At 34.5% G+C, this 57,671-nt stretch carries 54 protein-coding genes (2 of these 54 cut by a window edge); 25 read left to right on the top strand and 29 right to left on the bottom strand.

Annotated features, from left to right (window positions below; all coding sequences use genetic code 11):
- The 7 genes from ACFPH8_RS07530 to ACFPH8_RS07560 form a co-directional block, all read left to right on the top strand.
- Window positions 1-552, top strand: the 3' portion of a protein-coding gene (locus ACFPH8_RS07530; RefSeq protein WP_376859812.1) for an acyl-CoA reductase. The gene continues 510 nt to the left of window position 1, outside the view; only the last 552 of its 1,062 coding nucleotides appear in the window; the start codon falls outside the window, past its left edge; its stop codon occupies window positions 550-552.
- Window positions 553-684: 132 nt separating this feature from the next.
- Window positions 685-1,746: a 3-phosphoserine/phosphohydroxythreonine transaminase gene (gene serC / locus ACFPH8_RS07535; RefSeq protein WP_248399444.1), complete on the top strand. Its 1,062-nt coding sequence runs from the start codon at window positions 685-687 to the stop codon at window positions 1,744-1,746.
- Window positions 1,747-1,818: 72 nt separating this feature from the next.
- Window positions 1,819-2,781 (top strand): D-2-hydroxyacid dehydrogenase, encoded by a 963-nt coding sequence (locus ACFPH8_RS07540; RefSeq protein ID WP_248399442.1) that lies wholly within the window; start codon window positions 1,819-1,821, stop codon window positions 2,779-2,781.
- A 52-nt stretch (window positions 2,782-2,833) separates the two neighbouring features.
- Window positions 2,834-3,472, top strand: a complete 639-nt coding sequence (locus ACFPH8_RS07545; RefSeq protein WP_376859815.1) for a DUF937 domain-containing protein — start codon at window positions 2,834-2,836, stop codon at window positions 3,470-3,472.
- 118 nt (window positions 3,473-3,590) lie between these two features.
- Entirely contained in the window at window positions 3,591-4,019 is a 429-nt protein-coding gene (locus ACFPH8_RS07550) for a DUF6146 family protein (protein WP_376859817.1), read from the top strand.
- A gap of 26 nt (window positions 4,020-4,045) precedes the next feature.
- Window positions 4,046-4,540 (top strand): DUF6787 family protein, encoded by a 495-nt coding sequence (locus ACFPH8_RS07555; protein ID WP_376859819.1) that lies wholly within the window; start codon window positions 4,046-4,048, stop codon window positions 4,538-4,540.
- A 371-nt stretch (window positions 4,541-4,911) separates the two neighbouring features.
- Complete coding sequence (locus tag ACFPH8_RS07560; RefSeq protein ID WP_376859821.1) at window positions 4,912-7,158, top strand: TonB-dependent receptor; 2,247 nt, start codon at window positions 4,912-4,914, stop codon at window positions 7,156-7,158.
- Window positions 7,159-7,176: 18 nt separating this feature from the next.
- On the opposite strand, the gene ACFPH8_RS07565 is transcribed toward ACFPH8_RS07560, so the two are convergent.
- A complete protein-coding gene (locus ACFPH8_RS07565) occupies window positions 7,177-7,488 on the bottom strand; it encodes a hypothetical protein (protein WP_248399432.1) in 312 nt (103 codons plus the stop codon).
- A 279-nt stretch (window positions 7,489-7,767) separates the two neighbouring features.
- Here ACFPH8_RS07565 and ACFPH8_RS07570 point away from each other — a divergent pair, with 279 nt between their 5' ends.
- The 4 genes from ACFPH8_RS07570 (at window position 7,768) to ACFPH8_RS07585 (ending at window position 12,713) form a co-directional block, all read left to right on the top strand.
- Window positions 7,768-8,739 (top strand): carbohydrate binding family 9 domain-containing protein, encoded by a 972-nt coding sequence (locus tag ACFPH8_RS07570; RefSeq protein WP_376859823.1) that lies wholly within the window; start codon window positions 7,768-7,770, stop codon window positions 8,737-8,739.
- Window positions 8,642-10,204: a DUF5916 domain-containing protein gene (locus ACFPH8_RS07575; protein WP_376859825.1), complete on the top strand. Its 1,563-nt coding sequence runs from the start codon at window positions 8,642-8,644 to the stop codon at window positions 10,202-10,204. The genes ACFPH8_RS07570 and ACFPH8_RS07575 overlap by 98 nt, the downstream gene beginning before the upstream one ends.
- Before the next feature lie 48 nt (window positions 10,205-10,252).
- Window positions 10,253-10,921: an ABC transporter ATP-binding protein gene (locus ACFPH8_RS07580; RefSeq protein ID WP_376859827.1), complete on the top strand. Its 669-nt coding sequence runs from the start codon at window positions 10,253-10,255 to the stop codon at window positions 10,919-10,921.
- Between the two features lie 88 nt (window positions 10,922-11,009).
- Window positions 11,010-12,713 carry an LIC_10190 family membrane protein gene (locus tag ACFPH8_RS07585; RefSeq protein ID WP_376859829.1) on the top strand — a complete coding sequence of 568 codons (1,704 nt, stop codon included), beginning with the start codon at window positions 11,010-11,012 and terminating at the stop codon, window positions 12,711-12,713.
- A 10-nt stretch (window positions 12,714-12,723) separates the two neighbouring features.
- Here ACFPH8_RS07585 and ACFPH8_RS07590 read toward each other — a convergent pair whose 3' ends face one another.
- From ACFPH8_RS07590 to ACFPH8_RS07625, 8 genes are all read right to left on the bottom strand, one after another.
- The gene (locus ACFPH8_RS07590) at window positions 12,724-13,458 is read right to left on the bottom strand and encodes a flavodoxin family protein (RefSeq protein ID WP_376859831.1); all 735 of its coding nucleotides are present in this window, start codon (window positions 13,456-13,458) and stop codon (window positions 12,724-12,726) included.
- A gap of 269 nt (window positions 13,459-13,727) precedes the next feature.
- Entirely contained in the window at window positions 13,728-14,873 is a 1,146-nt protein-coding gene (locus tag ACFPH8_RS07595) for a flavohemoglobin expression-modulating QEGLA motif protein (RefSeq protein WP_376859833.1), read from the bottom strand.
- A 19-nt stretch (window positions 14,874-14,892) separates the two neighbouring features.
- Entirely contained in the window at window positions 14,893-15,717 is an 825-nt protein-coding gene (locus ACFPH8_RS07600) for an N-formylglutamate amidohydrolase (RefSeq protein ID WP_376859835.1), read from the bottom strand.
- Window positions 15,718-15,725: 8 nt separating this feature from the next.
- Window positions 15,726-16,559: a sulfurtransferase gene (locus ACFPH8_RS07605; RefSeq protein ID WP_376859837.1), complete on the bottom strand. Its 834-nt coding sequence runs from the start codon at window positions 16,557-16,559 to the stop codon at window positions 15,726-15,728.
- A 27-nt stretch (window positions 16,560-16,586) separates the two neighbouring features.
- Entirely contained in the window at window positions 16,587-17,624 is a 1,038-nt protein-coding gene (gene gshB / locus ACFPH8_RS07610) for a glutathione synthase (protein WP_248399416.1), read from the bottom strand.
- A 51-nt stretch (window positions 17,625-17,675) separates the two neighbouring features.
- Complete coding sequence (locus tag ACFPH8_RS07615; RefSeq protein ID WP_376859840.1) at window positions 17,676-18,986, bottom strand: dicarboxylate/amino acid:cation symporter; 1,311 nt, start codon at window positions 18,984-18,986, stop codon at window positions 17,676-17,678.
- Between the two features lie 35 nt (window positions 18,987-19,021).
- Window positions 19,022-20,080: a chorismate synthase gene (gene aroC, locus ACFPH8_RS07620; protein ID WP_376859842.1), complete on the bottom strand. Its 1,059-nt coding sequence runs from the start codon at window positions 20,078-20,080 to the stop codon at window positions 19,022-19,024.
- Between the two features lie 126 nt (window positions 20,081-20,206).
- On the bottom strand, window positions 20,207-23,059 hold the full coding sequence (locus tag ACFPH8_RS07625; protein ID WP_376859993.1) for an FAD-binding and (Fe-S)-binding domain-containing protein: 2,853 nt from the start codon (window positions 23,057-23,059) through the stop codon (window positions 20,207-20,209).
- 200 nt (window positions 23,060-23,259) lie between these two features.
- On the opposite strand from ACFPH8_RS07625, the gene ACFPH8_RS07630 reads away from it, so the two are divergent.
- The 3 genes from ACFPH8_RS07630 to ACFPH8_RS07640 all read left to right on the top strand — a co-directional run bounded on the left by ACFPH8_RS07630 (window position 23,260) and on the right by ACFPH8_RS07640 (window position 25,777).
- Entirely contained in the window at window positions 23,260-23,751 is a 492-nt protein-coding gene (locus tag ACFPH8_RS07630) for a hypothetical protein (RefSeq protein WP_376859844.1), read from the top strand.
- Between the two features lie 64 nt (window positions 23,752-23,815).
- Window positions 23,816-24,697 (top strand): sugar phosphate nucleotidyltransferase, encoded by an 882-nt coding sequence (locus ACFPH8_RS07635; protein ID WP_376859846.1) that lies wholly within the window; start codon window positions 23,816-23,818, stop codon window positions 24,695-24,697.
- A gap of 3 nt (window positions 24,698-24,700) precedes the next feature.
- Window positions 24,701-25,777 carry a phosphotransferase enzyme family protein gene (locus tag ACFPH8_RS07640; RefSeq protein ID WP_376859848.1) on the top strand — a complete coding sequence of 359 codons (1,077 nt, stop codon included), beginning with the start codon at window positions 24,701-24,703 and terminating at the stop codon, window positions 25,775-25,777.
- On the opposite strand, the gene ACFPH8_RS07645 is transcribed toward ACFPH8_RS07640, so the two are convergent.
- The 14 genes from ACFPH8_RS07645 to ACFPH8_RS07710 form a co-directional block, all read right to left on the bottom strand.
- Window positions 25,770-27,176, bottom strand: a complete 1,407-nt coding sequence (locus tag ACFPH8_RS07645; RefSeq protein ID WP_376859850.1) for a Gfo/Idh/MocA family protein — start codon at window positions 27,174-27,176, stop codon at window positions 25,770-25,772. The two genes, ACFPH8_RS07640 and ACFPH8_RS07645, sit on opposite strands and share 8 nt — an antisense overlap.
- A 75-nt stretch (window positions 27,177-27,251) precedes the next feature.
- Window positions 27,252-28,391, bottom strand: coding sequence for an N-acetyl-alpha-D-glucosaminyl L-malate synthase BshA (gene bshA, locus ACFPH8_RS07650; RefSeq protein ID WP_376859852.1), 1,140 nt, complete (start codon window positions 28,389-28,391; stop codon window positions 27,252-27,254).
- Window positions 28,392-28,479: 88 nt separating this feature from the next.
- Entirely contained in the window at window positions 28,480-31,395 is a 2,916-nt protein-coding gene (locus tag ACFPH8_RS07655) for a glycoside hydrolase family 3 N-terminal domain-containing protein (protein ID WP_376859854.1), read from the bottom strand.
- Between the two features lie 252 nt (window positions 31,396-31,647).
- Window positions 31,648-32,133, bottom strand: coding sequence for an ABC transporter ATPase (locus tag ACFPH8_RS07660; RefSeq protein ID WP_376859856.1), 486 nt, complete (start codon window positions 32,131-32,133; stop codon window positions 31,648-31,650).
- On the bottom strand, window positions 32,127-32,333 hold the full coding sequence (locus ACFPH8_RS07665; protein ID WP_376859858.1) for a hypothetical protein: 207 nt from the start codon (window positions 32,331-32,333) through the stop codon (window positions 32,127-32,129). Before ACFPH8_RS07665 ends, ACFPH8_RS07660 begins: the two co-directional genes overlap by 7 nt.
- A 62-nt stretch (window positions 32,334-32,395) precedes the next feature.
- Window positions 32,396-32,578 carry a hypothetical protein gene (locus ACFPH8_RS07670; protein ID WP_248399390.1) on the bottom strand — a complete coding sequence of 61 codons (183 nt, stop codon included), beginning with the start codon at window positions 32,576-32,578 and terminating at the stop codon, window positions 32,396-32,398.
- A complete protein-coding gene (locus tag ACFPH8_RS07675) occupies window positions 32,578-32,793 on the bottom strand; it encodes a hypothetical protein (RefSeq protein WP_248399388.1) in 216 nt (71 codons plus the stop codon). Before ACFPH8_RS07675 ends, ACFPH8_RS07670 begins: the two co-directional genes overlap by 1 nt.
- Before the next feature lie 4 nt (window positions 32,794-32,797).
- Window positions 32,798-33,589 carry a (Fe-S)-binding protein gene (locus ACFPH8_RS07680; RefSeq protein ID WP_376859860.1) on the bottom strand — a complete coding sequence of 264 codons (792 nt, stop codon included), beginning with the start codon at window positions 33,587-33,589 and terminating at the stop codon, window positions 32,798-32,800.
- 9 nt (window positions 33,590-33,598) lie between these two features.
- Window positions 33,599-34,045 carry an LNS2 domain-containing protein gene (locus ACFPH8_RS07685; protein WP_248399384.1) on the bottom strand — a complete coding sequence of 149 codons (447 nt, stop codon included), beginning with the start codon at window positions 34,043-34,045 and terminating at the stop codon, window positions 33,599-33,601.
- Between the two features lie 12 nt (window positions 34,046-34,057).
- A complete protein-coding gene (locus ACFPH8_RS07690) occupies window positions 34,058-34,363 on the bottom strand; it encodes a hypothetical protein (protein WP_376859862.1) in 306 nt (101 codons plus the stop codon).
- A gap of 66 nt (window positions 34,364-34,429) precedes the next feature.
- Entirely contained in the window at window positions 34,430-34,615 is a 186-nt protein-coding gene (locus tag ACFPH8_RS07695) for a hypothetical protein (protein ID WP_376859864.1), read from the bottom strand.
- Window positions 34,616-34,619: 4 nt separating this feature from the next.
- Window positions 34,620-35,933, bottom strand: a complete 1,314-nt coding sequence (locus tag ACFPH8_RS07700) for a 4Fe-4S dicluster domain-containing protein (RefSeq protein ID WP_376859866.1) — start codon at window positions 35,931-35,933, stop codon at window positions 34,620-34,622.
- 12 nt (window positions 35,934-35,945) lie between these two features.
- Window positions 35,946-36,893: an MlaD family protein gene (locus tag ACFPH8_RS07705; RefSeq protein WP_376859868.1), complete on the bottom strand. Its 948-nt coding sequence runs from the start codon at window positions 36,891-36,893 to the stop codon at window positions 35,946-35,948.
- A 55-nt stretch (window positions 36,894-36,948) separates the two neighbouring features.
- Window positions 36,949-38,076, bottom strand: a complete 1,128-nt coding sequence (locus ACFPH8_RS07710; RefSeq protein ID WP_376859870.1) for an N-acetylmuramoyl-L-alanine amidase family protein — start codon at window positions 38,074-38,076, stop codon at window positions 36,949-36,951.
- 86 nt (window positions 38,077-38,162) lie between these two features.
- On the opposite strand from ACFPH8_RS07710, the gene ACFPH8_RS07715 reads away from it, so the two are divergent.
- Both ACFPH8_RS07715 and ACFPH8_RS07720 read left to right on the top strand, forming a co-directional pair.
- On the top strand, window positions 38,163-40,916 hold the full coding sequence (locus ACFPH8_RS07715; protein WP_376859872.1) for a putative LPS assembly protein LptD: 2,754 nt from the start codon (window positions 38,163-38,165) through the stop codon (window positions 40,914-40,916).
- A 35-nt stretch (window positions 40,917-40,951) separates the two neighbouring features.
- The gene (locus ACFPH8_RS07720; protein WP_376859874.1) at window positions 40,952-41,332 is read left to right on the top strand and encodes a Rid family detoxifying hydrolase; all 381 of its coding nucleotides are present in this window, start codon (window positions 40,952-40,954) and stop codon (window positions 41,330-41,332) included.
- 5 nt (window positions 41,333-41,337) lie between these two features.
- Here the strand turns inward: ACFPH8_RS07720 and ACFPH8_RS07725 are convergent, their stop codons facing one another.
- Complete coding sequence (locus ACFPH8_RS07725; RefSeq protein ID WP_376859876.1) at window positions 41,338-42,258, bottom strand: transporter; 921 nt, start codon at window positions 42,256-42,258, stop codon at window positions 41,338-41,340.
- A gap of 182 nt (window positions 42,259-42,440) precedes the next feature.
- Here ACFPH8_RS07725 and ACFPH8_RS07730 point away from each other — a divergent pair, with 182 nt between their 5' ends.
- Window positions 42,441-43,481: a GMP reductase gene (locus tag ACFPH8_RS07730; protein WP_376859878.1), complete on the top strand. Its 1,041-nt coding sequence runs from the start codon at window positions 42,441-42,443 to the stop codon at window positions 43,479-43,481.
- Window positions 43,482-43,518: 37 nt separating this feature from the next.
- On the opposite strand, the gene ACFPH8_RS07735 is transcribed toward ACFPH8_RS07730, so the two are convergent.
- The 5 genes from ACFPH8_RS07735 to ACFPH8_RS07755 form a co-directional block, all read right to left on the bottom strand.
- Window positions 43,519-43,881, bottom strand: coding sequence for a methylglyoxal synthase (locus tag ACFPH8_RS07735; RefSeq protein WP_248399364.1), 363 nt, complete (start codon window positions 43,879-43,881; stop codon window positions 43,519-43,521).
- Window positions 43,881-44,744, bottom strand: coding sequence for an N-acetylglucosamine kinase (locus tag ACFPH8_RS07740; RefSeq protein WP_248399362.1), 864 nt, complete (start codon window positions 44,742-44,744; stop codon window positions 43,881-43,883). Before ACFPH8_RS07740 ends, ACFPH8_RS07735 begins: the two co-directional genes overlap by 1 nt.
- A gap of 73 nt (window positions 44,745-44,817) precedes the next feature.
- Window positions 44,818-45,819, bottom strand: coding sequence for a type I glyceraldehyde-3-phosphate dehydrogenase (gap, locus tag ACFPH8_RS07745; RefSeq protein WP_376859881.1), 1,002 nt, complete (start codon window positions 45,817-45,819; stop codon window positions 44,818-44,820).
- A 29-nt stretch (window positions 45,820-45,848) separates the two neighbouring features.
- Window positions 45,849-46,835: a 6-phosphofructokinase gene (pfkA, locus tag ACFPH8_RS07750; RefSeq protein ID WP_376859883.1), complete on the bottom strand. Its 987-nt coding sequence runs from the start codon at window positions 46,833-46,835 to the stop codon at window positions 45,849-45,851.
- A 68-nt stretch (window positions 46,836-46,903) separates the two neighbouring features.
- Window positions 46,904-51,289, bottom strand: a complete 4,386-nt coding sequence (locus tag ACFPH8_RS07755) for a translocation/assembly module TamB domain-containing protein (protein ID WP_376859885.1) — start codon at window positions 51,287-51,289, stop codon at window positions 46,904-46,906.
- Between the two features lie 124 nt (window positions 51,290-51,413).
- Between ACFPH8_RS07755 and tsaD the strand changes: the two genes are divergently transcribed.
- The 8 genes from tsaD to ACFPH8_RS07795 all read left to right on the top strand — a co-directional run.
- Window positions 51,414-52,436, top strand: coding sequence for a tRNA (adenosine(37)-N6)-threonylcarbamoyltransferase complex transferase subunit TsaD (gene tsaD, locus ACFPH8_RS07760; protein ID WP_376859887.1), 1,023 nt, complete (start codon window positions 51,414-51,416; stop codon window positions 52,434-52,436).
- 95 nt (window positions 52,437-52,531) lie between these two features.
- Window positions 52,532-53,152, top strand: coding sequence for a peptidylprolyl isomerase (locus ACFPH8_RS07765; RefSeq protein ID WP_248399354.1), 621 nt, complete (start codon window positions 52,532-52,534; stop codon window positions 53,150-53,152).
- Window positions 53,153-53,154: 2 nt separating this feature from the next.
- Window positions 53,155-53,859 (top strand): 16S rRNA (uracil(1498)-N(3))-methyltransferase, encoded by a 705-nt coding sequence (locus tag ACFPH8_RS07770; protein ID WP_376859890.1) that lies wholly within the window; start codon window positions 53,155-53,157, stop codon window positions 53,857-53,859.
- Window positions 53,860-53,861: 2 nt separating this feature from the next.
- Complete coding sequence (locus ACFPH8_RS07775) at window positions 53,862-54,503, top strand: DUF4159 domain-containing protein (RefSeq protein ID WP_376859892.1); 642 nt, start codon at window positions 53,862-53,864, stop codon at window positions 54,501-54,503.
- A gap of 13 nt (window positions 54,504-54,516) precedes the next feature.
- Window positions 54,517-55,023: a TrmH family RNA methyltransferase gene (locus ACFPH8_RS07780; protein ID WP_376859894.1), complete on the top strand. Its 507-nt coding sequence runs from the start codon at window positions 54,517-54,519 to the stop codon at window positions 55,021-55,023.
- 38 nt (window positions 55,024-55,061) lie between these two features.
- On the top strand, window positions 55,062-56,150 hold the full coding sequence (locus ACFPH8_RS07785; RefSeq protein WP_376859896.1) for an AI-2E family transporter: 1,089 nt from the start codon (window positions 55,062-55,064) through the stop codon (window positions 56,148-56,150).
- Between the two features lie 6 nt (window positions 56,151-56,156).
- Window positions 56,157-57,350: a THUMP-like domain-containing protein gene (locus tag ACFPH8_RS07790; protein ID WP_376859898.1), complete on the top strand. Its 1,194-nt coding sequence runs from the start codon at window positions 56,157-56,159 to the stop codon at window positions 57,348-57,350.
- 25 nt (window positions 57,351-57,375) lie between these two features.
- Window positions 57,376-57,671, top strand: partial view of an HAD family hydrolase gene (locus ACFPH8_RS07795; RefSeq protein ID WP_376859899.1) — the beginning only. The gene runs 370 nt beyond the window's last position; only the first 296 of its 666 coding nucleotides appear in the window; the start codon lies at window positions 57,376-57,378; the stop codon falls past the right edge of the window.

Below are 57,671 nucleotides of genomic sequence, written 5' to 3' on the forward strand. Positions count from 1 at the left end.
GCTCGATATTTTGAATATTATTTCAAAGGAAAGCCGTCAATTATTCGTAAAAACAGAAATTCTTTAGCTGTTCTTTCAGGTGATGAAACGGAAGAGCAATTAGAAGCGCTTTCCGAAGATATTTTTAGATACTACGGCTTGGGTTGTAGAAATGTATCAAAATTATTAGTGCCTAAAGATTACGATTTTCAAAAATTCTTTAAGGCTATGTACAAGTGGCACCCTATAATTCACCAAAATAAATACGCCAATAACTACGATTATAATAAGGCAGTTTATTTAATGAGCGAATTTGATATGTTAGAAAATGGGTTTTTAATGATTAAAGAAGACAGTAGCTACGCCTCGCCTATTGCTACGGTTTTCTATGAATACTATTCGGATGCAAAAGCTTTAAAGAACAAGCTTCAAGCCGATTCTGATAAAATTCAATGTGTGGTTGCTAGCGGTTTAGTAGATTCTGAAGTTTCCTTCGGACAAACGCAAAATCCGCAGCTTTGGGATTATGCAGACAACGTAGATACCATTTCGTTTTTGTTAAAAATTAGTTGATAAGTTATTGATTTATTACCTGCTTTTTTATGAGAATTTAGCACCTTTGTAGCCATCACAGATTATATTAATTTCCGACTTTCTTCAGAAACACTGAAGGTTAAGCACGGAAATAACAAACTATATTATTCCATGAAACGACATAATTTTAGTGCAGGACCTTGCATTTTACCGAAAGAAGTGATGCTTAAAGCATCAGAAGCTATTTTAGATTTTGATAATGGTTTATCATTAATCGAAATTTCCCACAGAAGTAAGCCCTTTGTGGATGTTATGGAAAAGGCACGTGCTTTGGCTTTGGAATTACTCGGTTTAGAAGGTAAAGGCTACAAAGCTTTGTTTCTTCAGGGAGGTGCTAGTACACAGTTTTTAATGGTAGCTTTAAACCTACTTGAAAAACGCGCAGGCTATTTAAACACAGGAACCTGGGCAGATAAAGCTATTCAAGAAGCACGTATTTACGATGATGTTTACGAAGTGGCTTCATCTAAAGATGCCAACTTCAACTTCATCCCAAAAGGTTACGATATTCCAACAGATTACGATTATTTCCATTGCACATCTAACAACACCATTTTTGGAACACAAATGAAATCCTTTCCAGAATGTGATATTCCGATGGTTTGTGATATGAGCAGTGATATTTTTTCGCGCCAATTAGATTTCACCAAATTCGATTTAATATATGCGGGTGCTCAAAAAAATATGGGTCCTGCGGGAACAACATTAGTGGTGGTTCGTGAAGATATTTTAGGAAAAGTATCTCGTAAAATTCCATCAATGATGGATTATAAGGTGCACATTGGTAAAAGCAGCATGTTTAACACACCGCCCGTTTTTGCCGTTTATACATCCATGTTAACTATGGAGTGGCTTAAAAATTTAGGTGGCATTCCAGCTATTGAAAAAGAAAACAACAAAAAAGCGCAATTAATTTATAGTGAAATAGACCTGAACCCATTATTTAAAGGTTATGCTATGAAGGAAGATCGTTCCAAAATGAATGCGACTTTCAATTTGACCAACGAAGACTTAAAAGAAACTTTTGAAACCATGTTGGACGAAGAAGGTATTAACGGGCTTAATGGTCATAGAAGTGTTGGCGGATATCGCGCATCTATGTACAATGCCATGCCGTTAGATAGTGTTGGTGTTTTAGTGGATATTATGAGTGAACTGGAACGTAAAGCGTAACAGTTAAATAAAATAACAAATTGTGTTTAATTATAAGCTCTCTTGTTTTTGGGAGCAAAAATCAAGTTTTAAATGAAAGTATTAGCAAACGATGGTGTTTCGCAAAGTGGTATAGAAGCATTAGAGGAAGCAGGTTATGAAGTATTAACAACCACAGTTGCCCAAGAGCAATTAGCAAATTATATCAACCAGCATAATATAGCGGTATTATTAGTTCGTAGCGCCACAACGGTACGTCAGGATTTAATAGATAGTTGTCCATCTTTAAAAATTATTGGTCGTGGTGGTGTAGGAATGGACAATATTGATGTAGAATATGCACGCAGTAAAAATGTCCACGTCATTAATACACCAGATGCTTCATCTCACTCGGTTGCTGAACTTGTGTTTGCTCACTTATTTGGAGGCGTGCGTTTTTTACATGACTCCAACAGAAACATGCCATTGGATGGTGATTCGCAATTCAAATCCTTAAAGAAAAACTACGCTAAAGGTGTGGAACTTCGTGGTAAAACATTAGGTATTATTGGTTTTGGTCGTATTGGTCGTCAAGTTGCTAAAATAGCATTAGGCGTTGGCATGAAGGTTATTGCTAGTGATAAATATGTTGGTAAAGCTACAATAAAAGTTCAATTTTATAATGGTCAATTTATTAATGTAGAGATTAAAACGAAACCTACAACAGAAATTTTAAAACAAGCTGATTTCATTTCACTACATGTACCCGCTCAAAAAGAATATGTTATCAGTGAGAAAGAATTTAGCATTATGAAAGATGGTGTTGGAATTATTAATGCGGCTCGAGGCGGCGTTGTAGATGAAGTAGCTTTAGTCAAGGCTTTAGAGTCTGGTAAGGTTGCCTTTGCTGGTTTAGATACGTTTGAAGAAGAACCATCACCAGCCATTCAAGTTTTGATGAATGGTAGAATATCATTAACTCCGCATATTGGAGCGGCAACTAATGAAGCACAAGACAGAATTGGAACCGAACTTGCCTCGCAAATTATCAGTATATTAAAAACAGAAAAACAATAAATATTTAAATTTTTACTACCTTGAAACCCTAACATTTTAAAATATAAAAAGCATGGCAGGAATATTAGATCTATTAAATAGTGATATGGGTAAAACCATAATAAGCGGTGTTGCCGGACAATCCAAACAATCAGAAAGTAAAACACAAGATGTTTTAACCATGGCTTTACCAGTACTTATGCAAGCTATGAAACGTAATGCGGCCACACCTCAAGGTGCTGAAGGATTATTAGGCGCCTTAAATAATAGTAAACATGACGGTAGTATTCTTGTTAACCTTGGAAGTCTTTTTTCCGGTGGAGTTGATGATTCCGTAACCCATGAAGGTGATAAAATATTAAATCACGTTTTGGGTAGTAAAAAAGCCAATGTAGAAAATGCTATTGGTGCCAGAGCTGGAATTGACGCCGGGTCTGTAGCCCAAATCCTTAAAGTAGCGGCTCCAATTTTGATGGGTGTTTTAGGAAAACAAACTAGAGCGCAAAATGTAAATAGCACGTCCGGTATTGAAGGATTATTAGGAGGTCTGTTAAGCGGAAACGCCAAAGAAAATGAACAAAGCTTTTTGGAGTCTATTTTAGATGCCGATGGCGATGGTAGTATTATAGATGATGTTGCCGGAATGGTTTTAAATAGCGGTAAAAAGAAAGGTGGACTTGGCGGAATTTTAGGTGGCCTTTTTGGAAAATAATAAATCAAACCTACTATACATTAATAAGTCAGACCATAACAGTCTGACTTTTTTGTTAAAAATAACTGAACCAACCTTAAATTCTACAGAATTTCGTAATTTTAAGAAAAGTAGATTTATGAAATTGCTATATAGCATCCTAGTAATACTCTGTTTAATGGTTAGTTGTAAAACGCCTGAAACCGTTGGAAATATTTCAGAAACGGCAGTAACAGAAACTCAAGACACCATTAAGCTTGTAAATGATGAATTGGAATATGAAGTTATAATCATAGAAGCGGGATTTGATTCCTGGATGGCTAGACGTGCTAAACCTAGAAATTTTTATACCCAATCCTTTTTAGAGGCAAAAAACATCCAATATGTTACGGAATGGAATAAACGCGTGGTGTCTTCACGTTATAATCAAAATTTATACGACATGAGTATTAATTATCAACAAGGCATCAATTATGGCTTTGAGCTTAATTATTTACTCTACCACTATTTTGTTATTTTTCAAGAGAGGTATAAACAGAAATTATCCTCGCATAATCCTCAATTTTAAAGTATCTTTGCACCCAAATTTGCGGTATGAAAAAATTCAAAGAAACTTGGGAAATTCAACATAACTGGCAACTTATATTTCCTGCTTTAGGAATTATTGGCCTTCTGTATTCTTGTTTCAGACTTGCCTTTCTTTTGCCTTTATCTGAAATCCTACTTATTCAATTTGTATATACAATTATCTTATTTGTCCTTTTATTAAAAATAACCTTATGGCTGTTTACAAAACTTGAAAGTCGTTGGGAAGTTACATACCGTTGGGAAATTATTCGCATTTTCATTGTGTTTGCGGTAACAGGAAGCTCATCTTTAATCGTAGGACGACCTATAATTGAACTCATGGGAATTACTAAAGAAAACTTAAATCCACTGCTCTACTGGATTTTATTTATTATTATTGGGCTTGTTTTCTATCAAATCCTCTTGATTACATTTGGTTGGCTTTTTGGGCAGTTTAAATTTTTCTGGGAATTTGAAAAGAAAATGCTCAAACGATTTGGTTTAAAACGCTTTTTAGATTAGTGCAGGAACTTAAGAAACATACCATTTTTAAAGGATTCACAATACTTTTAGTTTGTGCTATACTCTTACCTGCTGTTGTAAAGGTTGCTCATGTTTTTGAAAACCATAAACATGAAGTCTGTATTGATAAATCGACAACGCATTTCCATACACTTGATTTAGAGTGTGAATTTTACAAATTTAAATTAGCAAATCAATTTTTTCATATTCCGGAAAACTTCAACATTTTAAATGTTACCGAGAATCATGAAGTTTCTACCTCACAATACTTTTTTTTAAGCCCATTTCAACAACTTCATTTTTCCCTTAGAGGACCACCTGTTTTAAGTTAATACCTATTTTTTATTACATTTTAACTTAATACATTATACATGAAAACAATTTTATATCTATTGTTTTTATCCATGGCATCAATAGCTATGGGTCAAAACAATATTACTGGCATCGTTACAGATGCTGAAACCGGCGAAGGTTTACCTTTCGTAAATATTTATTTTCCCCAATTAGAAAAAGGCACTACAACGGACTTTGATGGTAATTTCAACATTGAAAATTTACCGTCAGGATCATATTCATTAGTCTATTCTTTTGTAGGATATGGAACAAAATCTATGAATTTAGTTATTCCTACAACCGATACTATTTCATTAACATTATCTAGTTCAGCCATAGAAATGGAAGCGGTAATTATATCCACACCTTTCCATAAGCTTCAAAGTGATAATGTAATGAAGCTGGAGCGCCAAACTATTAAAGAATTAAAAGCTTCTGGAGCCGTTACTCTGGGCGAAGGTATTTCTAATATAGCAGGTGTTGAAGGTGTTAGCACAGGATTAGGCATTACCAAACCTGTAATTCGCGGTTTAAGTTCCAACCGTGTTCTAGTTTATACTCAAGGCGTCCGATTAGAAAATCAGCAATTTGGTGATGAACATGGACTGGGTTTAAGCGACGCTGGTGTAGAAAGTGTAGAGGTCATTAAAGGTCCCGCATCCTTACTCTATGGAAGTGATGCACTTGGTGGCGTTTTATATATTAATCCCGAAAAATTTGCGCATCAAAATTCGAGTAATGCAGACTTTGGCGGAACTTATTTCACCAATACTCAAGGTTACAGTACAAATGCTGGTTACAAAGCATCTGGCGAAGCGTTTAAGGTGTTATTTAGAGGTAGTGTTACAGAACATGCCGATTACAATACAGCCGATTATCGCGTGACCAACACACGTTTTAAAGAACAAGATTTTAAGGCGGGCCTTGGCTACCAATCTACGAACTTCAAGACAGATTTTCGTTATAATGTCAATCATTCCAAAATAGGAATTCCAGAAGGCATTGGTGAGCAATCAACTAATAAAACGCCTTTATTGCCATATCAGGAATTAACGAATCATATATTTAGTTCGCGCTCAACCGTGTTTTTTAATAATTCGAAATTGGAATTTAATTTAGGGTATATCTATAATAACCGTAACGAATTTGAAGATGAACATGATCATGATCACGACCACGATCATGAGGAAGATCACGATGAGCATGAAGACGAACATCATGACGAAGAACATGAAACCTTACATCCTGCCCTTCAAATGAAGCTTAAAACTGCTAATTATGATGTGAAATACCACTTACCTATTTTGGGTAAATTTGAAACAATTGTTGGTGTTCAAGGTATGAATCAAGTGAATACTAATTATGGTGAAGAAGAATTAATTCCAAATGCCGTTACTAATGATTTTGGTATTTTGGCCATGTCACATATTCATTTTGAAAAATTCGATATACAACTAGGTGCACGATATGACAACCGCTGGCTACAAATTGACAATAACATAAATAAAACCTTCAATAGTTTTAATGGTGCTTTTGGTGTAAAAACGAATCTTACTGAAAATATAACAGCACGTTTAAATTTGGCAACAGGTTTTAGAGCTCCTAATTTAGCTGAATTAACTTCAGATGGTGTCCATCATGGTACTAATAGATATGAAATTGGGAATATTGATTTAAATAATGAACAAAATTTTCAAACCGATTTGGCTTTAGAGTTTAAAAGCGAGCATATTGAGTTTTTTGTAAACGGTTTTTATAATCACGTAAATGATTACATCTACTTATCACCAAACGGGACATCTATAAATAACACACCTGTTTACAACTATGTTCAGGATAATTCTGCATTATATGGTGGTGAAATTGGTTTGCATTTTCATCCACACCCTTTAGATTGGCTGCACTATGAAAGTAGTTTTGAAACAGTTACCGGAAAATTAGATTCAGGTGATTATTTACCTTTAATTCCTGCAAATAGTATAAACAATACCATTCGTGTAGAATTTGATTATAAGGAAGAAACAAATATGTATGCTTTTGTTAAGCTAAAATCCGTGTTTAGCCAAGATAACGTGAGTACTTTTGAAACAGCAACCGGTAGTTACAATTTACTAAGCGCGGGGTTTGGTGGAAATATTAAAGTGTTTAATAATTATTTGTCCATCATTATTTCAGGAACTAATTTAACGGATAAAACTTATGTGAATCATCTGTCACGCTTAAAACCAGATGGTATTTTTAATATGGGACGAAATTTCAGTTTAGGACTCACCTATTCCTTATAAACTATAAAAAAAGAGTGATTATTTAATCACTCTTTTTTTTTCTTCTTCTATTAATTCTACTGATTTTTCGTCTGTAGACAAATAAAAGGTATAAAACCACATAATTGAAAACGATGGAATAATATCCACAAAAGGCAAGGCCTCTTCCACAAAGGAGAAAGCAGCTGCAATTTTACCTTTCCTACCAGCATACATCTTGCTCATTAAATATGCGGATAATGGCGCCCAAACAAAATCGAAAGGCGGAAATACGTACGACACATATCCCATGGCATCAAAAAACAAACCGACTACCAGTTTTTTTGATTTACTTAATTTTTCTAAACTCATATATTTTAACTAATTCTAATATTAGAAATGCAAATAGTATTCCAAAAATAGTATTCCTCCAAATGTCAGTCGTTTAACGAATAACTCTAATTCATTAATTGTGTTAAAAAAGTAATAATATAAAGACTAGAAACGTAAACAATTCGTAATTAAAACCCTGTTTTTAACGTTTAATTATGATTCTTTTTTTAATTAAGCCGTTTAGATTTGCAGCCAAAGTGTAACAACTTTAATTTTTTGTAGTCTATAAAACTATAAAATCAATCATCCAAAAACCACATGAAAAGCAGGCTGTTTCTTTTAGTATTCTCATTTTGCTATATAATCACCTTTGCGCAAGAGAAGAAAACCTTAAATATAACACGAACAACCTCCGCACCAAAAATTGATGGTATTCTGGATGATGAATCGTGGAAAAATGTAGAAGAAGCCAAAGATTTCATTCAGTTTGATCCAGAAATGGGTGTAAAAGAAACGCATGAAACCCGTACCGTTGTAAAAATAACTTATGATGATGATGCTATTTATGTTGGCGCTTATTTATATGATAATCCCAAAGATATTATGCGTCAATTAACCCGTCGTGATGACTTTGGTCAATCTGATTTTTTCGGATTTATTTTAAATCCAAATAACGACGGACAAAATAATACTGAATTTTTTGTTTTCAGTTCTGGCGTTCAAGCAGATGCAATTGAATCGCCAGGAATTGGTGAGGATTTTGGATGGAATGCTGTGTGGGAAAGTGCGGTGAAAATTGTAGATGATGGTTGGATTGTTGAAATGAAAATACCATACAGAACCTTACGTTTTTCTAACCAAGAAGTTCCAACTTGGGGTTTACAAATTCATAGACATTATCGAAGGAATCGTTCCCAGTTTACATGGAACCCAATTAATGTTACTAAAGGAAATGTAGGAATATACAACGGTCAATTAAAAGGTTTAACCAATTTAGATCCGCCAACAAGACTTACATTCTATCCGTTTGTATCAGGAATTGTTAATACCTATGATGGAGACACAGAAACTCAATTCAATGCCGGAATGGATTTAAAATATGGTATCACCGAAAATTTTACGTTGGATGCTACATTAATACCAGACTTCAGTCAAGCCGGTTTTGATCGAGTGGAATTAAATCTAGGCCCTTTTGAACAAACCTTTTCTGAACAGCGTCAGTTTTTTTACGGAAGGCGTGGATCTTTTTACAAAAGGCGACTTATTCTTCTCGCGGCGTGTTGGAAATGAACCTTCAGGTTCGGTATCATTAGGTCCAAATGAAGAGGTTCAAGATTATCCAAGTCAAACCAAGGTTTTAAACGCCCTAAAAGTATCCGGAAGAACAAAAAACGGTTTAGGTGTTGGGGTTTTTAATGCTATTACGGAAAAAACATATGCTAAAGTTACCAATTTAGACACCTACACTAGTCGTAAAGAATTGGTAGAACCACTTGCAAATTATAATATTTTAGTGGTGGATCAACAATTTAATCAAAACTCATCTGTTAGTATAATAAATACCAACGTTACTAGAAATGGCCATTTTCGGGATGCCAATGTTACTGGCCTTTTAGCAGATTTAACCACCAAGAAAAACACCTATAATTTGGAAGCCGAATTAAAAATGAGTAACGTTAATTTGAAGTCTGGTACGGAGACAGGATATAGTTATACCTTAGAATTAGCCAAAGTTTTTGGAAATTGGCAATATTGGGTTGGACATGAATTTGCGGATGACACATATGATATCAATGATTTAGGTCTTCAGTTTAGAAACAATTTCAGCAATTTTGGTGTGGAAGCGTCTTATCGCACATTTGAACCAACAAGTAATTTCCTCCGATATAATTTTAATACATGGATAGACTATAACCGTTTATCAAACCCTAGTACATATACAGGAAGTACCATTGGCGCTTCTTTTTCTGCTCAATTAAAAAGCTTACACGGTTTTGGTGGAAATGTAAATTTTCAACCTGGAAAACAATACGATTATTTTGAGCCTCGTGCCGAAGGACGCTATTTTGTTTATGAAAACCGGTTAAATGGAAATGTTTGGATTTCTTCAAATTATAATAAAAAGTTTGCTATTGATGCCAATATTGGAGGTGCTACGTTTTTTGAAGATGGCAGAGAAACAAACAATATTTGGTTTGGCATTAGTCCGCGATTAAAATTAAACGATAAATTATTACTTATTTATTCTTTTGATTATGATAAAATTAATGGTGATCGTGGTTATGCAGATAATACAGCAGATGCTATTGTTTTTGGAAATCGGGATCAAAAAACAATGGTAAATAGTATTACGGGTTCTTATAGTTTTAATCCGTTCCATTCACTAAATCTAACATTTAGAAATTATTGGAGTACAGTTCTTTATGATGATAACATCTACCTATTACAAGAGGATGGCGGTTTACTGGAGACAAACGTTTCCTTTGAAGACGCAGGATTAGATGATCCTAATATTAACTTTAGTACTTGGAATTTAGACTTAAGTTATTCGTGGCAGTTTGCTCCTGGAAGCTTTTTAACGGCTTTGTATAGAAATCAGTTATTTAATTACGATTCAGAAGCGGAACTTAACTTTACAAATAATTTTGACAGACTACTAAATCAGCCTATTCAAAATTCATTTTCGTTAAAAGTTCAATACTTTATTGATTACAATAATGTGAAGAAAGTTTTCAACAAGAAATCAAATTCATAATTGTAAAGCGTTATTTAAAGTATTACATTGCTTGTTCATTTTACAGCAATGATTTCAGCAAAAAATATTCATAAATACTACGAAGATTTACACGTTTTAAAAGGTGTTGAATTACATATAAAAGCAGGCGAAATAGTTTCTATTGTTGGTGCATCAGGCGCTGGAAAAACAACGCTTCTTCAAATATTAGGCACGCTAGATAAACCGTCAAAAAAAGAAGATTTCACCTTTGCTATTAACAATACTGACATCAGTAGTTTATCTGAAAAAGGATTAGCAAAATTTCGAAATGAAGAAATTGGATTCATCTTTCAATTTCATCAATTATTACCAGAATTTACAGCCATTGAAAATGTGTGTATTCCGGCCTACATTAAAAAAACCAATAAAGCTGCTGCCGAAAAACGCGCAACCGAATTATTAGATTTTTTAGGATTAAAAGATCGTGCACAACACAAACCCAATGAACTTTCTGGAGGCGAGCAGCAACGGGTTGCCGTAGCTCGTGCGTTAATTAACAATCCTAAAATTATTTTTGCTGATGAACCATCCGGAAATTTAGATTCCGAATCGGCTGAAAACTTACATAATCTATTTTTTAAATTACGGGACGAATTTGGACAAACCTTCGTTATTGTTACACATAATGAAGAGTTAGCTAATATGGCAGACCGTAAATTAACCATGGTTGATGGTCGCATAGTATGTGGTCATTAAAAATGCATCTGTCATTTTGGGAGATACAACTTGCCAAAATGCCTTTTTTATGATAAGTTTATAATGCACTAAACCGGTTGTCATAAATATGCTATTAATACTCCTTTCTTGGATTTACATCATTTTCATAAGTATCATTTTTGGTGTAAGCCTGAATCGAGTTTTAAGAATAAAAGCATGTAATTTTATCATTACCATATTTCATGGATTATTTGGTATCATGCTCTTTACAGGGTTTTGGGCTATTGGATTTCCTGTAAATGTTAACTATCATGTTGCTTTAATACTAATATCCTGTGTTTTACTAGGTCTTAATTTAAAATATATAAAGGCCCTTTTAAAGAGTTTCGTTCTTGAATTTAAAGGCTTATCCGTTTTTTTTAAGAGTTTATTAGCAGTAATTACAATCCTCATTTTAGCACAATGCGCTTCTGCTCCATTATTAGTGGATAATGAAACCTATTATATTCAAACCATTGCTTGGCTCAATAATTACGGTTTTGTAAAAGGGTTGGTGAATTTACATTTATTTCTAGGACAAACTTCCGGTTGGCATATTCTACAAAGTGCCTTTAGCTTCAGTTTCTTAACCAATTCTCTTAACGATTTAAGCGGTTTAGCTTTACTCCTAGCAAATGTTTACGCCATCGTAAACATAAATACTTATTGTAAATCCGGCATTCCCCCTAAAAGATATTTGCTTATTGGATTATTTCCTATTGTAAACCTCCTACTCTTCCAATTCATAAGCGCACCATCGCCAGATTTAGCCATTTATGTGCTTTCGGTAATTAGTTTTTATCAATTTATTACTACCTATGGCGAATACCAAAAAGATGTGTTTCTATCCCTCACCCTATTAACAGTATTTATGGTGTGCATCAAACTTACAGCTTTACCATTTATACTGTTCCCAATTGCTGTTTATGCGAAATTTTATAAACAAACACGATTTTTAAACGTAAGTATATTTTCGATTTTAGGAGTTTCAAGCTGCCTGTTAATCCTTAAAAATACTATCCTTACCGGAAATCCATTGTATCCTGTTTTAGGGCTTGATAGCCTTAAATTAGATTGGCATCTTCCTGAAACTATTGCCATTTATTTTAAAGAGTATGGTTTGGCTTATGGTTATCAAATGACTCCGGACGTTTTTGCCAAAACATCTTTAATAGAGCGTATGAAGCACTGGCTATTTGCCTCTGGAATTCATGGCATATTTAATAAGATATTAATAATTCTTTTAGTTATTTTACCGTTTATCATTAAAAAATGGTTTCACCAAAAAGGCTATTGGGTTTTCTATATCATGCTTGTTGCAACTATGATTATTTTATGGAACACATCACCACAATACCGCTTCTTTTTACCATTTATATTAATATCCGGTTTAATGATTTTAAGTATTTTTAAATTAAAGAGGAGTATTATTAAAACTCTATTTGTTTTTAGCACGATGATGGCTTTTATCGCTGTATTTATCCCGATAAATAAGCAAGCTTTAACAAATAATACACAACATCAACAAACTTCCATATTTAAAACAGCGTATATTCTCCTACCCCATAATAACAGCAAATTTCTAGTTAAATATGACACTAAAACAATTGGAAACACAACTATTAACACGCCAAAAAACACGAGTTTTTTCTGGGAAACAGGTGGTACGCCAATACCAGCTGTTAGCAGCCCACAATTAAACTATTTTAAGAACAACTTTTCAGTTGTACCACAGTTGCGAACCGAAGATCTTAAAGATGGTTTCTACAGCCAAATAATTTTAGACAAATAAATTAGAGTAACTAGCGATATTCTGGATTTTCAAAATCCCAACGTCTTCCATCATCCCAATCCTCGCGAGAATTTCCATAATTAGGATATCCATTTTGTGCTTTCAACATAGTGGCTAAATGCAACAAATTATAGGTCATAAATGTCGTATTTCTATTAGTGAAATCGCTATCAAAACCAACTGGCGGATTTATTTTTTCATCTTGCCATTCTGTATCACCATAACTTGGACCAGGGCCTACTTCACCAATCCAACCACAATCAGCTTGTGGTGGTATGGAATATCCAACATGTTGCATGGCGTATAAAATACCCATAGCACAATGTTTTACGCCATCTTCATTTCCTGTAATCATACAACCACCAACCTTTCCGTAAAAAATATATTGACCTTTGTCATTGGTTTTACTGCTCATGGCATATAATCGCTCAATGAGTTTTTGTGCTTCCGACGATTTTTCACCTAACCAAATGGGTGTTCCAATAATGAGAATATCAGCGTCCATTACTTTTTTAAATAATTCTGGCCAAACATCGGTTTTCCATCCATGTTCTGTCATGTCGGGATAAATACCAACCGCAACATTTTCATCAATAAAACGAATAACGTCCGTTTTTACCCCTTCTTTATCCATGATGCTTTTGGAGACATTAATAAGGGTTTCAGTATGGCTTTTTTGTGGAGACTTTTTTAAAGTGCAATTAATAAATAAAGCTTTTAAACCCTGGAAATCTGGTTTTTTCATAAAATTAACTTTTTTAAAAGGTACAAAACGTTTTGGAATTCTAATCAAAAGCGTGGTTTCACGTACTGAAACGTCCTAATCACGCATTCTCATTAGAAAACGTCTCAAATAACAAATAACTTGTTCTGTATCACGAAACCTTAAAGAATGCTGTTAGTTTGACCCTAATTTCTGTTAATTAGGAACGAATCAAATTCTTAATAATGTGAGAGTCTACGCCTTATTAAGTATTGGCAATCCGTCAATAGACGAAAAATTCTTTAAGGTTTTTATTTCAAACTGTTTAGAATAAAATCGATTGTTGTATTGGTGTTTTTATTAGTACGATAAGATTCTGTATAATGCTTGGAAGTTACGGCCAATCCTAATTTTTGTAATCTGTAAATAGCATCTGAATACTCCAAGGTTACCTTTCCTGTTAACAGCACATCTAAATCACCATCATTTTGGGCGTATTGATAAACCTTTTTTAATCCAGACAAATACAAATGGTCTTTCGTAAAACCACCTCCCCTATGTACGCGCAATGTAATGGTAAATGCACTATCGCGTGGCACTTTATATTGATTGTGAAGCAAATCAAATGTATCTGCAAAACTGTAGCCTTTTGCTAACGAGTCGGCTGCAATAACACGATACGCTAATTCTTTTAAACGTTTCATGGTTAAACATCCTGACATATATTCCGCATAAACCGCTAAGCCTTCTTGAGTTTCTACATTATTTGGAAAACCACTTGAAAATATTTTTAAGGGCTGACTTAATCCATTAAACGTCGTTACCATGTGCACACCAACTTCGTGATTTGCAAGTACTTCTAACTGATTTTTACTAAACTTATGATTTTTCTTAAGCAATAAGGTTTGCGTATTATTCTGAACCATGGCTGCTGCCGAAATATTAGTAGAAAATTTCAGATGATATTTAAAATCGTAACGCTTGGAAAAATCTTCAAAATAAGTTTGGGCTTCCTGAACACTGTATTTAGATATTAAATCCTCGGAAGGTTCATCATCATCAAAACGCAAAATAAACTTGGCGTTTTCGATGTCTTTTTCCGTTGGAGTTCCAAAACTCTTTAAACTATTAAAGTAAAATTTTCGACCTTGATTTATGGTGTCAATACATTCTATTTTTCCAGAATACTCATAAATTATATCTTCATAAAGCTGTCTGATGTCTAAATCTTCAATGCGTTCCAGACGTTGTGAAAAGAACAATCTATGAAGTTTATAGCCGTTAAACTTCACTTTAGGATATTTAAAATTTGGCTCGTAATTATATTTTGAAGTGAAAAATTGCTTTTTTTCACTTTCAATATTTAAAGGGTTTATATAGTTAAGTAATTCTATCTTTTTTACCAATCTGTTTAAATTGGTATCTATATCAAATAAATCTTGGTAATCGTTCGTCATAATGCGTATTCAGTTTATTTTAAATATACTTCAAAAAATTAGAAGCTTGCTCTGGAATGTGCGTTTCTAATTGATCTGCAACCGCTTCCACAACTTCAGGGTAAATAACTTGATGATACTCATCACCATAAATTTTAGCAATTTCTGTGGCGAGAACTAGTGTGTTTTTAAAACTATGAGTAATGTATTTTAAGAAATAACCATTCCCTTGAAAGGTATCATTAACTTTTGCCGTTTGTGCAATTTTATGAGGAAGTTGAATTTGTGATAAGCGATTTCTCCATGCTTCCACCAAAGTCCCAAAACGTTTATTATCAATATTACGCGTTCCTAAATTCCAAGTTGGGACTTCCCGGTCCCAACGTTGCCAATTGTAGCTATGCATATCAAAAACAATACAACCGTTGTATTTTTCTTCTATCTTCTTTATTAATGCCGAAACCACTTTATAAAAATTAGCGTGCTTTTGTAAACTTTTGACCTTCATTGCTTCTGGGAGTGGCTGTTTCCATAGTTGTTTTCCCCAAGCAGTTTCAAAAATGGCTTCTTCCGGTGGCCGATTTAAGTCGTATTCAAAACGCGAATCGCATCCCGCAATAACAATAGGATGTGTTGCAATCATGGCCTTCGTTGCAGGATCTTCCTCGTACCAACGCTCATATTCCGTGTGCAAACAATTCTCCCAAAGTTCTGTTCTAAACTGATGACCATCGTGAATGGCCGAACATACATAATGAACGTAAGAATCTATTTTTAAAGTGAAGGAATAATCATCGGAAACAGCATAAAAACGTTCTTCATGTTCTATTTTTTTGATGATGGCTTCAATTGATAATTTTTCCATATCGCATTTTATTCTGGTATTAAACTTCCCCATTCTGTCCAAGAACCATCATATATCACCAAGTTGTGATAACCAGCCAGTTCTGCGCCTAGTGCTAAAACACAAGCGGTTATTCCTGATCCACAAGAAAACGTAAGCGCATCATGTGGTTTAGCTATTTTAGAAAAAATAGTCCGTAATTCACTTTCAGATTTCATAATTCCTGAATCTAATAAGCTTTCATAAGGTATATTTACAGAACTCGGTATCGATCCACGACGCAAACCTACACGTGGTTCACGGACCAAGCTTTCAAACCGTAACTCCGAACGTGCATCTACAACTAATCGTTGATTCAATTGAACGTTTTGCTGCATATCGTCAAAAAACACCATATGATTTTGGGGTTTTTCCGCTTGAAAATCACCTATACTTTTGACAGATTCATAATTGTTTAAAACTTCAAATCCTGCTGTTTTCCACGCTGGTAATCCACCATTTAAAACTGAAACATTATGAAAACCAAAGGCTTTAAACAACCACCAAACACGCGCGCTTGAATAGATACCATTATCATCATACACAACGAGAGTGCTATTTTGTTGAATACCTAATTGTTGAGCTTCATGTTGAAATTGTTCTAATGTTGGAAATGTGGTTGGAAATGGCGCAGATACATCACTAAATTTTTGTTTTAAATTGAAAAACAAGGTGTTTGGAATGACTTCCTTTTTATGAACTACATCATCTAACTCTGAAACTTTTGGAATGGTTGCATCTAAAACAATAAGGTTAGAAGCATCTAAATGATTATGCAACCAATTTACAGAAACTAACGGTTTTTTAAGAGGTGAAAGTAACATAATGAGCGTGTTTTTAACTAAAGCTAGTTAAGCATCTTCAACCGTTTTACGCAAACGCGATCTCCGATTAAACGCTTCTACATTATCCAGTACTTTACTTTCTAGAAAATCGATAACCTTCTCTTCTACCCGATATTTGTTCTTATAAACTTTGTTGATATACGTTATTCCACCTGGCGACATCACATTTACTTCCACCAGCTTTCCTCCTATAACATCAATACCAACAAAATACAGACCATCTTTAACTAATTTAGGTCCAATTTGTTTACACAAAGCTTTTTCAGCTTTTGTCAATGTATGTTTTTGAACCGATCCGCCAGCAGACACATTAGAACGATGATCATCTGAGCCGGGAACGCGCTTCATAGCACCAATGGGTTCACCATTGAGCATTAAAATGCGCACATCGCCTTCATCTGCACCTTCAATATAATCTTGAAGAATAACATAATTGGAAGTTCCATCACTACTATTTATATAAAAATCTAAAAGTGAATTAATATTGCTCATGGCCGATTTCTCTATAAGAATCACACCCGATCCACCAAAACCATTCAACGGTTTGATAATCATTTTATCAGCTTTGGATTCCTTAATTTGTCGGACTAAATAGTTCTTATTTTTAGATACGTGTGTATTTGGAATAATATTGCTGTGTGCATCACCAAAAGCCGCTGTATATAGCTTGTTATTCGCTTCACGCATGCCTTCTAAAGAATTAATAATAAAGACATCATCCTTAACCGAATCTAAAAAATTAAGCATAATTGGATCTAAAGGTGGATTTGCGCGAAAGAAAATAGCATCAAAACCAGCAAGCGGTAACATTTCTTCACGTAAAACGGCTTTTTTATAAAAGGCTTTTAAGGAAGCCGGTACTTTCTCCATTCGGTTAATTACGGTACAAAAAGCATTTGTAACGCTATTACGAATTGTTAAATTTGCAGGTGAACATAGTGCTACACCATGGCCTCGCTTTACACATTCTTTTATCAAAGCGAGACTGGTATCATTTTCTGGGTCTATTTTCTCCCAAGGATACATTAAAAAACACACATTCATAAGCGTTACTTTACATTAATTAGTTACTAAAAAAAGGCAGTAAATCAATTTTTACTTATTTTTTCGGGCATAATTATCATCCCAATTTTTAACGTTGGGATCACCAAGTTTTCCAACAGATTTAGCCACTATCATAGAAACAGCTGCATCACCCGTAATATTTACTGTGGTTCGGCACATATCAAGCGGTCTATCCACGGCAAAAATTAAAGCCAATCCGGCTTCTGGAATTCCAGCTTGAGCTAAAACTATGACGAGCATGACCATTCCTGCGCCAGGTACAGCAGCACTACCAATTGAGGCCAAAGTTGCTGTAGCAATAATCCCTAATTGCACACCAAAACTTAAATCCATACCAAAAGCTTGCGCAATAAAAACAGCTGCTACGGCTTGGTATAAACTGGTTCCATCCATATTGATGGTTGCTCCAATAGGTAATACAAAGCTGGTAACTTCTTCATCAACGCCTAAATGCTCTTCAACACGTTCCATAGTTACAGGTAAGGTAGCGGCACTACTACTGGTTGAAAAACCTAATAATTGTGCAGGCGCTATTCCATTAAAGAAAAACTTCGGTGTTCGTTTAGTTATAACAAAAACTAAAGCGGCATAAACAGCCATCATAAGCGCTAAACCTAAAATGACACAGAATGCGTACCAGCCAAGGGCTTTAAATAAATCGGCACTAGGCGCTTCTACTACTAAAGCTGCTAATAGAGCAAAAACCCCATAAGGAGCGGCAAGCATTATTAAATCAATTAGCTTGAGTATTACTTCATTAAAACTATCAAAAAATTGTTTTACAGGCTCTGATTTTTCTTCTGGAATTAATATCAATCCTAATCCAAATAGAATAGCAAAGAAAATAACCTGTAGCATGTTGCCATTATCACTGGCTGCTTGGAAAATATTGCTTGGTACTAAATCCTCTAAAGCTTGCAAAGGTCCCGCATTTTTTTGCTTTTCAGCATCGGCAATTTTACCTTCAGCATCAGACTTATAACTCTCTACGAGTTCGGTTCGGGTTTCTTCGGAAATAGATTTACCAGGCTGAATGATGTTCACCACAGCTAAACCTATTGATACGGCTATGAGCGTCGTAACAATATAAATTCCAATGGTTCTGCCTCCCATTTTCGATAATTTGGAAATATCCTTTAAATCTGAAACACCTTTAATTAAGGATGCTAATATTAAAGGAACGGCAATAAGTTTCAATAAATTGATAAAAATTGTTCCGAAAGGTTTAACCCAATCCGTTATTATTTGGCTTCCAAATTCGAATTTGGACATAATTAAGGCGAAAGCAACACCTAAAACCATTCCGAGTATAATTTGCCAATGTAATGCGAGTTTCTTCATAAATCGTTAATCTAAATCGTTATAGTTTTACTGTATTAATATACTTTATTTAAGAGAAAATAATCCGCTAAAACCAATGCTGCCATAGCTTCAACAATGGGTACTGCTCTTGGAACAACACATGGATCATGGCGTCCTTTTCCTTGCATGTCCACTAGTTCTCCACTTGAATTTAAAGCTTCTTGTTTCTGAATAACCGTTGCTACAGGTTTGAAGGCCACACGGAAATAAATATCCATGCCATTACTAATACCTCCTTGAATACCGCCAGATAAGTTGGTTTTTGTAGAACCATCCGCATTAAATAAATCGTTATGTTCGGTACCGGTCATTTTTGCACCACAAAAACCACTGCCATATTCAAAACCTTTTACGGCGTTTATGGACAACATGGCTTTACCTAATTCAGCATGAAGCTTGTCAAAAACAGGTTCACCTAAACCTATAGGTACATTTTGTAAAACGCAGGTTATGGTTCCTCCTATCGTATTACCTTCTTTTCGGATGGCTTTAATTTTATCAATCATCCGGTCTGCGGTAACGGCATCTGGACAACGGATGGCATTGGATTCAATTTTCGAAAAATCTAAATCCTGATATGGTTTTTCTAAAAATATATCCCCTACAGATGATGTATAGGCATGAATTTTCACCGATTTCAAAACTTGTTTAGCTAAAGCTCCCGCCACTACTCGAGAAGCGGTTTCTCGTGCTGAACTACGACCACCACCACGATAATCCCGAATACCATATTTTTTATCATATGTATAATCCGCGTGACTTGGGCGGTAAACATCCTTGATATGAGAATAATCTTTGGATTTCTGATTCGCATTTTGAATAGTAAACCCAATTGGTGTCCCCGTTGTTTTGCCTTCAAAAATTCCAGATAGAAATTCAACCGTATCCGGTTCTTTACGTTGAGTGACGATTTCAGATTGACCAGGTTTTCGTCTGTTTAACTCTTGTTGAATAGCATCAAAATCGACTTCCAATCCAGGAGGACAACCATCAATAATTCCACCGATGGCTAGGCCGTGCGACTCGCCAAATGTTGTTAATTTAAATAAATTTCCGAAGGAATTTCCTGCCATACAACCAATTTTTTGTAGCTAATGTAATTGTATTATCACAGAAACAAAAATGGATTTTTAATTAGCTGCCAAATTTATTTCCCTTTTTATAAAGAAACCATAATCAACTCTTTAAAAATAAGCAACTTACAACAACGCTTGTTTTAGTATAGATATGGGGTGAAATGCCACGCGATTTGTACCATCTTTAATCTGATGTCTGCAACTAGTGCCATTGGCAGAAATTATAGTTTCTGCGGTAGCTTTTCTAACAGCCGGAAACAGTGTTTGCTCACCTATTTGCATACTCACCTCATAATGTTCGGTTTCATAACCAAAACTTCCAGCCATACCACAGCAACCACTTGGAATAATGGTTACACGATAGTTTTTGGGTAAATTTAAAATATCAAAACTTGTTTTCTGATTGCTTAGCGCCTTTTGATGACAATGCCCATGAAACTTAATAGTTTTGGTTTCTGTAGTAAACTGATCCGGTTTTATATTTCCTAATATGATTTCATTTTGAAGAAACTCTTCAATTAAAAAACAGTTTTTAGCGAGCTTTTTGGCTGCATCTTTATTATCTGCTAATTTGATATACTCATCACGAAACGTTAAAATAGCCGATGGCTCGATACCGATTAATGGTGTTGTTTCTGAAATAACTTCGGAAAAAATAGACACGTTTTTATTAGCAACTTTTTTAGCCTGTTCCAGAAACCCTTTAGACAAAAAAGCACGACCAGATTCCTTATGTTTTATAAATTTCACATCGTAATTAAGAGCCTTTAAAAGTTGCAAGGCGTCTTGACCAATTTCGGAGTCTAGGTGATTTGTAAATTCATCATTAAAAATATAAACGATTTTAATTGAATTTGAGTTAATAATATTATTTACAGGCTTTTGACTGTATTTATATAAACTAATACTTGACAGTAAAGGTAAACTTCTTTTAGCAGCTATTCCTAGCATTTTTTTAATAATAGAACTTGTTACTGCATTTGAAAACATAAAATTAGTAACACCCGAAAAACGCCTTCCATAGGAGTTCAATTTATTGTTATAGGCGAATAGTTTCGTCCGTAAACGACTTCCATTTTCCTTCTGATATTGATACTCAAATTCCGCTTTTAAACTCGCAACATCCACACTGCTTGGACACTCACTTGCGCATGCTTTACAACTCACACATAAATCAAAAACAGCCTTTAATTCATCATGATTAAACTTGTTCGCTTTATTGGAAGTCGTTAAAAATTCACGTAACGCATTGGCACGTGCTCGTGTGGTATCTTTTTCATTTCTGGTGGCACGATAACTTGGACACATGGTTCCGCCAAATTCAGGTAGTTTTCTACAATCGCCAGATCCATTGCATTTTTCGGCTTCCCGCAAAATTCCTAATGATGCCGAAAAATCTAAAACGGTTTCAATTTCGGGCTCATGACGTCCTGGAACATAGCGTAAATTGTCATCCATGGGAAACGCATCAACAATTTTACCCGGATTGAAAATAGCATTAGGATCGAAAGCGTGTTTTATCCGTTTTATAATAGCATAATTTGCATCACCAATCATAAGTGGTATAAATTCAGCTCGAACAATACCATCACCATGTTCGCCACTCATAGAACCTTGATACGACTTAACAAGCTTAGCTACATCTGTGGTTATTTTTCGGAATAAAACAACGTCTTTCTTTTGCTTTAAATTTAAAATAGGTCGCAAGTGCAACTCACCGGCTCCAGCATGTGCATAATAAACCGCCTTTTGGCTATAGCTGTTCATAAGCTTGGTAAAATCTGAAATATAATGTGCCAAATCAGGTATGGCCACGGCGGTGTCTTCAATACAGGCTGCCGATTTTTTATCACCAATCATGTTTCCCAACAGACCTAGTCCAGCTTTTCGTAATTCCATAGCTTGATTAATGGCATTACCTTGAAGTACCACTTGCGCATAACATAATCCTAAATTAGTAATAGCTACACGCAGATTTTGGATTTGTTGGTTTAAATCTGATTCTGAATGAGCTCTCACTTCACACATTAAAATAGCTTCTGGATCGCCTTCAACAAAATGTCTATTTTCCTGTTGTGTTTTATTGTGTTTGGTTAAATCTAAAATGGTTTTATCCATCATTTCGCAGTTATGCAAATCATGACACATAACAGTTTCAACGGATTTCAAACAGGATTCAATAGAATCAAAATGCAAGCATATTAAGGCAGATTCCTTTGGCGGCAATGCATCTAATTGCAATGTTATTTCAGTTGTAAATGCTAAAGTTCCTTCGCTTCCAGATAATAGTTGACACATATTGAAGCGTTTATTTGAATTTGAAAACACATCCGAATCAATTAATTTATCAATAGCATAGCCTGTATTTCTACGATGAATTTCTGGTTTTGGAAATTCTTTTATAATTTCAGATTGAACAATTTCAGAAGCAAGTTCTTGATAAATTGATTTATAAATGTGTCCTTCCAATGTGGGCTGACGTTTTTTTATAAGAAATTCTTCTTTTGAAATTTCTGAAAAAATAGCATCACTTCCATCGCTTAAAATAGTTTTAAGTTGCTTTACCTTATCTCGTGTAACACCATACTGAATGGACGTCGTTCCCGATGAATTATTGCCTACCATGCCACCAATCATGCAGCGATTTGATGTGGACGTATTTGGTCCGAAAAACAAGCCGTACGGTTTTAGATAATTGTTTAACACATCCCTAACTACACCAGGTTGAACGGTTATGGTTTTTTCAGTTTCATTAAAACGTATAATCTGATTAAAATGTTTGGACACATCAACTACAATTCCCGTTCCCACACATTGCCCAGCTAAAGATGTTCCAGCAGTTCTAGGAATTAAAGCTGTTTGATGCTTTTTAGCAAACTGAATCAGCGTTTTTAGGTCATCCTTATCTTTCGCGTATGCCACTGCAAGCGGCAACATTCTGTAAACAGATGCATCCGTTGCGTATAATGATTTCATTAAATCATCAAAAAAGAATTCACCTTTTAGAGTTTGTTTTAATTCTAATAAATACTGCTTCAATGTATTAGTTATTTATGGCACTTTAAAGCTAACAAGAATTTCAATATAATAGCAGTTTTAACGTTATTTTTACAAAAAATATGGGCTAATATTTTATATTAAACGTAGATATAGTAATTAAACAATTAAAAAAAATTATGAAGAATACATGTATGGCTATTTTAGTCGGTTTAGGTTTTATTGCAACAGGTTTTGCACAGGAAATTTCTAAAAATGCTATTGGTTTGCGTTTAGGCGATAGCGATGGTTTTGGTGCTGAAGTATCCTACCAACGCGCCATAGGCGACAACAATCGTTTAGAATTTGATTTAGGATGGCGAGATGGAAGTGATTATGATGGTTTTAAATTAGCTGGATTATACCATTGGGTTTGGAATATTGAAGGAGGTTTTAACTGGTACGCTGGACCAGGATTAGGTTTTGGTGCTTACAGTTTTGACCATTATCACGGCCGAAAAGACAGTGATGCTTTTGTTTTTTTAGCGGGTAATATTGGAATTGAATATAGTTTTGACTTTCCTTTATTATTATCACTAGATTTTAGACCAGAATTAGGTTTTGGCAATAGTGATTTTGACAATAACGATTTAGATTTTGATATTGGACTTGGTGTGAGACACCAATTTTAATAGCTTATTACAACAATAACTTAAAGCACGTTTTAATTGACGTGCTTTTTTTTACATTTGTTTTATGGTAAAAAAAACTTTAGCAATTATGGGTGCTGGCATGGGTTCCAGATTTGGAAGTCTTAAGCAAATACAACCCGTTTATGGCAATTTTTCCATCATGGATTTTAGCATTTATGACGCCATGCAAGTGGGCTACAATCATATCGTTTTTATAGTTCGGGATGAAATTGTAGAGCTTTTTAAAGACCGCTATGCCAACAAATTACCTAAACATGTTTCCTTGGATTTTGTCATTCAAAAAAATGACTTATCAGATTCCCGAACACGCAAGAAACCGTGGGGTACTGGACATGCTTTATTAGCTTTAAAAAAAACTGTTACCACTGACTTCACCTTAATAAATGCCGATGATTTTTACGGTAGAAACGGCTTTCAGCTCATGCATGACGCGTTGTTTAAGGATACTAATTTGAATCATTATTTGGTTGCATATGCATTAAAAAATACCTTGTCCGACAATGGAACAGTTTCGCGTGGCATTTGTCATGTAGATAAAAATCAAAATTTAATTAGCATTGAAGAGCTTACGGCTATTATGAAGAATGATGCAGGTGAAATTATATCTCAAACTAATTTAATGTCTGAAACCCTAAATCCAAACTCCTTAGTGTCTATGAATTTCTGGGGCTTTAAACAATCCGTTTTTAATGTTGCAAATGATTTGTTCCTGAAATTCTTACATACGATTACTGATTTTGAAAAAGACGAATTTTACATCACCTATATTATTAATCACCTAATTGAAAATAATTCAAATAGTATTAAAGTATTAGCAACAGACAGCTCTTGGTTTGGCATGACCTATTCAGCGGATGAAACTTCAGCACGTGAAAATATTCAAACACATATAGACAGCAATTTCTATCCCAAAAAATTATGGTAGACCATGCATAAACTAGATAACATCTGCGAGGCTTTTGGAATAGAAACGCCTTTAAAGTCAATTGAAACGTTACAATCTGGACATATAAACGATACATATTTGGTCGCCCAACAAAATGACGAGAAGTTTATCATTCAAAAGTTAAACAGTCTTGTTTTTAAAGATGCCAAACCTGTTATTGCCAATAAAATTGTGGTTTCAAAACATTTACATGCGAATTACAAAAAAACAAACTCACATTATCAGTCGGTAAATTATTTAAAAACGACGCAGAATGCCTATATATTTCAGGATGAAACGTGCTATTGGAATGTTATGCAATTTATTCCCAATGCTATTACTATGGATAGAGCAGAAACACCCGAAATAGCATTTGAAGCAGGAAAACTATATGGCGATTTTATTTTAAATACGGAGTCTATTTCACCAGAATCCATTACTGAAACATTAAAAGATTTTCATAATGTGCCTTTTAGGTTCACACAATTTGAAACTGCTCTAAAACTTGCAAAATCTAATCGGTTAGAAGCAGCTGCCGATTTAATAGCGTTCGTAAAAAAGCATGCAACAAGCATGAGTGCTCTTGCCAGTTTGCAAGCTAAAAACCACTTCCCTATTCGGATTACACATAATGATGCTAAATTATCCAACATTCTATTTGATAACCAAAATAAAGGTTTAGCGGTTATTGACTTAGATACGGTCATGCCTGGATTAGTACATTATGACTTTGGGGATTCTGTACGTTCCATTTGCACCAAATCAACGGAAGATGAAACAGATTTATCTGAAATTTACATTGACTTAAAGTTGTATGAAGCCTATTGCAAAGGCTTCGCTTTAAAAACAAAGTCTATTTTAAAACCAGAAGAAATTGAAAATCTACCTTTAGGAGTTCAAACCATCATTTTTATAATGGGTTTACGTTTTTTAACCGATTACTTAAATAACGATATATATTATAAAACGGCATATGAAAATCATAACTTGGATCGCGCATTAAATCAATTTACGTTGTTACAATCCGTACTTGACAATTTGGAATCCATAGAGCTTATTACGAAGCAACATTTTACATAATATCGCGCAATATTTCATTTTTCCTAGGTGTTTCCCAGGTTCCTCCTGTAAAATCAGGGATTTTTGTACTCGCGCTATTATTGGCTACAGACATTTCGGATAACGGTGTAATAGCACTCCACATAACACTATCATATAAATTAATATCTAAAGGTAATCCTTGATTTAAGCAACGCATCATTCTATAAATCATTACGAAGTCCATTCCGCCATGACCAACGGCATTGGCATCAATTTGCGTTCGTAGTTTTTTCCAAAGTGGATGATCATAGCGTTCGCGATAATCTTTGTATTCTTCATCTTTTAACCATGAATGTCCCCACTGCAATTCCTCATGACCAACATATAATCTGGATGGATATCCTTCATGAACTGCTTTTGTTCCTGTAACCGTGTTTAGTCTGGAATAAGGTCTTCCCGTATGTGTGTCAAATTGAAGCATAATGGTTTTACCTTTTTTCGTTTTAATTAACGAGGTATTCATATCCCCACAAGCAAATTTTTGGGTTTTATAATTTTCTGTTTTTGCAGCTTCACTTAAACTTTGTTCTCTAGAACTCATACTCACCAAATGATCATAGTTATCACCACGACCAATATCCATATAGGCGCTCACAGGACCTAAACCATGACCCGTATAAAAATTCCCATTATTGGTTTCATGATGTTTTATGCGCCACTGATTTTCATAATAATTTGCATCGAGCATATGCTTCCGTAAATCGTGAATATAAGCACCTTCGGCATGATTAATATCTCCAAAGACGCCTTCATTAATCATATTTAATATCCAGAGTTCTTCGCCATTAAAGCAGCAATTCTCCATATACATGCAATGTTTCTTGGTGCGTTCGGCTACTTCAATAAGTTTCCAGCAATCGTCCAAGGTCAAAGCCAATGGCTGCTCGCAAGCAACGTGTTTATTATTTTCCATACCATATACGCACATTTCCGTATGGAAATTCCATGGCGTTGCAATAATTAGAATATCAATATCGTCCCGTTTGGCCATTTTTTTCCATGCCTTTTCATCACCAAAATACAGATCGGCACCTTCGGGTTGGATTGTTTTTAAGTAGTCGTTATTTTTTGTGACTTTGTCTTCTTTTAAATCAGAAAGGGCTACAATTTCAGCATGATTGTGTTTGATTAAATATTCAAACATCTGAATTAATACAGAGCCTCTATTTCCCATACCAATCATACCAACACGCACCTTATCAATAGGTTTGTCGGCAAAATTCACCATATTTCCTTGCGCTTTATTGGATCCTAATAAGGCATTTACAGCATCGACTTCTTGAAGATTTTCGCGATTATTTCCAGCAAGTAATGTGGGTGTAAGACCTAAAAAAAGCCCAGCTCTTGCTGATAGGTTTAAAAATGATTTTCTATTCATTTTATAGCGGTTTTGAAGTTTACCCCAAGTTATAAAATAAAAGTAAATAAAAAATTTTCTTTACTAAAAAGTAAGTTAGTTTAGGCCTTTACTATTGGCTAGCGTTTTTTGATAAATAGACTCATATTGATGAACTATTTTAGAAATCTCAAATTTACTAGCTTGTTTTGTAGCCTGAAGTTTAAAAGTATTAAGTGTCTCTGTATCCTTTAAAATAGCCAATGCATTTTTACTCATGTCTTCAATATCACCAACATCACTTAAATATCCAGAAACACCTTGGATATTTACTTCTGGTATTCCTCCTGAATTACTAGAAATAACAGGCACTCCAGAAGCCATAGCCTCTAAAGCTGCTAAACCAAAACTCTCGGTTTCCGAAGGTAAAATAAACAAATCTGAAAAACATAAGATACGGTCAACTTCATTACTATTTCCTAGAAATACGACTTTATTTTCTATGCCTAAATCAATTGCTAATTGTTCTGCTCCTTCTTTTTCTGGACCTTCACCAACCATCATGAGTTTGGCAGGTATTTCTTTCTGAATGTTGTAAAATATTTTAACAACATCGGCAATGCGCTTTACTGGTCTAAAATTACTAACATGCGTTATAATCCGTTCATCTTCGTGAGCCATCATAGCTCGCTGGCAATCGGAAAAAGGACTGTTATATTTCCCAACATCTATGAAATTGGTAATAACTTCAATGTCATTTTTTATATCGAATAACCGAAGCGTATCACGTTTTAAACTCTCTGAAACGGAAGTCACAGCATCCGATTGATTAATACTAAATGTGACAGCTGTTTTATAAAAAGGATGACTCCCCACCAACGTTATATCTGTTCCGTGCAAGGTTGTAACAATGGGTACGTAAATACCTTCTTCCTGAAGCATTTTTTTCGCCATATAGGCTGCATAAGCATGAGGAATAGCATAATGAACGTGTAACACTTCTATTTTATGAAGCTTTACCATGTCAACTAACTTACTGGATAGCGCTAACTCATAAGGCTGATAATGAAATAACGGATATTCTGGGACTGTTACCTCATGGAAATGGACATTACTACCCAAAAGCTCTAAGCGAACCGGTTGTTTGTAGGTAATAAAATGGACTTCATGACCACGTTTTGAAAGCTCAATTCCTAATTCTGTAGCTACAACGCCACTACCTCCAAACGTTGGATAACACACGATTCCTATTTTCATTCCCTTACTTTTCTATTAAAATTTCAATTTTTGATATCTATCAAACTTGGTCGTAATAAAACGATTTTCTATACAAACTGATTCAAAATTAATCGATAATCGCCTCATAAATTAATTCTTGAATGTCCGTTCTAATATTTTCCTTTAATAGCGTGTTTGTTCCAGCATTAGGATAGGTTCTATTGGCTAAAAACACATATACAATTTCCTCTTCTGGGTCTGCCCATGCATAAGTACCTGTAAACCCGGAATGTCCAAAACTAGACATAGAAATACAACCACAAGTTGGGCCAGACTCCCCTAATTGCGGCTTATCAAAGCCAACGCCTCGACGGTTATCTTTATCGCAATAAAAACACGTGTTGAATTTATCTAATGTTTCTGGTTTAAAATAGCGCTTTCCGCCATAAAAGCCTTTCTGCAAATAGGTTTGCATAATTTTAGCAACATCATTAGCATTACTAAAAATTCCTGCGTGACCACCTACGCCTCCTTGCATGGCTGCTCCCATATCATGCACATAACCTTGTACTTTTTGATAACGGTAATAATCATCTATTTCTGAAGGCACAATATTTATATCACTAAATTTACTATTTGGATTGTACGTGGTGTGATTTGCACCTATTGATTGATAAAAATGATCCTGAACCAATTCATCTAACCCCTTTTCGTAGTGTTTTTCTAAATATTTTTTAAGAATGTAATACGGTAAATCACTGTAACGATAGCGGAGGCTTTTTAATAAATCACTTTCTCTAATTATTTTTTGCATACTATCCTGATAATCGGCGCGCATGTATAATTCATTAGCCACTTTCACCGTAAATTTCCCGCCAAATTCTTTTCGATAATATTTAGGGTTTGGTTGTTTATTAGCGTCTAATGTTGCAAAATAAAATGGAATCCATGGACTTAAACGTGCATAATGAGACAGCATTTCCTTGATCGTGATATTCTTTTTATTAGAATTGGCATATTCCGGAAGTATTTTGGATAGTTTGGTATCCAATGAGACAATACCTTTTTCCTCCAATTCCATTAATAAAGGTAGGGTTGCCAATATTTTTGTTAATGAAGCTACATCATACATATCATTAAACTTCACAGGTTCTGCGTTGGCATCATAGGTATGTTTTCCAAAGTTTTTATTATAAATAACTTTACCTTTTCTGGCGACAAGTAACTGTACACCCGGTGTCATTTTTTCATCAACAGCACGTTGGGCTATTGCATCAATTTTATGAAGCTTTTCTGTGCTCATACCAACACGTTCTGGAATAGCATAGCCTAGTCGTGATAAACTTGACAATGTTAATCCATTGCCAACCACATAACCATTGCCAATAGAAACGGGTAAAGTTCCTTGTGCTTGTACAGCGCCAAAAATAATTTGGGCAGACGCATCCTGCGCAATTGGACTATTTTGATAACTCACGACAAGACCTTCAATGTTTTCTAATGTTTTGACGTTTAGTAATGCGTAAGGTCTTACAAAAACATCAAGTATAACGGTATTGGTTCGGGCTATTTCATAAAGCCAAACTAATTCTTTATCCGAAAACTCAAAACTTTTCCACGGATTATCATTGGAACGATGAAAACCAATGATCACGGTATTGTACGCCTTTAGTTTCTCTATAATTTCATCTAAATTATCGCCAGAAATTTCATGGACTTTTCCATATTTCTGGAGGCCTTTAAGAAAATGAGAACCATCATCATCTCCTAATTTTACATAGGCGATTTTTTTAGTTTCCAAATTGCGAATTGGTAAAATATCACCTTTATTTTTAACAACCGTAATGGCATTTTCCATGAGCTTTTCATAAAGCACATCATCTTTTGGTCTGTTTAAATCAGCCAATAGGTTTTCTAGTGCAACTGGTTTAAACTTATTTAGTCCAACCTTATACTTCGATTTTAATATCTTTTTAACTGAATGTGCTAATCGCTCTTCAGTAATTTCACCGGAATTGTAGGCATCTCTTATTTTATCAATTGCTTTTGGTACATCTTCAGAAATTAATAAAATATCATTTCCAGCTTGAAAGGCCGCTAAATCAATATCACCAGGACTATCGAAGTTGGCAACCCCTTTCATATTCAGGGCATCCGTAAAAATAAGTCCTTTAAAGCCAAGTTGCTCTTTTAAAATATCTGTAATTACATGTTTGGATAATGAAGTTGGCAAACCATTTTCAGATTCCAAAGCAGGCACATTTAAATGTGCCACCATAACACTAGAAACGCCATCTTTTATAAGTCGTTTGTATGGGTAAATCTCTATAGAATCTAATCGTTTTAAATCGAAATCTAAAGTTGGTAATGCTTTATGCGAATCGGTATCCGTATCACCATGACCAGGAAAGTGTTTGGCACTTGATAAAACACCAGCACTATGCATACCTTGCATAAATGCCGTAGCTTTTTCAGTTACATTATCACGATCTTCTCCAAACGACCGATTTCCAATAATGGGGTTTTTAGGATTGATATTGATATCTATATCTGGAGCAAAATTAAAATGTACGCCTAATCGTTTGCAATGCTCACCAATGTGGTATCCAGCTTTGGCAACCAATTGGTTGTCTTCAATAGCACCAAGCGTCATATTCCAAGGAAATGCATACGTAGAATCTAAACGCATGCTTAACCCCCATTCTGCATCCATACCAACTAATAGTGGCAATTTTGAAACAGCTTGCAATTCATTATTAAACCGAGCTTGATTGATTGGATCTCCTTTTGAAAAAATAATGCCACCAATATGATTATTCATAACCATTTGGCTGATTGTATTTTCATGTCTTAAATCCATGTTCGAAAATGCTTGAACCATAAAAAGTTGGCCAATTTTTTCATCTAGGGACATACCTCCGTATATACTATCCACCCATTTCATCTGCGCTTGAGCATCAGCGGTTAATAATGGATCTACAGCTTGTGCATAAACAAACGAGTTTGAAACACTAAAAAGAACTAAAAGAATTAGTAAACGCATATATAAAAAGGAATTATTATTTAGATGTACATTAAAAACAGTGCCAAATTACCAATTTTAGACAAAAGTAACATAGACTTTAAGATAGATTTATAACGTAATTATTGCGGAATTATTGATGTCATTTTCCTTTTCAATTTAAAATTATTTGAAATATTTCATATAAATCAATTATCTCAAATTTTTATAGACTTAAAAGTGTAAAGAGCAAAACTATCGCTTAAATTAAAAAGGAATTAAAAGTTAAATAATCTATTTAACAAAACGTGAATGCCAGCTTTCACTTGCCGGGACTTCCCAATATTCTTTAAATTCAGCAATATTATTCACCAAGTTATTAAATACGATTGTGTTTTTAGAAACGGCTCGATCTTTTGCCATTTGCCGGAAATCGGTTAAGGTTTTATAAGCAACAAAATCCCCTTGCTTATAAGACACATTCATTTTATCCATTAAACCCACATTATATTCCTTTTCCAATCCTTGAATAAAATGAACAGATGCATCAATAGAACAGCCCGTTGCTTTATTTAAGTTTTGATTTAATGCTAAGACAATAAATCGCTTATATTTAATGGTATAACCAGCCTGTAAATCACTTCCGTGAGCCGTCCAGTTTTCTACAAAGGTATTGAGTTTAGTCTCAATTTCTTCCAATTCAATATCTGTGAATGTGCGATTTGCTTGGTATATCCAAACACGTGATTCGTCTGGTAATGTATTAAAGTCTACTAGCATTTTTTATTTTTTTTAGTATTACTAAAAACTGTTGTAAGTCCCATTATTAATCCAAAAAAGAAAAAATAGAACAAAAATTGATTTAAATTGAAGGGTTCCTTATCTAGGTAATCGAAAGCAGCCATGCTCAGGGCAAATATAAAACCTTGGATTCCACCTGAAATTAACCCTTTTTTTATATTTTTTGAATTAATTTTCATAATAATCATGGTTTGTTATTTTGATTCTGCAAAACACCTCTCGGTTTTCAATTCCATGAAATTTATTTTTTCCGGTTACGAAGACGTACGAAATCAAGAACCAAAACGCCAATACCAAAAAACACAAATTGATAAATATATTTTACAAAGTGGGCTACATCATCAACATAATAATCATAAGCATAAATAGAACCAGCAACTGCCAATGCTGCTATTACGGCAGAAATGTAGTTTGCTTTTTTCACTACTGATCCTTATTGCGTTTCTGTTCCTCTTTTTGCACCTTTCGGTACGCCATATACGCGTTAAAACAGCCAAATAGGACAAAGTGTAATGCAAATTTTAATATTGAAAATTCGCGTCCCATAAAATAATCGAATGTCACCATGACAAGGGCAAACATGATTCCAGAAATAACACCTAATTTTATATAAGTTTTATTTTTTTCAAAAAAGCTCATAATTCTATAAATCTTCAGCGTTAGCAATTAGTTCCGCAATATCCATAACTTCAATATTAGCTTCTTGGTCTTTGGCTTTAACACCATCGGTCATCATCGTATTACAAAATGGACAACCCGCAGCAATAATTTCAGGTTTGGTTTCCATGGCTTGTTCTGTACGTTCTACGTTTATTTCTTTATCGCCTTTTTCAGCATCTTTAAACATTTGCGCACCTCCTGCTCCACAGCATAATCCACGACTTTTACAGCTTTTCATTTCTACTAGTTCAGCATCCAATTTACGAATTAGATCACGTGGTGCTTCATAAACACCATTAGCGCGACCTAGAAAGCAAGGGTCATGGAACGTAATTCGTTTGCCTTTAAATTGGCCACCTTCAATAGTTAAACGTCCATCTTCTAATAAGGATTTTAAAAATTGAGTATGGTGCATAACGTCATATTGCCCTCCAAGTTCTGGATACTCATTTTTCATGGTATTGAAACAATGCGGACAAGTGGTTACAATTTTCTTGATTTCGTAAGCATTCATTACTTCTATATTAGTAACGGCTTGCATTTGAAATAGAAATTCGTTTCCACTACGTTTTGCTGGATCGCCAGTACAACCTTCTTCGGTTCCCAGAACAGCAAAATCGACATTTGCTTTATTTAAAATTCGGACAAAAGCTTTAGTTATTTTCTTGGCTCTATCGTCAAAACTTCCAGCGCAACCAACCCAAAACAATACTTCTGGTTGTTTGCCTGCTGCCATATATTCTGCCATAGTTGGCACTTTTAGTTGTTCGCTCATAATAAATTCTTATTCATGTTGACCATCATCAAAAACTTGGATGGTGACTTTTTTATCGACTAAATCTGTAAATTTCCCTTTGTATTGCGTGGCCTTTACCAAATGGTTATCTATCCAGTGATAATTGCCGCCTCTTGGTTTACCCATTAATAGGCTATGGAATTTAAATCCATGTTTATGTAGCCATTTTTCAGTAACATCCCGGTGGTCTTCAGTTCTGGAAGTGAAGAAACAAATTAAATGACCTTCGTCATACCATTTATTGCAGGTTATTAACGCATCTGGATAGGGTTCACATGTTCCCATGCGTTCAGGTTCTTCATTTGGCACATCTTCTGTAATGGTACCATCAATATCTATTAAATAATTTTTTACGCCTTCCGGTAAAATAGGACTTACTTTCTCGCCTGCTTCAACCTTTTCATGCAATAATTTATCTGCGTCTTCTCTTTTCATGCTATTCCTGCTTTATTCACTATTTTTTTGAAGGCTATCATTTTCGGTTTCCTTATTCATTTCTAAAAAATCATCTTTAGAGATTCGGATAATTATAGCGAGTTTCTTAATGCCGTTTTCCAAAATATTATCTGGATTGTAGCGTTCATTATAGGCGCGATTTAAGGCTTCGTTTCCAATATTAGTTGTTTGTTTTTCAGAACAATAATCGCAAAAAACCGTTATTAGTTTAATATCCGCTGCTTCCCTATTTTGATACGTGATTTCCGTATAAACTTTTATTTGTAAAGAATCCTTTGCATAACCTTGTGCGTGCATACTATTGATTCCAATAAAAAATACACAAACTAAAAGGCAATATGTTACCAAGCTATTTTTAATATTTTAAATTTTATCAAGATTAAATAATCTGAAAACATTTGAAAAAACAGTACCAAAACCCATTCCTATTAAAATACCACTAATGAAAAGATCCTGTTTGCTTCCAAAAAAATGATAACATAAACCCACCGCAAAAATAATAATTCCTATAAATACAATTGTTTTAGGTTGATACCAAAATTTATTCATGTCTTTACTCGTTTTTCCAGTTTAAGCGATCCATTTGGTTATAAGGCCAAGGTGCCGCGTTATTTTCTATATTTGTCATCATATTATTTAATTCCATTGGGGCTGCACTTTCTTCCATTACCAAATAACGACGCATATCCATAATAATAGAGAGTGGATCAATACTTACCGGACAGGCTTCCACACAGGCATTACAGGAAGTACAAGCCCATAATTCTTCACGTGTTATATAATCGTCTAATAATTGTTTTCCATCATCTTGAAAAACGCCTTTATTAGCATCTATATTTTTACCTACTTCTTCCAGTCTATCTCGCGTATCCATCATAATTTTACGAGGCGATAGTTTCTTGCCTGTTAAATTTGCAGGACATTCACTAGTACAACGTCCACATTCTGTACAGGTGTAGGCATTTAATAATTGTACCCAATTTAAATCCTGTACATCACTAGCGCCAAATTTTGCAGGCACCTCATTTTCATCTTCTTCAGCTGGTGCAGCATACGGATCGGCATCGGGATCCATCATCATTTTAACCTCTTTAGTAACAGCTTCTAAATTATCAAGCTGCCCTTTTGGCTTCACCTTACCATAGTAGGTGTTAGGAAATGCTAATAGAATGTGTAAATGTTTTGAAAAATATAAATAATTAAGGAACCCTAAAATCCCTAAAATATGCAACCACCAAGCTGCGCGTTCAATTGCGTGAATCGTTGCCTCTGGTAATCCGCTAAATAGTGGTGCAATAAATTGGCTAATAATATTTCCCGATTCCATACTTTGGAATTTAAGATCTGTTGCGTTCATTACCAGGAATAATGCCATTAACACCATTTCAATATATAAAATGATATTACCATCATTTTTTGGCCAACCTGTCATTTCCGCTTTCCAAAAACGCTGTATTTTAATCACATTTCTACGCAACCAAAAGATAATAACAGAAACAAATACTAAAGCCGCTAATATTTCAAAAGATCCAATAAGGAAGCCATACACCGATGTCCGTAATATTTCAGAAAAAATTCTGTGTGAACCAAAAATACCATCAATAATAATTTCCAAGACTTCAATATTAATTATAATGAAACCCACATAAACAATAACATGGAGAAATCCAGAAACGGGGCGTTTCACCATTTTACTTTGGCCTAAAGCAATATTAATCATGTTTTTCCAACGTTGTGATGTATTATCACTCACGTCCACATCTTGGCCTAGTTTAATGTTACGAAGTAGTTTTTTGACATTTTTAGCAAAATAGCCAATACCAATAATTAAGGCAATGGCAAACAGTATGTTTGGAATATAATTCATGGTTGGTTTGGTTTATTCTCTTGGACTTTCAGGCTTTTCGTAATCGTCTTTATTTTTTCCTCCAAATACAGATACATTAACGTAACGTTTTGGATTAAGTTTAACATCCTGCAACAGTTCTCTTAACTGTAGAGACGCTATTTCCAAGTTATTGTAAAGTTTATCATCCTTAAGTAATTTCCCCATTGTACCTTTTCCTTGTTCCACATCAGACAACAAAGCGTTCACGTTTGCTAAAGTGTTATCTAAATTAGCGAGGGTTGTTGAAAGATCCACTTCTTTTAAGCCATCTGTAAAAGTTGCTAGATTTCCACTTATGGAATCGAAGTTTTTTATTACTGCCGATAAATTTTCATCGTTTTTTTGCACCAAAGCCGTAACGGAATTAGATAGAATATTAAACGATTTAATAGTTTCATTTAATTCCGCAATAGCATTTCTTAATCCTTTTTCCGAATCATCTCTTAAAATATCATTAACACCGATGAGCAAGGTGTCTGCCGATTTTAAAGTTGTACCTAAATCTTGACTTATATCTGAAAAATTACCAGTTAATTGTTGGACTAATCCCATTTCCACTTCAGACGGGAAAGTCGTGCCATCTTCTGCAATTTCGCCGTTATTAGGGTCCACAATTGCAATAGCATTATCGCCTAATAAACCTGATGAATACAAGCGGATTTTACTATTTCTAGAAAGTTTCAAATCATTATCAACCGTAAAAGTAACACGGGTTTTAGCGGTTTCTGGAACATATTTAATTTCTTTAATTTGACCAACCGAATTTCCTTTTATTGTAACGGGAGAAGATGATGCTAGCGCATTATAATCAAATTCTGTATAGTAGGTATTAGCGCCATCCAACAGGTTTTTGCCCTGAAGGAAATTAATTCCAAAAATTAGAAAAACGATTCCTGATAGGACTAATATGGCAGTTTTAACTTCTTTAGATAGTTTCAAATTGATGATATTTGGTTATTAAACAAAATTAGAAATAAATTAATAAAGAATGTACTTAATTAGAAGATGTTTTTAGCACATTCGCTAAAGGTATGAGTTCTCCGTTTTTAAAAGCCACAATAAAACAGCCATTATAACCCTTGGCATCCGCTTCATTTTTATACCGCTTAGCCACATTATAATCTGACGTATCACCAAAATAATATTTATAAAGATTGCCTATTTGTTCTTTCGATATGGGATCCAACCCTTTAAAATTATAAGGTTTAGTCACAATATTACGCGAGCTTGCAGCAATTTGAATTTTAAATGTTATGCCTTCGTAAACATCAGGTATCTCTGTTGTTTTAATTGCATTTGCAATAGATTCATTCAATATTTCCGGTTGAAAAGAATCGCCAACATTACTGTCTAAATTGTTTTTATAATGCAGAATGGCGTCTTTTATGGCCATAGACATTTCATGTTGTCCTTTACCTGAATTGAGATAAGCACCTTCTGGTTTATAAGTTAAAAAACCCGTTTCAATTAATACACTTGGCATATACGTATTATGCAACACCCAAAATCCTGCTTGTTTAACACCACGACTTTTTCGGTTGAGTTTTCCTGTGAAATTAGTTTCAATATAACTTGCCAATTGTATGCTTTGATCCAAAAACTCCTCCTGCATAAGTGTTAACCCTATTAAAGATTCTGGTGAATTAGGGTCGAAACCTTCATAATGCTTCTCATAATCATCCTCCAAGAAAATAACTTCATTTTCTTTTTTAGCAATATTAAAATTTTGTTCATTGGCATGTAAACCCAACACAAAAGTTTCCGTTCCATGCGCACTATTTGTAAAAGCATTGCAATGAACAGACACGAATAAATCGGCATCGGCTTTATTTGCTATGGCAGCACGTTCACGTAATTTCAGGAAGACATCTGTTTTTCGCGTGTAGATAACTTCAATATCTTTATTTTTTTCTAATTCCTTACCTACTTCCAAAACAATATTTAAAGCAATATTTTTTTCCTTGTAACCATTCCCTAAATTACCGGGATCATGACCACCGTGACCAGCATCCAAGACAACTACAAATTTATCGGACTTGCTTTGCGAAAAGACGGAATTAACAGAAGAAACTGTTAAAAGTAATGTATATAATAAGAAAGATATATAGGTATTCGTTTTCATATAGGATATAACAACTTTTTTAATAGTTTATTTTAATTTTGGAATTTTTGGATATATTAATTTAATCACAAAAAATATATGTAATTTTGGCAATTCAAAAACCGAGCCATACTTTTACAAAAATACATTTAAAAGCGTTGCGTACAAACAACTTTCACATACTTTTTGCCCTAAGTTTTACAGTGTTTATAAACACGTTTGGCTTTGCTCAAGATTTGCCAAAATCGGGAATACAGGTAGAATCAAGCACCGATAACGATAGCTTAAATGTGAGTGTTGGTGATGCTTTAAAACCAATAACCTCTGAAAAAGGACAAGACTCCACGCTTAATGATACGGTAAAGCCCAAGCAAGAGTTGCTTACGGGCCCCATAAAATACAGAGCTACAGATTATACATCCTTTAATAATAAGGAACAAAAATTGTACATGTACAATGAAGCAGAAGTATATTATGAAGACATGGAACTTAAGGCTGGAATTATTGTTATTGATTATAATACCAATACAGTTTTTGCAAAAGGAATTATAGACTCCACAGGGTTATACACGCAAGCGCCTATTTTTAAACAAGCAGAAAATGAGGTGAAACCCGATTCTATAAAATTTAATACGGTTACAGAAAAGGCTTTAATTTATAATTCCAACACCCAACAAGGCGATATTAAAATATTTGCGCCTATTACCAAAAAAGTAAACGATTCTGTTATATTTCTCTATAAAGGTCGTTTTACAACAGCAAAAGATATTGAAAACCCAGAGTACTATTTTCAAGCGAGTAAAATAAAAATTGTACCTGGCGAAAAAATTGTGGTAGGAGTTACTAATATGGTAATAGCCGATGTACCAACGCCTTTAGGTTTACCATTTGGTTTTTTTCCTTTAACAAATAAGCAAACATCAGGTGTTATTATTCCTACTTTTGGAGAAGAAAGTAATCGTGGGTATTTTATTCAGAATGGTGGTTATTATTTTGCGTTAAGTGATTATTTTGATTTGGCTGTCCTCGGTGACTATTACACAAACGGTAGTTATGGTTTACGAATGGAAAGTGCTTATGCCAGCAGGTATAAATTTCGTGGTAACTTGGGATTTCGGTATGAAAACCTCATTAATAGTGAACGTGGTTTTCCGGACTATGGAAAATCCAATATTTATAATATTCGTTGGTCCCATGCACAGGACCAAAAGGCCAATCCAAACTCACGATTTTCAGCATCCGTCAATTTAGGAAGCAGCAAATATTACCAAACATCTATAAATCAGGTTAATGCTCCTAGTTTTTTAAATAATACATTAGCATCATCTGTATCCTATGCCAAAACCTTTCAAGGTGAACCACAAGTTAATTTAAGTGCTACTGCTACCCATTCGCAAAACACAAATACTGAAGTCATTAATATGACATTACCTACTGTTCAAGCTAGTGTAAGTCGAATTTTCCCTTTTGCACCGAAAGAAGGGATTAAGAAAGGTATTATTCAGAATGTTAATTTTCAGTATAATGTACGTGCCGAGAACAGAATAGAAACAACTGATTCGCTATTCTTTAAAAAAGAAATGTGGGATAGTGCAGAAAATGGTGTGCAACACAGTATTCCATTAACAACAAATTTTAAAGTTTTCAAATATTTAAGCTTAAGTGCTGGTACCTCTTATGATGAGACTTGGGTTTTTGAAACGGTTAATAAATATTATGATCCTGATGAAAAGAAAGTAGTTACAGAAACTGAAAAAGGTTTTGATGCATTCCGAACCTATAATTTTAGTACTAGTGTTGGGACCACCTTATATGGAATGTTCGATTTTAGAAAAGCAGGCAAAGACCCTAAAATTCAACAGATTCGTCATGTTATGAGGCCATCCATGAGCTATAATATTAATCCGTCTTTTAGTAATTATTACCAAACTTATGAGGTGGTAAGTGCAGATGGTTTAACCGTTACAGAAGAGGAATATACGCGTTTTGAAGGTGGTATTTTTGGTATTCCAAATAATCGCTATTCTAGTTCAATAGGCATGAGTTTATCTAACAATATAGAAGCTAAAGTACGCGATAAAGATTCATCAGCAACAGAAGCTAAAAAAATAAAACTCCTTGACAACTTAAATTTTTCAACAGCCTATAATTTGGCGGGAGATTCATTAAACTGGAGTCCATTAAGAATGTCTGGAGGTACACAGATATTAAACAATAAAATGTCTATTAACTTTGGAGCAACGTTGGACCCGTATGCTTTAGATAATAACAACTCCAAAATTGATAAGTTTAATATTGATAATGGTGGTAGTTTATTCCGATTAACAAGTGCCAATATTACCATGAGTTACTCCATTTCTAGTAATGATTTTGATGGCACAGAAAACGACCGAAGTACAGCAGAAAATTTGCGTAGCGGTGGTCGTGCCGATGATTTATTTGGTCGAGCACAAGATTTTTCAGACCAGAGCTATTATGACAAAGACGATGATGATAAGGAACGAACACCTAGCAAGTTATATACCAATAAAATTCCTTGGAATGTTAAATTTGCCTACGCTGCTAATTACACGAATACACGAAGAGAGAATGAAATATCATCACATTCACTCATGTTTTCTGGTGATGTAGAAATTGCGCCCCAATGGACTTTTGGAGCTTCATCGGGTTATGATTTTAAAAACAATGGTTTTACTTACACCCAATTACGTTTTGAGCGCGATTTATTAAGTTGGCGCATGAATTTTAGCTGGGTTCCTTTTAGCACTAGAAGTTCGTGGTATTTCTTTATTGGGATTAAATCCAATATCCTGAAAGATATTAAATATGATAAACGACGCCAGCCTGACCAACGACTATAATGTATTCCAACACGATTAACTAATATACTTTTAAGATGAAAACAATTATCAACACGAAACACGCTCCTGCTCCAATTGGACCTTATAACCAAGCCGTTTTAGTAGGGAATATGCTTTATACCTCTGGACAAATTGCTATTAATCCCGTAACAAACGAATTAGTTTTGGATACTATAGAACTGGAAACAGAACAGGTTATGCAAAACATAAAGGCTGTTTTAGAAGCTGCTGACATGACTTTTGAAAACGTTATTAAATCAACCATATTTATAAGTGATATGGGTAATTTCTCAAAAATCAATGCGGTTTATGCAACATATTTTAATTCAGATACAGCACCAGCCCGTGAAACCGTAGAAGTTGCCAATTTACCAAAATATGTAAATGTGGAAATTAGTATGATGGCTGTCAAATAGCAATCTTAAAAAGCCATAGACCAGCCAAAACCCAACTTATTACTGTCCGAACCAATATCTTGAAAAGTAACCGAGCGTAAATAAGACAACTTTACAGCTTGTGTTTTTGTAATTGGTGCTCCAAACGATATGGCTCCTAAAAAATCTCCTCGTGCATCATTTTGTGATACACCATCAATTATTGCGGAACCACCACTTCCTAATCCAGCACTTGCAGAAACCCACATCCTATTTTTAAATCGGTGAATTAAATGCGATTGCACGGCATATAGTGGATTTTGTTTCTTTTCTTGATGATTAAAAAACTGGTTGTTCGTCGTGAAAATAAAGACGGAAGTTGTCAGTTCATAAGACCACGCCCCCCAATTATGGACCATTCCTATTTGCGGTCTAATAATAAAACGATTATTACCTAAATTAATTAAGCGATCCTCCGCATACTGCCCCAAAGGAAAATTAACGGCTAATGACACACCTAACATGGTATTTACTGGGTTGGCTTTTATATATTCCATCATTTCAACCCTATTCATGGCATTGGGTCCAATTAAATTTAAAGAAACGCGAATCCTAGGATCCGCAAACCCTTGTCTGTTAAGCGTTTTAGGTTCTCCAGAAATTTTACCATCCCATTTTCCAAAAACATAAGGAATTGTAACATCCACACGCGCTAATTTGTTCCCAATTTTAAAAGGCTGTACATAAGAAACGGCAATAATGTCCATATTTTGTTTTACATCTTCAGTTTGCAAAACCGGATCAAAATAAACATCACTGTCAGCAAAGGCATAACCTGCACCAATAACATGCGTTCCTAATGGCAAAGGCGTCCAACGACGTGGCTCTATGTCCTGTGAAAATACATAAGAATTTAAACCCATTAACCACAGAATAATCCAAAAATTTCTAAATGTATTTTTACTCATAAAATTATTAGATTTATCAAAAGATCATTTGTTTATAATTACTTTGTTTTAAAGCAACATAAATTAAAAATTTTAAATTAGAATTCTATCAAACACCTTAAAATAATACATAGAATTTCAGCCACATGAAGTTTTACTAATTTGGAACATGTATATTTGAATAATCCTTATTACAAATTAATATGCGTATAGAACACGATATAAAATTAGGTTTTAAAGACGTGATGATTCGTCCAAAACGATCGACCTTAAAAAGCAGAAAGGAAGTGAGTTTAGAGCGTGAATTCACCTTTTTACACAGCAAGAAAACATGGACAGGGATTCCCATTATGGCTGCCAATATGGACACTGTTGGAACCTTTAACATGGCCAAAGCATTATTTAAACACTCCTTATTTACTACCATCCATAAACATTATACGGTAGAAGAATGGAAAAACTTTATAAATACGGCGCCAAAAGGAATTGAAAATTATATTGCGGTTAGTACAGGAACGGGAGGTGAAGACTCTAAAAAGTTAAAAGACATCCTAAATGCTTGTCCACAACTCAATTTCATATGTATTGATGTTGCCAACGGTTATTCGGAACATTTTACCAATTTTGTTAGAAAAACGCGAAAAGCACACCCTGACAAAGTTATTATAGCCGGAAATGTGGTTACTGGAGAAATGGTAGAAGAATTATTATTGTCTGGAGCCGATATTATTAAGGTTGGAATTGGTCCAGGATCTGTTTGTACCACACGCGTTAAAACGGGCGTTGGCTATCCGCAATTATCCGCTATCATAGAATGTGCGGATGCTGCCCACGGACTTGGTGGACAAATAATAAGTGATGGTGGTTGTACGACACCGGGTGATGTTGCCAAAGCCTTTGGTGCTGGTGCAGATTTTGTTATGCTTGGAGGCATGTTAGCTGGACATGATGAAAGTGGTGGTGAGTTGATAGAGCGTGATGGCGAAAACTATAAACAATTTTATGGTATGAGTTCTGAAACCGCTATGGATAAGCACGTTGGTGGTGTTGCTGAATATCGTGCTAGTGAAGGTAAAACGGTTGAAGTTCTGTACAGAGGTTCTGTTGAAACAACGGTGTTTGATATTTTAGGTGGTTTACGAAGTACGTGCACCTATGTTGGCGCACAACGTCTAAAAGAGCTTACCAAACGAACAACCTTTATTCGTGTGGCTGAACAAGAAAATCAAGTTTATACCAAGTAAGTTTACTGAAAACGAATGCTGATTTTAAAAAAACAATTTACAATCCCTTAATTAAAAGCAAGGCAGTTGCCGGATTGGTTGCCAATGGCACATCATGCACATCACACAAACGCATCAGCATTAACACATCAGGTTCATGTGGGTGTTTTGCCAATGGATCTCTGAAAAAAAGTACCATTTTGCACAATCCTTCGGCTACTCGTCCCGCTATTTGCGCATCACCGCCTAAAGGTCCAGATAGTAACTTTTTCACTTTAAATCCTGCGCTTTCCACCTTATTTCCGGTTGTTCCTGTAGACACTAAAGTGATGTGATCTTGATGAAAAAACGCCTTATGTTCATTTAAAAACTGAACCATTTCCGCCTTTTTTCCATCGTGTGCTATAATTGCTATTTCCATTATTCGTTTTTATTGGTGTGATAATTAACCAAACCATCAATTGGTCGTTTTACTATGTTGCCCACTTTGTAATGATATTCTTCGGCTATTTCTAAAATTTCATCTTTTGAAAAATACGAGATAGAACCGGCAAAATGAACAGGAACGGTTTTAATTTCTTCTTTAAACTGAAGAATCATATTTTCAGAGAAAAGTCGCAAACCTTTTTTAATCAAATTTTTAATATACACGTTTTCCTTATGTAAAAACATAAATTCAGCAAAACTGGCTAAATAGGCATTCGGATTGGGTTGCTTATATAGGTTGTGTTTAATAAAATCTGTATCCATATTATAGGTCTCGGCAAAAGCAGTCCGGAGGGTTTCTGGCATATGATAAAAATAATAATCCCGAATTAACTGTTTGCCATAGTAATTCCCAGAAGCATCATCCATTAGCGAATATCCCAACGAGTTAACGCGTTGATGCACATGGCTTCCATCAAAATAACTACAGTTAGAACCTGTTCCTAAAATACAAACCACAGCTGCTTCATTTGGTTTATTAACGGTGGCTCGAATGGCTGCATAGGTATCTTCCTTCACTTCGATTAAAGCATTTGTAAAGATAGATGCCAAAACCTGTTTTAAAAGTAATCGTGGCTTTTCAGTTCCGCAACCGGCTCCATAAAAATAGACATGAGAAACATTTAATTTATGTTTATTTAAATCTGGTTGCTCATTGATTATTTTATAAAGTTCTTCCGCTTGTAAAATGGCTGGGTTTAAACCTTTGGTTTTTATTTTTTCTAATAAATGATTGCCATTTTTATCAACGGAAAGCCAATCACATTTTGTAGAACCACTATCAACAATTACTATCATATTTCTAAAAATAAAAAATTCGCAGTCTACAATTTAAAATTATAAAACTGCGAATTCAAATGTAGTATTATATTTATAAACTGTTAATATGCTCGGCTAATTCTACTAATTTATAAGAATAAGCATACTCATTATCATACCAAGCTACTAATTTGAAGAATCGAGAATTCAATTCAATAGCTGAATCGGCATCAAAAACACAGGTGCGATCTTCACTAACAAAATCTTGTGAAACCACAGCATCTTCGGTATAACCTACAATTCCTTTTAAAGAACCTTCAGCAGCTTCCTTAAATACTTTTTTAATGGCTTCTAAAGAGGTTTCTTTTTTTGTTCTCACTGTTAAATCAACAACAGATACATTAGCTGTAGGCACACGAAATGCCATACCTGTTAATTTCCCATCTAATTCTGGAATAACTTTACCAACGGCTTTAGCGGCTCCAGTGGTTGTTGGGATAATATTATTTAAAGCAGAACGCCCTAAACGGTAATTTTTGGCGCTTGGACTATCTACGGTATGTTGCGAGGACGTTGTAGCATGAACCGTTGTCATTAAACCCTCTTCAATACCAAAATTATCATTCATAATTTTAGCCATTGGTGCCAAACAATTTGTTGTACAAGAGGCATTTGAAACTATGGTGTCCGTTGCTTTAGCATCTAAATGGTTAACACCCATTACAAACATAGGTGCATCTTTACTTGGTGCAGAGATTACCACTTTTTTGGCGCCCGCATCAATATGAGCTTGAGCCGACTCAATAGTTTTAAAAATCCCAGTACAATCAGCAATAACAGCTGCTTCTACGGCATCCCATTTTAAATTTTTCGGGTCACGCTCTGCTGTTACACGCACCGTTTTTCCATTAACAACTAAATGACCATTTTCCACTTCAACCGTTCCATTAAAACGACCATGAACGGAATCATACTTTAATAAATAGGCTAAATGGTTAACATCAAGCAAATCATTAATTGCTACTACCTCAACATCTGGCCTTTCCATAGTTGCTCTAAATACAATACGACCAACACGTCCAAATCCGTTTATTCCTAATTTTAATTTTGCCATAATTTTGCTATTTTTTATTACTATTATTGTTACGTGGTCATAATATCGGACACGCGTAATAATTCTTTATTTATTTCTGTTTTGCCTTTAACGGCTTTTTCTAATGGTGTTAATGTAATTTTATTATCTAAAATACCAACCATAAAATTTGTTTTCCCTTCTAATAAGGTTTCCACTGCCTTCACACCCATTCTACTGGCTAAAACACGATCAAAACAGGATGGTGAACCACCACGTTGCATATGTCCTAATACCGAAACACGCACTTCGTATTCTTCCATGTTTTCTTCAACATAATCTTTCAATTCAAAAACATTTTTTCCAATTTTATCGCCTTCCGCTACCACAACTATACTAGATGATTTACCAGATTTCTTACTGCGTCTTAAGGATTCTAAAAGTCTATCCAACCCTAAATCTTCTTCAGGGATTAATATTTCTTCAGCTCCTGCTCCAACACCTGCATTTAAGGCAATGTGACCAACATCGCGACCCATGACTTCCACAAAAAACAATCGTTTGTGTGAACTTGCTGTGTCTCGTATTTTATCAATTACCTCAACAACCGTATTTAAAGCGGTATCAAAACCCAACGTAAAGTTGGTGCCAAAAATATCATTATCTATAGTTCCTGGGATACCAATAATAGGGAAATTAAAGGCTTTATTAAAAACTAAACCTCCCGTAAAACTACCATCACCTCCAATAATAACTAAAGCATCTATACCTGCATTAACAAGGTTGTCATGCGCTTTCTGCTGACCTGCATCTGTTCTAAATTCTTTAGATCTAGCCGATTTTAGCATGGTGCCTCCTTTATTGATAATGTGGTTTACACTACGTGCTGAAAGGGATTTAAAATCGCCTTCAATCAATCCTTCGAAACCGCGATAAATACCAATACATTCTATTTCATGGTATGCACAGGTTCTAACAACGGAACGAATGGCGGCATTCATGCCTGGCGAATCACCACCAGAGGTTAAAACACCTATTATTTTAATATTTTTTGACATGATTTTATACTTGATTATGTAAATCTACTAAAGAAAAACAATAAATAACATGCTATTTGTCACTGTTTTTAATTCTTTTCTTCTTCATCCTTAAAGCCGATGTAACCCGGTAGGTTTTTATTATTTTTTTCAGCTTGCTCTGCTTCTTTGGCTTTTTCTTCTTCGTATTCGTGTTTACCTTTAAAAATAATTTGAATCAGTTCACTAAAGGTATCAAAATCCACATTCCATGCTATACCAACACCTTGTGTATAGCCAATTTCTTCACCAAAATTCCGGATACTATTTTCACGATTGAAAACTTTAGCTGTTAGTGTACCTTCATCATTTAATAAAAAGTCAATTTGAACATCTCCAGCAATAACCGTTTCACTTACACCTCCAACAGGCACACCAACTTTACCATTAATTAAAATGCGGTCGCTTATATTGGTTTGAAGCGTCACCCCTAAACGATCATCGGTTTGATAGTCGGGTGTATTTTCGCCAGCTTCGTAATTTAAACCAATGTTTACTTTATTATCACTAGTTGAAAAGAAACCGTTAATAATACCATTTAAACGTTCGGTAATAGTTCCGGTTATATTTATATCGTTTAATCGGTTTGAGAAGGCGCCGGTTGCTAATAAATATAGCGCTTGATTATCTCGGTCTTCTTTGGAATCGAGTCGGTAATTTAATTCTGATTTCACCGTAGAACTCACGTTTGGAAATTCGAATTCAAATTCAATGTCGGGCTTTTCTAAAGGTCCACTTAACATAGTTAACACGTGAACAGGTATACTTCTATTAATAGGGTTATCCAGCAAAGGTGATGGATTTGCTTGTGTTTTATAAATAGCGCTTATTTCAATTTGCGCTGAAAACGGATCGCCTTCCCAAGCCAAAGTTCCACCGGGTTCTACAATAAATTTCTTTTGAACAATGCCACCATACATAAAGTTATAAACACCATCAAAAACCGAAAAATCACCATAAATATTAAATTTACCATTGGTGTTAATATCAATTAGCAAGCCACCAACACCACTTCCTTTTATGGTACTTCCAGACACTTTATCAATTACTATTTCTATTTCGGCATCTTGCGTTATATCCAATTCAAAATCTAATTCTAATCCTGAAATATTCTGTGTTCGCACCTCCTGACCCAATGACTTGGCAAGTTTTTCTGCAGGTGTTAAAAAGTGAATAAAGGAATTATCACCAAAAGTGGCAGAGTCCGTTAAAGGAATAACAAAGGTTGTTCCTGGCTTGGTTTCACCAATAACGCTAATCACCAAATTATTAGCTGGACCTTTTATGCTGGCAATACCACCAATAAATCCTGTTCCGTAATACGGTGCATCTTCAGTTTCTTCTTGGGTATCTAAAACCAATAAGCGTTGTGTATTAACATCTAAATCCAAACTCCAATCGCCAAAATTAATATGATTAATGGAACCATCTAAAATGCCTTTGGAGTTATATTTGGTATCTGTTATTCGGATATTATTAAACACAAAACTTTGATTATCTAGCGTTACCGATGATTTATTAGCAAATTCAAAATCCACATTTAAATACGGAACCGTTAACCCGGAGTTGTTTAATACCAAATCGCCATTTAATTGCGGTTTTTTCAAACTTCCTTCTACTCTTGCAACACCCGTAACGTCTCCTCTAATATTTGTTAAAATGCCAGACAAGAATGGGTTTAATGGTGATAGGTTGAAATTATTAAAGTTTAAATCGACATCTATGGTTGAAACATTTGATGCCACATCAATAATACCAATAGCTGAAAAGGATTCATTGGCATCATCCTTAATTTTGGCGTATACCGAATAGTTTGTAAGCGATTCATTACCGCGAATCTGCGCATCAAAAGAACCTAGGACTAGCTTATTAATTTCCAAATCATCCACGGTAATATTGGCGTCTGGTAGGTAGAGTCCGTTTTGCTGAAAAACATCCAACTTACCATTTACGTTTCCGCGTAAATCCAAACTATCTATGGATGGTGTTATTTTAGCCAAATCAACATCCTTAAAATTTAGTTTAATATCCTTATAGGTAGAGTCTCGTAATTCTCCAAAAAGCTTTATCTGCTCACTATTATGACTCATTAAAAATGAATCTATTTTTACGTTTTTAAAGTTATTGTCAAAAACGAGCCGGTTATTCCGGTTTCTATTTTCATTTAAAATCCATTTATTCCCCTTAAAAGTGATATCTGATTTACTAAAACCAACAACGGATTTATTTTCTTTATTAATGGTGTGGTAAAAACTTAAATTATAGATATCTTTATTGTTTTTACCGCCATTAAATTCCGACCTAATAAACAATGTGTCCTTTAGGGTTACGTTAATTAAGTTGAATTTAGAAATATTATAAAAATTGGTATTGATACTATCTACTTCTACATAGGTATTAAAAAGTGGGTTTTTATTATCTACTTGTAAAGAAATTTGATCTGCAAAATAATCAAACAGCTTAATTTTAGGTGATTTAAAGGTTAATTTAAATTCATCCTCTTGACTTTCCACATGGCCACGAATGTACGTGTTGGATCCTAGCTCGATATCGGGAACAAATACTTCAACTATTTTATTATAGATATTAAAATTAAAATCGATGTATTGATTTTCTACTACTTTATGCGGTTTATAGTTCGCGTAAATGCTTCCTACGGCATTTTCAAAAAGCTTTCCAATATCTTCAAATAGGAAAACACCACTTAACTGTCCCGTAATAATATCTGGAGAATTTACATTAATATAATGCACCTCTTCTTGGAAGGTTGATGTTATTTGAAAATCTTCAAAGAAATAAGAATCATGCTCATTGATATACGATGTATTCCTAAATTGAATGTTACCTACGGCATTATTTACAGTTGTACCTGAAACCTTCATAACCACCACACCTTTAAACGTTGATAGGCTATCATTTTTCACAAAATTCATGGCTTTTAGGTTGGCATAGTTTACATCTGCTTCAAAATCAAACTCACTTATTTCCTTTGAAAAATCGGCTAACCCATTAAATGTTAGTTTTAAATTTTCATCATTGGAAATGAGTTTTCCATCATAAATATTATTTCCTAGCACACCTGATACTTCCAAGTTGTTATATTCATAACCGTTATATACAACCGCATACACATCACCCAAAAGTTTGGTGTCTAAACCTTCTAAAGTAAAACCTTTACCATTTACATTCAGGTTTAATGAGGTTTTTCCCCATTTCGGGTTTTCCATGAATTCCCCAATTTCAAAATCTTTAAACACTATTTTCCCTTTATACGTGGCATTGTCCACATCATTAAAGGTTTTCATTTCTAAATTAGAATCTATAAAGCCCAAATCCGTTTGAATTTGAAGATTCGCCTTTATTTCAGATGTAGTAATTTCAGATTGCCCAACAATGGTAAAACGGCCTAATCTATCAAAAGCTGAAGGAATAGAATTCCCTAAAACATTTGGCAAAAGCGCCTTTAAATCTTTGTAATTGGATGATAGATTGGTAAATTTTCCATTCATATAAAAGTTATCCGTTTCTTTGTTAAACAGATTCTTAAAATATAAATCACCATAAACACGACTATTACTACTCGTGTTCAATTTTAAGTTATTTAGTTTTAAATCATTTAGTGTTCCCGTAACGTTTGTCGTAAAAGTGGCATGTTGGTTAATACCAAACTCATCATAAAAAGTATTCAACTCATTTAAGGCAATATCCGCTTCTGTAAAATTGGCATTCACTTGAACTTTATCTGTAAAAAACTGTAAATCTTCTCTATTGTACGAAAATTTCACATCGCCTTTTAAAATAGAATTCTCCGTTTTAATATCTAAATTATCTAAACGTATTTGTTCTTTGGTATACGAAAAATTGGTGACTAAATTTTTCATTTTAAGACCTCGACTATCATCAAATGCCAAAGTATTAATCCGCATACTAACATTTGGACCATTAATTAATAAATTAGTGGCATTGGTAAAAACGTTAGTAAATTCAAGAATTTTAGGCGTTTCATTATTTTCATTCGTCATTCTAAAAATACCATCTCTAATGGTAACATCACTCGAGGACATTAAAAATGTACTTTCACTAACCTCCTGGTTATCTTCATCAAAACGTGCCACAAACACATCTAAATTGGTATCGGTTTCACCCTTGTAGGTCACCAAATTAAAAATAACACCTTCCAAATCTATATCACCAAAAACCAATTTACCGTTGTATAAATTTTTAAAACTTAAAATAGAGGTATTTAAATTGGTAGCGCTAATTAGGGTGTCTTTTTTAAAATCGCGAATTAGCACGCCTTTCAGTTCCACATCACCAGTGATTTGCAAACCGATGCGTTCAATATTTATATTGGTTTTGAAATCTGAATTTATTCTGTTCGTAACATGCTTGGCAATGCCAGTTTGAACGGCAGGAATGGACAATAGTAGTACCAAAATAATAAATAGCAGCAATAAGGTTGCTACTAATCGTCCGAGTATTTTGAAAAATTTTTTGATACGTTTATAAAGTTATAACTTTGACATCAAAATTAACAATTATTATGCCCAATTATTAGAAATGGCTACAGAAAATATTTACATATTAGGAATTGAGTCATCCTGCGATGATACTGCGGCTTCCGTACTGTTAAACGGTCGTGTTTTGAGTAATGTTGTAGCAAGTCAAAAAATACATGAAGAATATGGTGGTGTGGTTCCTGAATTGGCTTCTAGAGCACATCAAAAAAACATTGTTCCCGTGGTTGCTCAAGCACTTAAAAAAGCAGGCATTACTAAAAATGAGTTACATGCCGTGGCCTTTACTAGAGGACCTGGATTAATGGGCTCTTTATTAGTAGGCACCTCCTTTGCCAAGTCTTTGGCTTTTGGTCTGGATATTCCATTAATTGACGTTAACCATATGCAAGCACATATTTTGGCGCATTTTATTGAAGAAGCCGATTATTCAAAGCCACCCTTCCCTTTTTTGGCCATGACTATATCAGGTGGCCACACTCAAATAGTTAAAGTTTCCAGCTATTTTGATTTAAAAGTAATAGGTGAAACAATTGATGATGCTGTTGGTGAAGCCTTTGATAAGAGTGGGAAAATTCTCGGCCTTGGGTATCCCGCAGGTCCAGAAATTGATAAACGGGCTAAATTAGGAAACCCGAAGGCGTTTAAATTTACCAAACCAAACGTGGACGGTTTAAACTTTAGTTTTTCGGGATTAAAAACGGGAATTCTATATTTCGTTCAGCGAGAAACCAAAGCAAACCCCAATTTTGTTAAAGAAAATCTGAATGATATCTGCGCCTCTATCCAATATACTATTATCGGTATTTTAATAGATAAGCTTAAATTAGCCACCAAGCAAACAGGTATTAAACATATTGCTATTGGTGGCGGTGTTTCCGCTAATTCAGGTATTCGTCAAGCTTTAAAAGATGGTGAGCAAAAATTTGGATGGACCACCTATGTGCCAAAATTTGAATACACCACAGATAATGCTGCCATGATTGCTATTGTTGGATATTTAAAGTATTTGGAAGGTTATTTTAGTGAGCAAGACGTAACAGCCTCTTCTAGATTGAAAATTTAATAGCCAATTGTTAAAACATCTGTTAATAATGTTTTGGCAATTCGTTCATTGAAGCCTTATTTTTTGTTTTTTTGTTTACTAAACAATCCCAAATTATGAAAACACTACTAATTTTTTTAATTGGTTTCTGTGCAGTCCTACATGCACAGGAAGCCGTAACACCTACTTTTGAAACAATTACCAATGCCGACGAAGCCCAATTGTTTTTAGATTCCAACCCAAGCAAAAGCAACACGTTTATTGTTTTTAATGAGGAGAACCATAAAACCGAATTAGCGCGAAACCTATTTAGCTCGGGCCAAGCCACAGTTGATGGTCAAATGGAACGAACCCGTTATAAAGTTGTAGATCGTTTTACAACCACGCATTATCGCGCGAATTATATTTTTATTGATGGCAACAAAATAGATGCCGAAGCGGCAGAAAGCCTAATTAAAACCATTTCCAAAAAATACAAAGATGGTGTGCCATTTAGTAAATTGGCGCAACAATATTCTATGGATAGAAATGCAAATAGAAATGGTGATACAGGCTGGTTTGCTCCTGGTAAAATGCATCCGGAATTAGAACGCGTCATTATTAATGTTCCTATTAGCAAACGCGATTTGTTTTCATTTGAACTTAAAGATAAATCCTGGTATTATTTGGTGTTGAATTCCTACCAGCCAAAAGAAATCAAGGAAATTAAAGTGCTAAAAATAGTCGAAAAAAAATAATCATGCAGCTGTTTTACAATCCACATATTTCCGAAACTACCGAGAACTTTACGTTTGACAAAGACGAAAGTCGTCATATTATAAAAGTACTTCGGAAAAATGTGGGAGATATCCTTCAAATTACCAATGGAAAAGGTTGGTTGTTTTCAGCTGAAATTACAACAGATGCCATAAAAAAATGTGAAGCTAAAATTATAGCCAAAACAGTACAGAAACCCTTAAATTACCAATTACATTTAGCGGTTGCGCCTACCAAAATGAACGATCGGTTTGAATGGTTTTTAGAAAAGGCAACTGAAATAGGCATCACTACCATTACGCCTATTATTTGCGACCATAGTGAGCGTCAGGTGATTAAATTAGATCGCTTTGAAAAAATAGTTCAATCAGCTATGAAGCAATCCTTAAATTGCTACTTACCGACGTTAAATGAGGCCATTCCGTTTTCAGATTTTATAAAGCAATCTTTTGAAGGACAAACTTTTATTGCACATTGTGAGGAACTGGATAGGAAATCTTTAAAGCAAGTAATTAAACCCGAAATGGCAATTACCATTTTAATTGGACCAGAAGGCGATTTTAGTGTTAAAGAAATTGAAACAGCCATTAAAAACAAGTTTATTCCTGTAACTTTGGGTGAAACCAGATTACGTACCGAAACCGCATCAATTGTTGCATGTCACAGTGTGGCATTTGTAAATGAGTAACTATGAAGCAACGCATCACGATTCTTTTATTAATTATTACGTGTAGTATATCTGCCCAAGAAATTGCCGTTTTAAAATACAAAGGTGGTGGTGATTGGTATAGTAATCCAACAGCACTTCCAAATCTTATTGCGTTTTGTAATGCGAATATCAACACCAAAATCAATGACAAACCAGAAACTGTAGAGGCTGGTAGCATGGATATTTTTCAATATGCCTTTATCCACATGACGGGTCATGGAAACGTTTATTTTAGTGATGAAGATGCTGAAAACTTACGAAACTACCTGCTTTCGGGAGGATTTCTACATATAGATGATAACTACGGCATGAAACCCTATGTTACAGAAGCTTTAAAAACGGTGTTTCCCAATGCAGAAATGATAGAAATACCAGCAAATCACGCTATTTTTAATACAGCCTATAGTTTCCCTGAAGGTTTACCAAAAATCCATGAACATGATGGAAACCGACCACAAGCTTTTGGCATTTTCCATGAAAACCGATTAGTAGTTCTGTTTACCTATGAAAGTGATTTAGGTAATGGCTGGGAAGATGAAGTTGTTCATAATGACCCACCAGAAGTTCGAGAAAAAGCATTAAAAATGGGTGCCAATATTATTAAATATGCGTTTGAGCATTAGAGTAAATAGGATTATGCAACTCACACATTACACCTCTAAATTTTCACCACACACCTTCCCCATTACCGTAATTTGCGATGGAATTACCAATGCGCCAAACATTGGGAGTTTATTTAGAACGGCCGACGCCTTTGGAGTTGAAAAATTAATTTTGTGCGGAAAAGATATCGAGTTTGGAAGAAAATCAGCTAAAACCTCACGCGCTACAGAAAAATATGTGCCGTTTGAAATGAATACGGATACGTTAGAATCCATTTTACGCTTAAAATCAGCTGGATATCGTATAGTCGCTTTAGAAATTACCGAAGACAGCCAAGCCATTAATCAAATAACATTTGAGACCACAGAACCTATTGCTTTAATAGTTGGTGCAGAAAATTTTGGGATTTCGGAAGCTGTTTTAGCATTAGCAGATTCGGTTGTTCACATAAATATGTTTGGGCAAAATAGCAGTATGAATGTGGTTCAAGCTACAACCATCTGCCTATACGAAATAACCAAACAACTTAAGGAAAATTAATTGGTAACCAATTCAGTTTCAATCAGTATATTTGACGCATGAATTCTAAACAAGTTTCAAACGGTATTTTAAGAGCAATTGGCTATCTATTAGGTGTAGCTATTCTTTTGTTTTTTCTTTATAAAATACAATCTGTAATCGTTTACATTGCCATTTCTGCCGTTATATCCTTAACAGGAAGACCTATTGTAGCATTTTTAAGACGTCGTTTAAAATTCAATAACCTGTTAGCAGTTATAACAACTATGATAATGCTTTTAGGATTGATACTGGGTTTAGTAGGTCTTTTCATTCCTTTAATTGTTGAACAAGGTCATAATTTATCACTTTTAGATATTGAAAAATTACAGGTAAATATTAATAATATATATAATGAAACGGCTTCCCATTTTAATTTGGATAAAATAAATACGGGAGACTCACTTGAAAATTCCGAATTGTTTTCAAACTTAAATTTTAGCGTTATCCCGGAATTTTTAAACTCCGTGGTAAGCGGTTTGGGAAGTTTTAGTATTGGATTATTCTCCGTGTTATTTATATCATTTTTCTTTTTAAAGGATAGTAAACTTTTTGAAAACAGCCTACTTACACTCGTTCCAGATAGTAAAGTAAGTCGCGTAAAAAATTCAATCGAAAAAATTAAAGACTTACTCTCGCGTTATTTCGTGGGACTTGTATTTCAAATTTCAGTCATTTTTGTTATTTACACCATTGGTTTGTTAATTGTGGGTGTTGAAAATGCTGTTGTAATAGCTTTCTTATGTGCCTTAATTAATTTAATCCCGTATTTGGGACCCGTAATTGGTGGATGTATTATGGTATTACTGACTATGACTAGTAATTTAGGTAGTAGTTTTAGCGATGTTATTTTACCAGAAACACTCTATGTTTTAATTGTTATTGCCATTGGCCAATTAATTGATAATTTTATTAGTCAACCGGTTATTTTCTCAAGAAGTGTAAAATCGCATCCACTTGAAATATTTCTGGTTATTGTTATTGCTGGACTCCTTTTTGGAATTGTAGGTATGATTATCGCCATTCCTGGTTACACCGCTTTAAAGGTTATTTTAAAGGAGTTTTTAGCCGATAATAAAATTGTTCAGAGTTTAACAGAGAATCTTTAAGCCGTTTTGAATGTCGCTATTTTAAATACCGAAAATCAGGAATTTATAGACGCCCATTTAGAATCCGATAGTACCAAACTACTGTTTGGAAAAGCACCTCATCCGTCTGCTACAATTAAGGAATTAGTAGCGCAAATTGAAGCCAAAAAACGTAGTAAAACCAAACTCCCAACCTGGTTTAAAACACCATTCATTTATTATCCAAATAAATTGAATATTGAGCAAACCTCTTCGGAAACTACGGCGCAATACAAAGCCTCTCTAGTTTCAGGAGAAAACCTATTGGATATAACTGGTGGTTTTGGTGTAGATTGTTTTTATTTCGCAAAAACAATGCAACAGGTTATTCATTGCGAAATAAATAACAACTTATCTGAAATCGTTACTTATAATTTTAAACAGTTACAAGTCACCAATATTCAAACAATTTCAGAAGATGGTATTGGGTATTTAAAAAGTCAAAAAACGCGCTTCGATTGGATTTATATAGATCCTTCCAGACGTCATGATAGTAAGGGTAAAGTGTTTTTCTTAAAAGATTGTTTGCCCAGTGTTCCAGATCATTTGGATGATGTATTCAAGCACACCAATAACCTATTAATTAAAACGGCGCCTTTATTAGATATTTCATCTGGTATTCAAGAGTTACAGGCAGTTAAAGAAATTCATGTGGTTGCCTTGAATAATGAAGTTAAAGAATTACTTTGGATTCTGGAAAATGGTTATGAAGGTGCTACTGCTATTAAAACCATCAATCTCAATAAACACCAAAATCAAACCTTCAATTTTCAACTAAATCAAGAAACATTAGCACAGGCAACCTACAGTTTACCAAAACAGTATTTGTATGAGCCCAATGCTGCTATTTTAAAATCGGGTGCTTTTAATAGTGTTTCCCATCAATTACAACTTGATAAGTTACATCAGCACACCCATTTGTACACTAGTAATGATTTGGTTCATTTTCCTGGACGTTCTTTTCAAATTGTAGAAATAGTGCCTTACAATAAAAAAGCGGTTAAAAAACTAGGGATAACTCAAGCCAATATTACAACGCGTAACTTTCCAGATGCTGTGGCGAACATCCGAAAGAAATTAAAAATAGCCGATGGTGGTGATATTTACCTATTTTTTGCGACAAACATGCAAGAGGAACGTATTGGAATAATTTGTAAAAAAGTAGAATATTTAAAAGCTTAATCGCTTAAACATAAATAAGAGAAACATGTTAAAAGCAGTATTATTTGATATGGATGGTGTAATTGTAGATACAGAACCGCTGCACCACAAAGCCTATTATGGGATGTTTAATTCACTGAAGTTAGATGTAACAGAGCAGCAATATCAATCGTTCATGGGGCAATCAACCATTAATGTTTGCCGACAGCTTTGTAATCATTTTAAGTTAGCAAATGCACCCGAGGAATTAGTGCAGATTAAACGCCATATTTTCAAAGATTTATTTGTGTCGGACAGCAGTTTACAGCTTATTGACGGCGTATTAGAATTAATTCAGGACTA

This window comes from Bizionia hallyeonensis (assembly GCF_042657385.1).
In the GTDB taxonomy this organism is placed as follows: domain Bacteria; phylum Bacteroidota; class Bacteroidia; order Flavobacteriales; family Flavobacteriaceae; genus Algorimicrobium; species Algorimicrobium hallyeonense.

What these genes read in the sequence shown, in the direction of transcription:
- serC (WP_248399444.1), top strand. Translation starts at nt 685, where the DNA reads ATGAAACGACATAATTTTAGTGCAGGACCTTGCATTTTACCGAAAGAA.
- ACFPH8_RS07540 (WP_248399442.1), top strand. Translation starts at nt 1,819, where the DNA reads ATGAAAGTATTAGCAAACGATGGTGTTTCGCAAAGTGGTATAGAAGCA.
- ACFPH8_RS07545 (WP_376859815.1), top strand. Translation starts at nt 2,834, where the DNA reads ATGGCAGGAATATTAGATCTATTAAATAGTGATATGGGTAAAACCATA.
- ACFPH8_RS07550 (WP_376859817.1), top strand. Translation starts at nt 3,591, where the DNA reads ATGAAATTGCTATATAGCATCCTAGTAATACTCTGTTTAATGGTTAGT.
- ACFPH8_RS07555 (WP_376859819.1), top strand. Translation starts at nt 4,046, where the DNA reads ATGAAAAAATTCAAAGAAACTTGGGAAATTCAACATAACTGGCAACTT.
- ACFPH8_RS07560 (WP_376859821.1), top strand. Translation starts at nt 4,912, where the DNA reads ATGAAAACAATTTTATATCTATTGTTTTTATCCATGGCATCAATAGCT.
- ACFPH8_RS07565 (WP_248399432.1), bottom strand. Translation starts at nt 7,488, where the DNA reads ATGAGTTTAGAAAAATTAAGTAAATCAAAAAAACTGGTAGTCGGTTTG.
- ACFPH8_RS07570 (WP_376859823.1), top strand. Translation starts at nt 7,768, where the DNA reads ATGAAAAGCAGGCTGTTTCTTTTAGTATTCTCATTTTGCTATATAATC.
- ACFPH8_RS07580 (WP_376859827.1), top strand. Translation starts at nt 10,253, where the DNA reads ATGATTTCAGCAAAAAATATTCATAAATACTACGAAGATTTACACGTT.
- ACFPH8_RS07585 (WP_376859829.1), top strand. Translation starts at nt 11,010, where the DNA reads ATGCTATTAATACTCCTTTCTTGGATTTACATCATTTTCATAAGTATC.
- ACFPH8_RS07590 (WP_376859831.1), bottom strand. Translation starts at nt 13,458, where the DNA reads ATGAAAAAACCAGATTTCCAGGGTTTAAAAGCTTTATTTATTAATTGC.
- ACFPH8_RS07595 (WP_376859833.1), bottom strand. Translation starts at nt 14,873, where the DNA reads ATGACGAACGATTACCAAGATTTATTTGATATAGATACCAATTTAAAC.
- ACFPH8_RS07600 (WP_376859835.1), bottom strand. Translation starts at nt 15,717, where the DNA reads ATGGAAAAATTATCAATTGAAGCCATCATCAAAAAAATAGAACATGAA.
- ACFPH8_RS07605 (WP_376859837.1), bottom strand. Translation starts at nt 16,559, where the DNA reads ATGTTACTTTCACCTCTTAAAAAACCGTTAGTTTCTGTAAATTGGTTG.
- gshB (WP_248399416.1), bottom strand. Translation starts at nt 17,624, where the DNA reads ATGAATGTGTGTTTTTTAATGTATCCTTGGGAGAAAATAGACCCAGAA.
- ACFPH8_RS07615 (WP_376859840.1), bottom strand. Translation starts at nt 18,986, where the DNA reads ATGAAGAAACTCGCATTACATTGGCAAATTATACTCGGAATGGTTTTA.
- aroC (WP_376859842.1), bottom strand. Translation starts at nt 20,080, where the DNA reads ATGGCAGGAAATTCCTTCGGAAATTTATTTAAATTAACAACATTTGGC.
- ACFPH8_RS07625 (WP_376859993.1), bottom strand. Translation starts at nt 23,059, where the DNA reads ATGAAATCATTATACGCAACGGATGCATCTGTTTACAGAATGTTGCCG.
- ACFPH8_RS07630 (WP_376859844.1), top strand. Translation starts at nt 23,260, where the DNA reads ATGAAGAATACATGTATGGCTATTTTAGTCGGTTTAGGTTTTATTGCA.
- ACFPH8_RS07635 (WP_376859846.1), top strand. Translation starts at nt 23,816, where the DNA reads ATGGTAAAAAAAACTTTAGCAATTATGGGTGCTGGCATGGGTTCCAGA.
- ACFPH8_RS07640 (WP_376859848.1), top strand. Translation starts at nt 24,701, where the DNA reads ATGCATAAACTAGATAACATCTGCGAGGCTTTTGGAATAGAAACGCCT.
- ACFPH8_RS07645 (WP_376859850.1), bottom strand. Translation starts at nt 27,176, where the DNA reads ATGAATAGAAAATCATTTTTAAACCTATCAGCAAGAGCTGGGCTTTTT.
- bshA (WP_376859852.1), bottom strand. Translation starts at nt 28,391, where the DNA reads ATGAAAATAGGAATCGTGTGTTATCCAACGTTTGGAGGTAGTGGCGTT.
- ACFPH8_RS07655 (WP_376859854.1), bottom strand. Translation starts at nt 31,395, where the DNA reads ATGCGTTTACTAATTCTTTTAGTTCTTTTTAGTGTTTCAAACTCGTTT.
- ACFPH8_RS07660 (WP_376859856.1), bottom strand. Translation starts at nt 32,133, where the DNA reads ATGCTAGTAGACTTTAATACATTACCAGACGAATCACGTGTTTGGATA.
- ACFPH8_RS07665 (WP_376859858.1), bottom strand. Translation starts at nt 32,333, where the DNA reads ATGAAAATTAATTCAAAAAATATAAAAAAAGGGTTAATTTCAGGTGGA.
- ACFPH8_RS07675 (WP_248399388.1), bottom strand. Translation starts at nt 32,793, where the DNA reads ATGAGCTTTTTTGAAAAAAATAAAACTTATATAAAATTAGGTGTTATT.
- ACFPH8_RS07680 (WP_376859860.1), bottom strand. Translation starts at nt 33,589, where the DNA reads ATGAGCGAACAACTAAAAGTGCCAACTATGGCAGAATATATGGCAGCA.
- ACFPH8_RS07685 (WP_248399384.1), bottom strand. Translation starts at nt 34,045, where the DNA reads ATGAAAAGAGAAGACGCAGATAAATTATTGCATGAAAAGGTTGAAGCA.
- ACFPH8_RS07690 (WP_376859862.1), bottom strand. Translation starts at nt 34,363, where the DNA reads ATGCACGCACAAGGTTATGCAAAGGATTCTTTACAAATAAAAGTTTAT.
- ACFPH8_RS07695 (WP_376859864.1), bottom strand. Translation starts at nt 34,615, where the DNA reads ATGAATAAATTTTGGTATCAACCTAAAACAATTGTATTTATAGGAATT.
- ACFPH8_RS07700 (WP_376859866.1), bottom strand. Translation starts at nt 35,933, where the DNA reads ATGAATTATATTCCAAACATACTGTTTGCCATTGCCTTAATTATTGGT.
- ACFPH8_RS07710 (WP_376859870.1), bottom strand. Translation starts at nt 38,076, where the DNA reads ATGAAAACGAATACCTATATATCTTTCTTATTATATACATTACTTTTA.
- ACFPH8_RS07720 (WP_376859874.1), top strand. Translation starts at nt 40,952, where the DNA reads ATGAAAACAATTATCAACACGAAACACGCTCCTGCTCCAATTGGACCT.
- ACFPH8_RS07725 (WP_376859876.1), bottom strand. Translation starts at nt 42,258, where the DNA reads ATGAGTAAAAATACATTTAGAAATTTTTGGATTATTCTGTGGTTAATG.
- ACFPH8_RS07730 (WP_376859878.1), top strand. Translation starts at nt 42,441, where the DNA reads ATGCGTATAGAACACGATATAAAATTAGGTTTTAAAGACGTGATGATT.
- ACFPH8_RS07735 (WP_248399364.1), bottom strand. Translation starts at nt 43,881, where the DNA reads ATGGAAATAGCAATTATAGCACACGATGGAAAAAAGGCGGAAATGGTT.
- ACFPH8_RS07740 (WP_248399362.1), bottom strand. Translation starts at nt 44,744, where the DNA reads ATGATAGTAATTGTTGATAGTGGTTCTACAAAATGTGATTGGCTTTCC.
- gap (WP_376859881.1), bottom strand. Translation starts at nt 45,819, where the DNA reads ATGGCAAAATTAAAATTAGGAATAAACGGATTTGGACGTGTTGGTCGT.
- pfkA (WP_376859883.1), bottom strand. Translation starts at nt 46,835, where the DNA reads ATGTCAAAAAATATTAAAATAATAGGTGTTTTAACCTCTGGTGGTGAT.
- tsaD (WP_376859887.1), top strand. Translation starts at nt 51,414, where the DNA reads ATGGCTACAGAAAATATTTACATATTAGGAATTGAGTCATCCTGCGAT.
- ACFPH8_RS07765 (WP_248399354.1), top strand. Translation starts at nt 52,532, where the DNA reads ATGAAAACACTACTAATTTTTTTAATTGGTTTCTGTGCAGTCCTACAT.
- ACFPH8_RS07770 (WP_376859890.1), top strand. Translation starts at nt 53,155, where the DNA reads ATGCAGCTGTTTTACAATCCACATATTTCCGAAACTACCGAGAACTTT.
- ACFPH8_RS07775 (WP_376859892.1), top strand. Translation starts at nt 53,862, where the DNA reads ATGAAGCAACGCATCACGATTCTTTTATTAATTATTACGTGTAGTATA.
- ACFPH8_RS07780 (WP_376859894.1), top strand. Translation starts at nt 54,517, where the DNA reads ATGCAACTCACACATTACACCTCTAAATTTTCACCACACACCTTCCCC.
- ACFPH8_RS07785 (WP_376859896.1), top strand. Translation starts at nt 55,062, where the DNA reads ATGAATTCTAAACAAGTTTCAAACGGTATTTTAAGAGCAATTGGCTAT.